We start from the raw sequence: 54,414 nt of genomic DNA on the forward strand, positions 1-54,414 counted from the left end.
GGGTCAGCGAGGAGCAGCGGGTGCGGTTCCGGCCCTCCGCCGCGTTCCCGGACGCGCTCCTGCTCGACCTCCCGGAGGTCGCGCGCGTCGAGCGCAGCGGCTCGCACGTGGTCGTCACCGGCGGCGAGAACCTCCTCCAGGCCGTCGCGTCCGTCCTGGCGCGCAACCACATCGTGGCCGCCGAGCTGCGCGTCGAGCAGGTCAGCCTCGACGACGCGTTCGTGGCCCTCACCGGCAAGTCCCTCGACAACTAAGCCCCGCAAGGAGAACCTGATGTCCGCACTCGGCAAGCTCATCCAGATCGAAAGCCGGCTGTTCCTGCGCGACCCCATGTCGTTCACGATCGGCCTGCTGCTGCCCACCGTCGTCCTGCTCGGGCTCGGCGCCGTGCCGATGCTCCGCGAACCCTCTGAGGACATGGGCGGCCAGCGGTTCATCGACTACTTCGCTCCCTCGACGATCGTCATGGCCGTCGGCGTCATCGGCCTCACCAACCTCCCGGCGGTCCTCGCGACCTACCGCGAGCACGGCGTGCTGCGCCGCATGCGGACCACCCCGATCCACCCCGCGAAACTCCTGCTCGCGCAACTGGTCGTCAACATCGGGGCGTCGCTCGCCTCGGTCCTGCTCGTCATCGTGGCCGGGAAGCTCGTGTTCGACGTGCCGCTGCCCCAGCATGCGTTGGGCTTCGCCATCGCCTTCGTTCTCGGCATCACCGCGGTCTTCGCGCTCGGTATGCTCGTGGCGGCCGTGGCGCCGACGACGAGGTCCGCAACCGGGCTGTCGACGATCCTGTTCATGGCGACGATGTTCTTCGGCGGCGTGTACCTCCCCCGGTTCATGCTGCCGGACGCGATCGCCACCGCCGGCGACTACGTGCCCCCGGGCGTGCAGTCGCTGCTCGACGCCTGGACCGGGACGGCCCCCGCCGTGGTACCCCTGCTGGTCATGGCCGCCACCGCGATCGCCGCCGGGGCGGTCGCCGCCCGAATCTTCAAGTGGGAGTAGTGAGCATGGAGCCGGTGGAGCGGACCCCCGAGGAGTTGTCCGAACGGCACTCGAAGATCGAGGGCACCTACCACCGGCTCCTCGACTGGATGCCGTACGCCACGCTCGCGCTCAGCGCGGCCCTCAGCGCCCTGATCAGCCCGGACCCTTGGGAGTCCCAGCTCGCGACGTACGGGCTCGCGGCGGCCGTGGCCCTGTGGGTGTACCTCGCCTTCACCAGGATCCCGTCGAAGACCGAGGCGTCAGAGCTCCGGATCGCGGTGTACCTGTTCGTGATGCTGGCGTTCGGCGCGGCGCTGATGCTCCGCGACATGCTGTTCTTCATCTTCGTGATCACCGGCTTCTTCCACGCCGGGTACCTCAAGTCGATGGGGATGCTCGTCGCCGGCATCGGCGCGAGCTCGATCGTGGTGAACTCCAGCATCGTCAACCACACCGATCCCGACCCTGAGGGCGTCGTGGTCTTCATCGTGGTCGTCGCCGTCCAGACGCTCGCGATCAGCTCCGGCTTCCTCCTCAACGAGAAGCTGGTGCAGCTGCGCACGCAGCGCGAGGAGGCGCTCCTGGCGCGCGAGGCGGCACTCCAGGAGAACGCCGGACTCCACATGCAGCTGCTCACGCAGGCAAGGGAAGCGGGCATTCTCGACGAGCGCCAGCGCATGGCCCGGGACATCCACGACACGGTCGCGCAGGGCCTGGCGGGGATCATCGCGCAGCTCCACGCCGCCGACGGCACCGACGACGCGACGCAGCGCCGCCGCCACCTCGACAGCGCCGCCGACCTCGCCCGCGAGAGCCTGGCCGAAGCCCGCCGCACCGTGCAGGCGATCGGCCCGCCGACGCTCGACACCGCGCAGCTGCCCGAAGCGCTCGCCGAGGTCTCGGCCAAGTGGTCGGAGGCGAACGCGGTGCCGGTGGAACTGACCACGACCGGGGACGCCAAGCCGATGCATCCGGAGATCGAGGTGACGCTCCTGCGGGTCACCCAGGAGGCGCTCACCAACGTCGCCAAGCACAGCGGCGCCGGGCGGGTCGGGATTACGCTCTCCTACATGGATGATCAGCTGGCGCTCGACGTGCGGGACGACGGGACCGGTTTCGACCCGGGCAAGACGAAGGCCGCCAAGGGGAACGGGTACGGGCTGGCGGCGATGCGCCAGCGCGTGGACCGTCTCGCCGGGAGCTTCTCGATCGAGTCCGAGCCGGGGTCGGGGACCGTGGTCTCGGCGATCGTCCCCGCGGTGCAGGCGGTGGCCGATGCCGCCTGAACCGGTGCGGGTGCTCATCGTCGACGACCACCCGGTGGTGCGCGACGGGCTGCGCGGCATGTTCGACCGCGCTGCGGACATCGAGGTGGTGGGCGAGGCCGCCGACGGCCGGGAGGCCGTCGACCGGGCGCTCGCGCTGCGCCCGGACGTGGTGCTCATGGACCTGCGGATGCCCGGCACCGACGGGGTGACCGCGATCCGGGACCTGGCGGCGCGTGGCGCCACCGCGAAGGTGCTGGTGCTGACCACGTACGACACCGATTCCGACGTGCTGCCCGCGATCGAGGCGGGCGCGAGCGGCTACCTGCTCAAGGACGCCTCGCCGGCGGAGCTCCAGCGGGCCATCAGGACTGCGCACGAGGGCGGCACGGTGCTCGCGCCTTCGGTGGCGTCGCTCCTCATGGAGCAGGTGCGCCGGCCCGCGCCGAGCACCGGTCCGCTGAGCGAGCGGGAGCTGGAAGTGCTGGCGCTCATCGCGAAGGGCCGCAGCAACAGGGAAGCGGCTGCGGCGTTGTTCATCAGCGAGGCGACGGTGAAGACCCACCTCATGCACGTGTACGCGAAGCTGGAGGTCAACGACCGGGCCGCGGCCGTCGCGGCCGGGTACGAGCGCGGGCTGCTGCAGGCGAAGGGCCGCTGAGGGGTTGCGCCGTCCCGGCGGGTCGGCATCCGATGCGGCCGGGCCGCTCGGCTCCCGTCAGGCTTCTTCGACCCAGTAGTTGTCGTGCTCGAGGAAGAACGCGGCGCGCTCCTCCTCGGTCATCTCGCCGACCGCGGCGACACCCTCGAAGTAGGGTTCGCGGTCCGCGCCGGGGGTGAAGAGCAGCAGCATCGAGGCGGGTTCGTCGGTGTCGTTGCGGAAGCCGTGGAGGCCGCCCTGCGGCACGTACACGAAGTCGCCCTTCTTCATCGGGGCCCACTCGTTGCCGTTGTAGATGGTGACGGTGCCTTCGAGGATGTAGAAGGACTCCGAGATGGTCTTGTGGAAGTGCGCGGCGGGGCCGCCCTTCTTGGGGCCCATGTTCCAGCGGTAGAGGCCGAACTCGCCGCCGGTGGCCGCGCCTTTGGCGAGGTATTCGCCGTAGCCGTTCGCGAAGAGGAGGTCGGCGGGCGTGTCGTTGCGGCGGACGACGGCGGTGGCCTCGCCGGTGTCGCCGAAGTACTTCGGTTCGGGGTATGACATGCGAGGGTCCCTCTCTGGTCGCGAGCGAGTAACGGTTGCTGCAGCGTACTGCCGCGAGGCGTGCACGCGTTGGGGAGGTCCGGATACGCTCGGGACATGAGCGAACGCCCTGCGCCCCTGTCCGTCGCCGCCGCGCAGCCGCAACTGCGGGCCGGTGATCTCGCGTTCAACGCGCTCGCGCACGCCGAGGCGGTCCGTGCGGCCGGCGCTCGGCTCGTGGTCTTCCCGGAGCTGTCGCTCTCCTCGTACGCGCTCGCGGCTCCCCCTGTGGCCCTTGATGACCCGGCGCTGGACGCGATCGTGGCGGCGTGCGCGGAGTCCGGTGCGGTCGCCCTGGCTGGCGCGCCGATCAAGGAAGGCGACGCGGAATTCATTGCGGCCCTGCGCATCGACGCCGGCGGCGTCGAAGTGGCCTACCGGAAGATGCACCCGGACGAGGAGGAGTGCCGCCGCTTCCGGGCCGCGGCCGATCCCGTCGTCATGGAGCTGGACGGCTGGCGGCTGGGCCTGGCGATCTGCCGCGACACGATGATGTTCGAGCACGCGCCGGCCACCGCCGAGTTCGCGAAGCGCGCAGGGCTCGGCGGCATCGACGCGTACATCGCGGGTTCGCTCTTCACTCCGAAGGGGCTTGTCAGGCGTGACAAGCGGATGCCGGAACTCGCCCGCGGCTACGGCATGTGGGTGGTGCAGGCATGCTTCGCGGGGCCGGGCAGCGACTACCCGGAGGTCGCGGGGGCCTCGGCCGTGTGGGCCCCGGACGGCACGGTCGCGGCCCGCGCCGACGAGCGGCCGGGCCGGATCGTCAAGACCGAGCTGCGGTTCTAGCGAAACGCCCGGAACGGTTGCGTCGTCAGTGCCCGTGACCGTCAGGGCCGAGCGGGGGTTCCAGTCCCCGCTTCATCTTCGGCGCAGGCCTCCATCATGGACGCGGCGTTGCCGCGGATCCAGTCGAACATGTTGCCCAGGTGGTCGGCGGTGCCGACCCCGAACTCGGTGAGGCCGTAGGTGACCTGCGGCGGGACGGTGGCCTCGACGCGGCGCCAGACCAGGTTGTCGGCCACGAGCTGGCGCAGGGTCTGCGAGAGCATCTTCTCGCTGATGCCCTCGATGCGGTCGCGCAGCTCGAAGAACCGCAACTCCCCCCGGTGCAGCCCGAGGAGGACCCAGATGCCCCAGCGGTTCGTGATGTGGTCGAGCACTTGCCTTGCGGGGCAGTTGGTGTGAAAGACCTCACGACCGTCCGGCGGGGCCCATGCGATGATCTGGTTTCCTCCCGGCATGCCAGGAGCTTACCTGAAGGTAGGCCCTTCCCGAAAGTAAGTCTTGCCCCTACCTTGGGTTCCACACCTGAAACCGAAAGGAACCCAAGATGATCGTTGTCACCGGAGCCACGGGGAACATCGGCCGCCCGCTCGTCGAGGCGCTCACCGCCGCAGGCGAGAAGGTCACCACCGTCTCGCGCGGCGACGCCGCGTTCGGCGGCGGCGTGGTCCACCGCAAGGCGGACCTCGCCGACACCGCCTCCCTGAAGCCCGCCTTCGAAGGCGGCGACAAGCTCTTCCTGCTCACCATCGATCCCGAACTCGACCACGCGCCGATCCTCAGCGCGGCCAAAGACGCCGGGATCACCAGCGTCGTGCTCATCTCCTCGCAGCGCGTCGCCACCCGCCCCACCGAGGCGCTCCAGGCGATGGAGAACGACGTGCGCAACTCAGGTCTGGAGTGGACGATCCTGCGACCGGGCGGCTTCGCCTCCAACGCAATGCTGTGGTCCGAGCCCGTGCGCAAGGAGCGCACCGTCATCGCGCCGTTCGGCGACGTGGGCCTTCCGGTGATCGACCCGCGCGACATCGCGCACGTCGCCGCGGCCGCACTCACCGACGACGGCCACCAAGGCAAGGCGTACACCCTCACGGGCCCCGCGCTCATCACGCCCCGCGGCCAGTCCGAGGCGATCGCGGCCGCGATCGGCGAACCGGTCGAATTCATCGAGCAGAGCCGGGCCGAGGCCCGCGCGCAACTGCTCCAGTTCTGGCCGGCCCATGTCGTCGACGACACCCTCGACATCATCGGCGACCCGAACGCGGCCGAGCTGGAGATCAGCGGCGATGTGGAACGCGTCCTCGGCCGCCCGGCCGCCTCGTTCGCGGACTGGGTGAAGCGCAGCGCCGCCGCGTTCCGCTAGGCGGCGCGCCCCGGGCGGTCACATTCGCCTGGGCCCGTTCGTCATAGGGGTGCCATCGCTCGCGCGGGCGGGGCCGGCGCAACACCGCCGGCCCCGCCCGCGCGAGCACCACCCAAAGGGAACGGAAGCCGTCATGAGCAAGACCTGGTTCGTCACCGGTGCATCGCGGGGCCTCGGCCGCGCCTTCGTGGAAGCGGCGCTCTCACGCGGCGACAACGTCGCCGCCACAGCCCGCGACACGACGAGTCTCACTGCGCTGCAAGAGAAGTACGGCAAGGCGGTTCTGCCGCTCGCCCTCGACGTCCACAACCGAGAAGCCGTGTTCGCGAGCGTCGCAGAGGCCCGCGCCCACTTCGGACGGATCGACGTCGTCGTCAGCAACGCCGGGTACGGCCTGCTCGGCGCGGTCGAGGAGATCACCGAGCAGCAGCTGCGCGACCAGATCGAGACCAACCTCTTCGGCTCGGTCTGGGTCCTCCAAGCGGCCCTGCCGCACCTGCGCGAGCAGGGCAGCGGGCACCTCATCCAGATCTCCTCGGTCGCGGGCGTCACCGCGATGCCGCTCGGCGGCGCGTACGCCGCCTCCAAGTGGGGCATCGAGGGCCTGGTGGAAACGCTCGCGCAAGAGGTCGCCCAGTTCGGCGTCAAAGTGACCATCGTCGAACCCGGCGGCTACGCGACCGAGGGAGCGGCCGGGGCGGTGCACGCCCAGGTCGCGCCGCAGTACGCGGCCCTGCGCGAGGGCTTCGCCGCGCTCGCCGAGACCCTCGAGTTCGGCGACCCCGCCGCCGCGGGCCGCGCCATGCTCGCACTGGCCGACGCCGAGGAGCCGCCGCTGCGCACGTTCTTCGGCGTCCAGGGCGGCCCGATCGTCGAAGCCGTCTACGCCGACCGGCTCAAGACCTGGACCGACTGGCAGGACCTCGCGGTCGAGGCCCACGGCGACCGGGCCTGACACCGACGGTGACGCACGACATAGTCCGCTCCTGTCATGGATTCTGCCGCCGCCCCGTTCAAAGGGCGTCAAGCGAACCAGACAGGAGCGAGACCATGCAGCACCGCATCACCGTCCTCGGCGCGGGTTACGCCGGATCCTTCGGCTCCGGCTACCTCGCGCGCCACCTCCACAGCGACGACTTCGCGATCACCGTCGTCAACGCCGAACCCGACTTCGTCGAGCGCCTGCGCAACCACCAGCTCGCCGCCGGCCAGACCCTCAAGCACCGCCCGCTCGCGAAGATGTTCGCGGGCACCGGCATCCGCCTGCGGGTCGCCCGGGTCACCGCCCTCGACCCCGACAACCGGACGGTCACCGTCACCGACGCGCACGGCCCCGAACTGCTCGAGTACGACACGCTGCTCTACGCGCTCGGCAGCACCGCCGCCGACCACGGCGTCCCCGGAGTCGGCGAGCACGCCCACCACGTCGCCTCTCGGCCCGCGGCCCTGCGACTGCGGTCGCGCCTCGAAGCACTGGGCGGCGACGGGACCCTCCTGGTCGTCGGCGGCAACCTCACCGCGATCGAAGCCGCCACCGAGCTCGCCGAAGCGCACCCGACACTCCGGGTCGTCCTCGCCACCCGCGGCGAACTCGGCGGCTGGCTCGGCCCGAAGGCGCGCGCGCACCTCATGCGGGCCTTCGACCGGTTCGGCATCGACGTCCACGAGCACACCGCGATCGAACGCGTCACCGAGCAAGGGGCGTTCACCTCGGCGGGCCGGCTGTTCGCCGCCGACGCGACCGTGTGGACCGCGGGCTTCGCCGTCCACCCGATCGCCGCCGCCAGCGGCCTCGCCGTGCAGGAGAACGGCCAGATCACCGTCGACGAGCACATGCGATCGGTCTCCCACCCGGAGGTCTACGCCGCGGGCGACGCCGTGTTCACCATCGCCGAGAACGGCCGCCCGCTGCCGATGTCCTGCGCCTCGGCAGGACCGACCACGAAGCGGGCCGTGTCCTCGATCATCCACGAGCACACCGGCCGCAAGCTCGAGATCCCCGCGCTCAGCTACGTGGGCAACCACATCAGCCTCGGACGCAAGGACGCGATCTTCCAGCTCGTGGACGGCAGCGCCCAGTCGAAGCCCGGAGCGATGTGCGGGCGCATGGCCGCACGCCTGAAGAACGACATCCTCAAGGGCGCGGCGATCGGCTCGGCGCACCCCACCTTCGGGATGCCGTCCCGGCGGCTCCACCGGGCGGCCTCGGCCGCCACGTCGACCAGGGCGGTCGCCGCCTAGAGTGGCGCTCATGGACACCGCCACCGTGGAACGCTTCGAGGCCGGCCGGTCCCGGCTGGCCTCGCTGGCGTACCGCCTGCTGGGTTCTGCCGCGGACGCCGAGGACGTCGTGCAGGACGCGTTCCTGCGCTGGCAGGCCGTCGACCGCGACCGCATCGAGGTGCCCGAGGCGTGGCTGACCAAAGTGGTCACCAACCTCGCGCTCGACCGGCTCCGGTCGGCGCATGCGCGACGCGAGCGGGCGGTCGGCGCGTGGCTGCCCGAACCGCTCCTCGAGGGCGACCCGATGCTGGGCCCGGCCGAGACGTTCGAGCAGCGCGAGTCGGTGTCCGTGGCGGTGCTCATGCTGCTGGAGCGCCTCCCGCCGGTCGAACGCGCCGTCTACGTGCTGCGCGAGGCATTCTCATACAGCCACAGCGAGATCGCCGAGATCCTCGACATCTCCGTGTCGGCCAGCCAGCAGCACGCGCTGCGTGCGCGGCGGCATGTCGCCGTGGGGCGCAACGCCGCCCAGGTCGACCGCGAGGCCGCCCGCCGCATCGTGGAGGCCTTTATGGACGCTGCGGCGTCGGGCAGTACGGAGCGCCTGGTGGCCATGCTGACCGACGACGCCACGGCCGTGTCCGACGGCGCCGGTTTCGGGGGCAAGCCGTGGTTCGAGACGGTGCCCGCGCGCATCGCCGCGACCTTCCGGGCGGCGTTCAAGCCGACCCCGGCGAAGCGCAGGCACGCGGGCGGCTCCCCGTCGATCCACGCCGAGATCGTCAACGGCGCTCCCGCCATGATCGCCGTGCTCGACGGCCGGGTGGTGGGCGTCGTGGTCTTCGACCCGCGCGGCGACAAGATCGCGGCGCTCCACGGCATCGCCCACCGCGCCAGCCTCGAGCGCATCACGCAGCAGTGGGGCCGGACCGAGCACGACGCGCCGCTCATCGAGCACTGGTGACCGGGCGCTACCCGATCGGGTGAACTCCGGGCGGGCAAGCCCTTTCGGCCCCGATTCCTGTCGGACCCGGCTGCGAATCTGGCCGGGAGACTTCCTTCCCCTCTCGGGAGGGTGGGGGTTTGTGGACGGCAGATGCGGTGCCACGGATTTCGCACCTGTCACCCGCCCCTGTTGCGAGACAGCGTCACGACAGGGCGGCGACAGCGCGGACGGCGAAGCTCTACGACATGAACATCAACGCCACGCACACCGCCCCCGCGGAAGCCCCCAAGACCACCGGCCTCGTCGCGAAGATCGTCGCGAAACTCGTCGCCGACCGCCACTCGATCCCGCTGTCCATCGCCCTGCACCTCGTCCCCGGCGGCCTCATCGTCGCCGCCTACGCCTTCATCGGCGCCCCCATCAGCCGCGCCATCGGCGCCCCGATCTTCGCGGCCTGGGCCATCGGGCTCGCGATCGTCCTCTTCCCGCTCTGGTTCGGCCTGTTCTGGCTGGGCAAGCAGCAGACCGGCCGCTACACGATGCGCGGCGGCGTGGTCCGCTACCGCGACAAACCGTTCTCCCGCGGCAAGATCACCCTGATCGGCATCGGCTTCCTGCTGTACATGGCCATCGTGGCGCTCGCGCTCGCACCGCTCGACGCCTTCATGTACGACAACTTCTTCACCTGGGTCACCTTCGAGGGCTCCGGCGGCTCCGGCACGACCTACCTCGACGCGTACGACATGGACGTCATCGTCACCACGATGCTGATCTGCGGGCCCTTCACCGGTTTCCTCCTGCCCCTGATCGAGGAGTACTACTTCCGCGGCTTCCTCCTCCCCCGGCTCCCGCAGCTCGGCCGCTGGGCGCCGCTGTTCAACACGGCCCTGTTCGCGATCTACCACTTCTGGGCGATCTGGACGGTCCCCTCGAAGATCCTCTTCCTCCTCCCCGGCGTCTGGTTCGTCTGGGGCAAGCACGACATCCGCGCCTCCATCTGGATGCACCCCGGCTCGGCGCTCGCGATGACCGTGCTCGGCACCACCGCCTACGCCCTCGGCCTCATGTAGTCCGACCTTCGACAGGGCCCCTCGCATCGCGAGGGGCCCTGTCGGCTTTCCGACACGGACCTGGCGGACGTGCCGGAATCTCATACGATGGAACGTTCCGATGCCTGCCGGCGCCGACCGGCCGATGTGCTCTGAGTGGACGGGAACCCCAACATGGCTGAAGACCACGGCACCCTCTGGGAGGTCGTGCGCGACGTCGTCGCCGAGGTCGCCCCCGGCGAACTGGACTACGTCGAAGGGCTGCGGCTCATCGACGACCGGACCGTGACGCGCGCGATGCGCCGCCGCCGGGGCCGGAACGAACCGCTCGGCTTCGGCTCGACCGACCTCGTGCTGCTCGCGACCCCGATCGTGTGGGTCGTCGTGGAGCACTTGGTGACCCGCGGTACGGACACCCTCATCGATCGCCTCGCCAAAGGCGTCCGGTCCCGGTTCGGGAAGCGGCAGGCCGACCGCCGCGTGCCGCGGCAGGACCTCCGGCGCATAGCCCGCCTGCGACGGCAGGTCGAGGTCGAGGCCCGCCGCCGCGGACTGTCCGAAGAGGAGGCCGCGGCGATCGCCGAGGCGCTCCTGCAACGCCTGGAACTGAAGGACGAGCGGACCGGGCCGCCGGAGCGATGAGCGGGCCGCGCCTGGCCGTCGATACCGCCACGACGCTTCGGTTCGCCCAGCTCGTTGCGCTCATGGTCGTCAGCACCGGCGCCACGATCCTGGAGGCGCGCAACCTCCTCGGCGGCAACCTCCCCCGGCAGAACTGCTACCGGGCCGCCGGCGTCAACGCCGAGATCGACACGACCGCGAACTCGGCGGACAGCTGGAGCCGCAACGCGGACGCGATCGCGGCCTGCCTCGAGCAGTACCCGGCGCCGTCGATGTGGCTGGCGGCGGCCTGGATCGGCCTGCTGCTCGCCGCCACCTTCCTGCTGTTCAAGGCCATGCCGAAATGGAAGGCCCGGCGCGGCAGGTACGTCCCGCTCGAACTGGTGCCCGGCGGCCAAGCCGCCCGGGAGCGCATCGAGGAGCTGGCGGAAGCGCTCGAGCTCGGCGACGTCCGCAAGTTGACCGTGGTGGTCGACCCCGTCGCGGCGACCGAGAGCGCGGTCATGTTCGGCAGCAACCGAAGACCGCGGATGCGGATGCACCGCGGACTCCTCGACGCCAGGAGCGCCAAGCCGGACACGTTCGACGCAGTGGTCCTGCACGAACTCGCGCACCTGAAGAACCGCGACCTCACCATCACCTTCCTCGTGATCGCGATGTGGCGCGTGTTCGTGTGGCTCGTCCTCGTCCCGTACCTGGTCCTGCGCACCGACCTGTTCCTCGACTCGGTCCGGTACTACTCGTGGGCGACGAACCTGATCGGCATCAACCTCAAGAACATCGCGGCCACCGGCGTCCTGGCCGTGCTCGTGTACCTCTCGCGCACCGAGGTCCTGCGGGTCAGGGAGATACGGGCCGACCAGACCGCCAGGTCCCGCCCCGACGTCTGGCCCGCCACGGCGGCGCAGGGCGAGCCGGGCCGCTGGGAGCGGCTCCTGAGCATCTGGCGCGTGCACCCGGACTGGAACACGCGCCGCGCCTCATTGGAGCGGCCCGAGTCGATCCGGCGGATCAGGCCGTTCGCGCTGGCGCTCATCGGACTCGCGACCGTGATCATGCTCTACCGGCTCCAGTTCGCGTTCACTGAGATCCCCTGGCCCCTGGTCCCGGCGCTGCTGACCGCCGCGCTCATCGGCGCCGTCGCCGCGTCCGCGATCCTCGGCGTCTACATCACCCAGGCGGTGACGCTGAACGACGCCGCCCCGGGCACCGGGGCCGCGGCCGGGTTCTGGTTCGGCCTCGGCATGGTCCTCGGCCTCCCGTTCGTGGACGGTTTGTTCTCGTTCACCCGCCTGCCCCCGCACCCGGAGTTCGCACTCGCGCTCGTCGCCACGACAGTCCTCTTCGGATGGTGGCTCTCCGAGACCGCGCGGCAGTGGACGGGAGCGGGCGTCTCCGCCCCGCGACTGGCGGTCATCGTCGCCCTGTCGCTGCCGGTCCTGACGATCCTGCTGGTCGCCTGGCGGTACTGGTCCGGTTTCTTCAACGGCCTGTACGTCTTCTACGACACCGACTACCTCTACACGCAATGGGGCGACATCGTCGAGTCGAACGGCGGCGACGCCGACGGCTTCGCGGTCAAGGCCCTCTACCTGGTCAGCCCGGCGCTGATGGCGACCGCAGGGCCGCTGCTGTTCGCGATGATCACCTTGATGTGGGCGGCGGCAGCGGTGCCGCGGATCGTGCCCCCGCTGCGGCGGCGGTTCGAGCCGCTGCCGTCCGGCCTCAAACCCGCGATCGCGGGCGCCGCCGTGGGGCTCGCCGGGATCGTGACGATCCGACTGGTGCTGGGCCGCTTCGACTTCACTCACGCCGCCGACCTCTACTCGATCGAGCGGTCGATGTACTCCTGGTCCAGTATGGCGGCGCTGTTCGCAGGTGCGATCGTCGCCGCGATCGCGGCGAACACGGGCCTCTCGCGGCTGCGCCTGCTCAACACGCTCGTATCGGTGTACCTCGCGATATGGGGCGGCTTCGCCGGATTCCTCCTGTTGACGGCGACGGACGGCTGCCTCGGCCCGATGAACGTGTACGAGACCGACTGCGGCTGGCGCACCGGCTTCGCCTGGCCCGAGCTCTCGATGTCGTTCAATCTCCTGGTGGTCGGCGCGCTCGTCCTCGCGGCGGTCACCGCCGCATCCGGCGCTGCGATCCGCTTTGCGCTCCATAGATTCGCGCGGCGCTCTCAGCGCCCCGTGCTGTACTTCCACCAAAGCGGACGACGCGACCGCCCCGCCGTCCCGGTCGCGATCGCCCTGGTACTGGCACTGGCGGTGTGCTTCACCGGTTGGCGCGAACAGCACTATCTGGACATGCTGCTCACGTCCACCGCCGATCCGGGGATCCTCGAAGGCTCGGTCGAACGCGAAGGCGAGCGGCCGCCCGAGCTCGTGGCCGAGCAGGTGCGCGCTTGGCTCGACGGCGGCGGCCTCGACCTGCTCGAGCGGTTCGCCGACGATCTCACCATCATGGACGATGCCACCGCCGCCTACGTGTCCACCCCGGAGGACGAACGCACCCTCGACCAGCTCAACGCCGTCCCCGAGGCATGCGATCGCATGACCGCGACGGTGCTCGACGCCGACGACTACTTCGAGATACCCGACACCGCGCTCCAGCAGATGTGGAGCGACTTCCTCGACAACGTGTGGGACCGGGCCGTCACCTGCGCCGACGAGTTCCAGACCGTGATCGACGGCGGCGACGGCGAGACGTGGGCGACAGCCGTGCGCGAGCTCCGGGAGGAGACCATCCCCGAGTACAAGACGCTCACTGAGTCCATCAGCGCGGTGTTCGCATAGGGAAGGGCCTGCGGACTCCGAGCCCCCGCGATCGCAGCTCGTTCACCGGCCGGCACGGATATATGCCGTTGCGCTGCCGACGATCAGCCCTCCTCGCCGGGCGCAAGGACGGGACCGGGGGGTCTCAGACGCGAGCTTCAACGCGGCAGGTCGGTCCAGTACGCGTGCAGCCGTTCGGCCAGTTCGCGAGGGTTGGCGAGCGCGACCATGTGGCCGCCGTCGATCTCGTCGGGTGTGATGCCGAGGCGGTCGCGCACCATGCCGCGCACGAACGCGGGCGGGAGGAACAGGTCGTCGCGGCAGAGCAGGAACCGGGTGGGAACGTCCGGCCAGGACTTCAGCGGCGACGGCTCGCCGTCCCGCTCGCCCGTCTGGTCCCGGCCGCGCGCGTTGCACTCCTCGACCAGGTCGGCGGGAACGCCGTTGTAGAACGCGTCGGCCTCGGGGTCGGACGCCTCCAGGTCGCTGAACCCGCTCGCACTCCACCAGTCGTTCGGCGCTTCACCCGGCAAGGGCACCAACGCGGTCACGAACACGAGCAGCTCGGTGTCAATGCGGGAGCAGACGATCGGGGCGACGAGACCGCCCCAAGAATGCGCGACGATCACCAGGTTCGGCAGGTCGCCGCAGGCTTCGATCACCGCGTCGGCGTACTCGGAGACGCCGTTCGCGGGGTCCTCAAATGGCAGGTCGACGGCGATCACCTCGTGCCCGTGCTCGCGCAGCACCGACGCGACGAGGTGCCAGTCCCAGCTCGTGCTGCCGCCGCCGTGGATCAGCACGAACGTCGCGGTCTCGTTGTCAGCCATGGTCGGGCTCCTTCGCGATCGATTGCTTCCGTTGGGGCCGTTCGGTACTCACCACGAGCACCACGGCGGCGATGACGATCGTGCCGCCAGCGACGATCGGCGCCGTCACGGCCTCGGACAGGACCAGCCAGCCGAGAACGACCGCCACCAGGGGATTCACGTATGCGTAGGTCGCGACGAGCGAGATGTTCGCGGCCTGCAGCAGCCACACGTACGCCGAGAACGCGACCACTGAACCGAAGACTACAAGGTAGGCCCAAGCCGTCCACGACCTCGCCGAATACTCCGCCGGCGCGAACCTTTCACCCCAGGCCAGACCCACGACCAGCAGCAGCGCCCCACCGATCGCCATCTCGTAGACGGCCGCGACGAACGCGTCTCGCGGCATCTTCAGCCGGGGCTGCAGCCACGACCCGAACGCCCACGACGCGGCCGAGAACACCACCAGCGCAACGGCCCAGAACGGGAAGTCGCCGCCCACGCCGTTGCCGATGAGCAGCACTGCGAGTCCGATGAAACCGATGAGCACGCCCAGTGCCGTGGTCCGCTTCGGCCGCTCGCCCGCAAGCACCCGGTACAGCAGGACCCAAAGGGGTACCGCCGCGATGAGCAGGGCGACCAGGCCCGAGGGTGCGCCGCCGCTCTCGGCGATCGTCACCAGGCCCTGGCCGAGGACGGGCAGCAGCAGGCCGATCAGCGCGCACGACAGCACTTCCGCGCGGCTCAGCCTGAGCCGCGCCAGACCGCCGCGGGCCATCAAGATCAGACCGAGAATGATTGCGGCGCACAGAAATCGGCCGCCGGCCGCGATCATGGGCGGCATGTCCTCGACCATGATCCGGATGCCGAGGTAGGTCGATCCCCATACGACGTAGACGATCGCCAGCGCGAACCCTACGAGGACCGGCCGCGACGGCATCACGCGCCGCGACTTCCCACCTGAACCCGGCTCGACTTCCGTTGCTGCGGTCATGCTGACACGGTAGGCCCCGGCGGGCGGCATGGAAAGCGAAATGATTCGTCGGTCTCACTGCCGGGCCGCATGCCCGCCCGTCTCCCGCCGGTCTTCCGCCGGTTCTCCGCCTCGACCATGCAGCTCCGCACCGCTTTACTGAGTTCTAGATGGACATGCGGCGGATCCGCGAGTCGAACGTGACTCGTGGGACCCGCCGACGAGGTCTCCACCCCGGAGCTCGAGTCCCCTCCTGAACGGAGACAGAAGAAATGCCACAACGGAATGTTTCGCGGCGATCCGCTCTGATCGCAGGGACCATGGGTCTCGCGGCGCTGCCCTTCGCAGGTAGTGCTGCGCAGGCCCAGGACGTCAGCCTCAACGCGAATCGCAAGATCTTCCTCGACCCCGGCCACGGAGGCCGCGACCCCGGCGCAGTGGCGAACGGCCTCCTGGAGAAGGACCTGACCCTGGACATCGCAAGGCGCACCAGGGCCATTCTGGACGACCACGGGTACCAGACACGGATGTCCCGCACCTCGGATGTCTACGTGGGGCTCGAGGACCGGGCGGACGCCGCGAACGCCTGGGGGGCGCACGTATTCCTGAGCATCCACATCAACGCCGGGGGCGGGAACGGTTTCGAGAGCCACCGCGAAGTGGACGCGACCGATCACACCCGGAGGTTCAATTCCACTGTGCATCGCAGGACCATCGCCTGGATGCGCCAAACCGCCTCGATCACCGATCGGGGGACGAAGGAAACGAACTACGTTGTGCTCACCCGCGCGAACATGTCCGCGGTGCTCACCGAGAATCTCTTCATCGACAACGCACCCAACGCCCGCCTCCTGAGGTCGCCGAACTTCAGGCAGGACATCGCGATCGGGCACTTCTACGGCGTCGACACCTTCTTCAACTAGCGCGGATGCGGCCCTCACCTGGGCCACGTGCCGCAGTTTCCTGCAATAGCGATGGAAAAGGGCGTGCGGGCAGATGCCCGCACGCCCGCGCTTGCGGCGGCCGGGCCGGTCAGTCGCGGTCGGCGACGCGCAGCAGGCCGGTGAAGTCCGAGGCGGTCAGGTCGAAGACCGGGGAGTCATGGCCGAGCTTCGAGTCCCGAACCTGGAAGCCGGAGTCCGTGTTCCGGGCCTCAACGCAGTTGGTCTGACCGGAGTCACTGCTCCGCGTGCTCTTCCGCCAGGTCTGACGGCACTCAATGCAGTCGGTCTGCCCCGAGTTGCTGCTCCGGGTGCTCTTCCGCCAGCTGGTGTGCTCCACCATCGAGGAACCTTCCAATACCTTGCGAGTTCGATCGCAGGAATCTGCGGGCTTGATCATACAAGGCGAGCTTGTTCTCATCGACCACGTGGCGACTCTGGTCCAGGTTGTCGACGTACACGAAGCTGGGCCCTGCATATGTTTGCTCGTCGGATTCGAACGCTTCGAACGCATAGTTTGCGAAGTGCGGAGGTCGAACGACCCTTACCTCGCACCTGGGGAGCGAGTCCGCCCACTTCAAGCGCTCGACCTGCGCGGACTTCTCTTCAGGATCGAGCATGTCAAGATCAGCGATCGCGCTGGCCGGGATGTAGAACTCCACGCTCGGGGGGATGCTGTCCTTGAATCGGCCGAAGAACCTCCTGGTCCGCCGCTCCTTTCGCTTCCAGTTCTTGACCTTGTTCGCGGGATCCTCCATCGGCCCGGCCAGTACCTTCATGTGATACGGCTCGGTCTGCAGCACAGCCGAAAGCAACAGCGGGTTCCACTTGACATGGACCGGGTAGGTTCGCTCGCCGCTTTCCACGATGTAGAGGTTGCGCTCCTCGAGATCCGATATCAGCTCCGAGTTCTTGAGGAGCTGGTCACTGACATGCAGGATGAACCTCTTGCGGTCCGGTTCGACTTCCGCCTGGTCGCAAAGGAGCGACAGGTTGCCCTTGTCTGGAATGCGGCTCCCGTCCAGCCAGGCTCGGATCGTGGTGGAGCTCTTGCTCATCACCCTTGCGAACTTGTTCGGCGTCCAGCCCGCATCCTGCGAAATGGTGTTGACCTCGGCGGTCAAGTAGGCCCGAGCGAACTTCTGGTACAAGACCGTGCCTGCCATCCAGTGCTCCCTGCGCTGCGTAAATAACGGTTTGTAGCGATGATCGCACGAACCGCCCCAACCGAATTCATCACGACTCGGCCCAATATCGGTGCACCGTAATGGAGGTTGCATTGCGGTGCACCGAAACGGGATACCCATCATGGAGCTCCGTTTCGGAGCGCCGTAACACCATGGGAGACATGGCTATTGACCAGGGAAAACATCGCTTAAGGTGGCTACATCGCGGGTCGTTCCCGGCTCGCGTGCGGTGGGAATGCCGGGGAGTCGCTGCCTCGCAGCAGTAATGCTTGGCTCTTCGTGGGCTCCTCGGCACTGCCACTGTCGGCTATCTGACACTCTCTCCATTGGAGGTCGCGATGTACAACCGAGCCGCGAACCCGAAGCCCGACAACGACCAATCCGCCTCGGACCCGCTGGAGCGGGGCCAGTTCAGCGACGGCCGCCGCGTCTTCGTCGTCCGCGCCTCCAGCACCGACGCACCCGACTCGTTCCAGGTGCACACCAAGGGAAACCAGTCCGATGTCTGCCTGGTCGTCTCCGGCCTCAACTCCGGGAGCCTCCACGCCACCTGGAGCGAGGAGTGGCGCTCCGCAACCCCGGAGTGGCGCGAGTGGGCCAGGAACAACGCGTTCAAGGCCTTCCACACGGTCAACGCCTCAACGGTCCGGTTCTGCCGTGGCTGACACGACCTTCGAGGACCCGCCCGAACCCCAAGGCGAGCACTGCCTGGGCAAGTTCCGGCGGTACCCGGTCGAGTTCTTCGTCATCTTCATGCAGACGCCACCGGGCACGCCCGCCCGATACCGGGTCGACTGCGACGATGGCGTTGGCCCGCACGAGGTCTGCCGCTTCGGCGACGACCCCCAGGCACCCGTGATCTGGCGGGGCGCATGGCAGGGCGACGAGTGGTGCCCCTGGATTCTCAAAAACGCCCGCGAGTTGGTCGCCAATCCCAGCCGCTTCGACTTCTAGACTTACCTCCGAGGCCGGTCGGACAAGGTGGAGTCCGACCGGCCTCACTCCACCCCTACCCGGCCCGCCCGCCCGAGCAAGGACTGACGCAGCGAAAAGGGCGGATCGGCAAGGGTCAGAACGGCCAGTCAGCGTCCCGGCCGCACTCCAAGAGCGCGATCATGGCGAAGGCAGAGTCGTTGAGGCCACCGAACGTGTGCCGCGTCCCGGTGCCGGACGGCGCGTGTCCCTTCGCGTAGCCGGCGAGGTTCCACGTGTACACCATCCGGTCCTTCGGGACCGCCGCCGTCACATCCAGGCGGCCGTGGTCCTTCGCCTGCTCATCGGTGAGGATCACGACTCGGTCGTGGCCGGCGTAGTGCTTGGCGACCGCTCCGGCGGTGTCGGTGCCTCCGCCGAGGAACCAGCCGCCGTCCTTCCACTTGCCGAGGTCCGCCAGGAGCGAACCGCCCCGGGTGAGCTCGAACTGCTTCGTCTTGGGACCGGGCGGGTCGTTGTAGTAGTAATGGGCGCTGGAGAACGACACGAGGTCGGCTGCAGCGCACCGGCGTGCGAGCGCGAGTCCGAACAGGGCCGCGGCGACGTCGCCGAAGCGGAAGCCTTTCGACGCGGTGTCCCATTTGAGGACAGCGCGCTCGTTATACAGGCGCAGGGCCGCGTCGGCGATGCCTCGCTTGACGGCCTTGGGGATCTTCCGGCCGTAGGCGCCGGTCCAGTAGGCGAGGGCTTCGCCGGGTTCGTCGGCGCGCTGCAGTGCGGACGCGACGATCTGCCTGCCACCGGGAATGCCTGCGGCGATGAGTGCCCGTGCGGCCTCGAGCCCGCCGACGAGCGAAGCGGACAGCAGGTGGGCGCCGGTGCGCAGCCACGCGAGGAACCGCGCGGTCCAGTCGGCGTCGGCCACGGCGACCTCGTGGACAAGGTCGACGTAGCGGGAGTCGCGGCCGTCAGCGGACTCGTAGATCGTCTGCTCGCCGACCATGTTCGCGACCGCGAGCAAGAAAAGTTCAGATTCAACCGATCGTGCGTAGCCATTCGCTCCTTCGTGGGTGTAGCCGCTCGGGACGTTCTCCGATTCGATCGGGGGAGGCAACAGCGGCCGTTACTCCGGATCGGTTGAACTTAGCCATGTTTCTCTGTACCTCCTGCTTACATACTTGCGGACGGGGGAGACCTTCGGGTTGTTCAGGTGCTGGTAATTGGGTGTAAGTGAATGACAGTTCGGGCAAAGCAGCCGAACTTGATCCGGGTGGTTCTGGGATCGGTCGCCGGTAATGTGGTCCACGTGGAGAGGAACGCGCCCGCTGACAGGGTTCACGCGGTCCCACCCGCACTCTTCGCAGCGCTGGCCGCGGAGGTAAACAAGAGCTTGCCTTACCCTCCAGTCAGGTTTTCCCTCGCTGGTGGTGCCGCTGACGTCGCCGGAGCGCCATTCTTCAAGCCACCGAGCGAATGACCCGGTGCGCTCGTAGCGATCTTCGTTGAAACACTGCCATGAGCAGTAAACGTTCTGACGACGTCTGCCGAGGCGATCGGTCGATCCACAACGTCGGCAGGGCGGAGTGGGCCTCCTGCGAGATGCGTCGGAGCACTCTCGCGAACATGTCTTGGCTCCGCGCATGACAGTGTTCAAACCACACTGTGGGCAGGTCGGGCGAGGCTTACGGAGCTTCGCTGATCGATCCGATTGAGTGCCCTTGATATGACAAGCGTTGCTGCAGAATCGCCGGTTGCATGTGGTGACGCCACAATGCTCACATGGATGGGGTGGGAACTTGCTCGGCAACTGTAAAGCTCCTTCCGCACCGGGAGGAGCCCGGATAGTGAAGCGCCCGAGATCAAGTCGACGGCGGTGAACACAGATGCTCTGCCAACTGAGCTGCCGAACCGAGGTCCGGGCGGGATTCGAACCCGCGAGTGCGTCTTCAATTCTACGCTACAAGAATGGCTGCGGCCCACCGCATTACGCTGAATGTAGTCGCGACTACACCTTGGATCTTTGACGGGGAGGCTCGCCCAGACCGCGCACTCCACTGCAAAACTTGGTGCCCTCCCGAGTTCACAGCGGCAGCGGGACTTGCAGGGATCGAACCTGCATCATTTACCAAACGAAGTATCCGCAGCCTTCGCACCGGGAGGCGCGGCCCAACCCTAGCGGGTCCGGGACCCCCTGTGCCAGTGGATATCAGCGCTCAGAAGGGCCGAGGTCTGGACGGCGCGGCTCAGGATCCCGCGGCATCCGCCAGGTGCTCGTCGTAGACCTCCGAGTAGACCGATTCGATGTCGTGTCCCGCGTCGATGCATTGCCGGTGGGCCGCAGCGACGGCCAGTTCCCGCTGCTGCAGGTCCTCCAGTTCGGCGAGCTGCTCGGCGTCGAGCACGTCCGCGGCACCGAGTGCTTCCCAGGTGCTGCCGGCATCCACCAGCGCCTGCCCCTGGCTGGCGTAGGCGGACTTGAACGCTTCGGCCTCCTGCTGCAGCGGCAGCCCCATCTCGTCGCGGTCGGCGAAGTCGTATCCCTGCTCGAGCATGCACGCTGACCATGCCTCGGTGACCTCGGTGATTCGCGAGTCGCCGGCGGTCGCCTCCGATGCGTGCATGGTGTACTCGTGGATCGGGGAGTCGTTCGGCAGCACCACGGTCCCGTTCCGGGGGAACCCGAACTCGGCGTACGACTGCTGGAGGCATTCGCGCTCGCGCGTCACGTACTTTTCGCGATCAGCGGCCGGGAGCGCCTCGAGCGCGGTCTGGTACTCCTCGAACTCACCGGCGGCGAACGCCTCGTAGACCATGAAGACGTCGATGGTCGTCGCATGGCCGAACCCGTATTCGGCCCCGAACTGCTCCTCGGTGAGGCCCAGCCATTCGATCATCGACGGAGCCTCGGGAGGCCCCAGGTACTCCAGGTCCTCCTCTGCCATGCACGCCGAGACGAACTCGTTCCGGGCCGCCTCGGTCTCCTCGACCGAAGCGCTGTCGTCGGACGGTTCTGCCATTCGGTCGATGATGGACTCTTCCACCACCGTGGGCTCGCGGTCGGTACTGGCACCGCCGGAGCAGCCGCCGGCGACCAGGACCGCGGCTGCGCCGACGAGCGCCAGGCTCCTGTGTGTCCTCATACGATCGCTTCCTCACGTGGGCGCGGGCGGGCGCAGGTGCGCCCGCCCGCTCGACTTGCGGTCGGTGGCTAGTAGCCCCAGGTGTTGATGTAGTAGCTCGGTCGCGAGGCAGGGCTCGAGTAGATCTGGATCTCGGCGAAGCTGTTGCCGTCCTGGTCGTAGAAGCGGTAGTCGACCCAGGTGTTGCTGGACGCGTAGGCCACGATCGCGTTGTAGCCCTGCTCGTTGTACCGCGCCCGGGCCGAGTAGCCGTCGGTGTACGGGTCGCGGAGCTGGCCGTTGTAGATGTTGTCACCGTCGCAGGTACCGCTCGCCTGGCGTTCCACCGCGACCACGTGGCCGTTGTACGTACGGGTCAGCGTTGCCCCGTCGCCTCGGCCGTAGCAGACGGCCTCGGCCGGTGCGGCGGCGACGGCGAAGGTGGCCACGAAGCCGACCGCCGAAGCGGCCATGACGGCCATGAGCCGCTTCACAGGCGGGAATTTGAATCGTCGCATTTGCGTACCTTTCGATTCAGGGGAACCTGAGTGGGTTTTCGTGGATTGCGGCGCGATGCGAACATCGGTTGCACCGCCAATCTGATTCTTCCCGCTGATGAGATGGACCGCGAGGCAGAACTCCGGCAGGAAGTCGGCAGGAAAGCGGCGAGGTCACTCAGTCGAAATGCCTGGTAGGAGGAGGGTTTAGCGGCTCTTCATGCGATGTCCATATATGAAAGAAATCGATCCCTTTAGGAGGGTGTGCCGCGTCGGAGGAGAGGTCGCTCGACGACGCGCCGCGGTGCGGTCGGGAACCGATCCTGCCGGAATCCCGCCGGTCGCCCGCCTGAAGGAACAGCTTTCCCCCGATTAGTTTTGAAGGACCGTTCCAGACCCCTTGCCTGCCCCCTTTTTCGGGACATCCGATCCCACGAGACCAAAGTCCGAGGTGCACATGCGAGCCGACCCTGCGCGCAACAGTCCGACGTATCGACGCCGAGGTTCCGCCGCAACGGCCCTGATCGCGCTGCTCGCCGCATTCCTCATGGCCGCCTCAGCGGCCTGCTCACTGACGGTCGATGACACCGACATCGTGGGGACGTTCGAAGAACAGGACGGGGAAGCCACGCTCGTACTGCGCTCAGACGGCACGGGCACGCTGAACGGGTTCTACGAGAACTACCCCGAACTGCCGGGCACCTGGGACCGGCATCTCGACGCCATCGACTTCGTCTCCGAGCGGGGCCTCACGACGATCCACATCAGTTCCGCAGACGAAGTCTCGATATCGACGAACCTGCACCAAGGCACCCGGAGCGTCTTCGAGCGTGTCAGCGATGACGCGGAGACGACCGAATCACCGGCCGAGTCCCCATCAGGGGCAGAGGAGGCAGGGGCGCCCTGCACCGAGCTCTCGGCCCTGCTCGACGCTGCAGCGGGGATCCTCTCCGGCATGGAGGCCGACATCGCAAGCGAGGCCCCCGGAGAGCAGATGCAGCTCAGCGCCTCCGACCTCACGCTGTACGGGCTGCAAGTCGAGCCCCTCGTCCCCGCGGACATCGCCGCCCATGCCCGCACACTGGCGGACGTGGGCTCGGCGATCACGGAGGCGATCGAGAACGGCGGCACGCTGACCGAGATCATGTCCCTCTGGATCGTTCCCGAGGTCTTCGACGCCGAGGCAGCCGTGCACGTCTACCACGACGGCGAAGCCGGCTGCGGGCCTTAGCACCGAACCGCCCGCAAGTCAGCAGACGAGCTAAGCGAAGCTGCGGCATGCCTGCTCTATCTCGAAGAGAACCGACTCGGTGTCACCCTCGGCAGGACTGATGCCCTCGTCCTCGAACGCAATGCAGGCCGGCTCGTAGTACCGATAGAGCTCCATGAGGTCACTGATCTGGTACACGCCGTCCGCCTCCTCGAATTCTTGAATGAATGCTTCAGACTGGTCGCCGTCGGTCAGTTTGACGCGGAAGGCGGACGGCAGCGTATCGGCGTCCACCGTGTCCACAAGGTCGGGCTGGTCTGCGAAGGTGTCCTTGAATCGCTCATAGGCGTCCGCCTGGGACTCGAACTCGACCTGCTCGGTCAGCGGATGTTCCTGGAGCGCAGATTCGATCTCCCCCAGGGTGTCATCATCGATGTCGCGATCAAGATAGATGATCACGTGGTGGTCGCCGGGAAATTCGAAGGTCGCGGCCGTTTCCCCGCGAACCAGGAAATACACGAGCACCCCGGCAACTGCCACACCCACGCAAAGGGCCACAATCGCGAGTTTTCGGCCGAGGGGCATCGTCGCAGCAGTACCGGAACTCGTAGACATGTCCACAGGATACTGAGCAGTTGCACTTCCAGGGATCCCGGCGAAGCCCCCCGCCCGCAGGCTCGGCCGCCCTCCACTGAACGGGCCGGGGCTCGGGCCGGGGTTAGGGTTCGGGCATGAGCGCACAGGAATACCTCACCGAACTGTTCTCGCTGGAAGGGCGCGTCGCCGTGGTGACCGGCGGCAGCTCCGGCATCGGCAAGGCCATCGCCGGCGCCTTGGCGCGGGCGGGCGCGCAGGTCGTGATCGTGGCGCGGGGACGGGAGGCGTTGGCCGCCACAGTGACCGAACTGACCGGCCAGGGCTGCGAAGCGGCCTGGGTGAGCGCCGACCTGGGCAGTCGCGAGGGCGTCCGCGCCGCCGGCGAAGCGGCGGCCGAGGTCTACGGCGAACCCGACATCCTCGTCAACTGCGCCGGGATCAACCTCCGCCCGCCGATGGGCGAGATCGACGAAGCGGTCTGGGACGCGACCATGGCCGTGAACCTCGAGGCGCCGTTCCTGCTCGGCCGGCGCTTCGGGCCGGGCATGGCCGGGCGCGGGTTCGGGCGGATCATCCACGTCACCTCGCAGCAGGCGCACCGCGCGTTCGTGCAGAGCGGTGCCTACGGGGTCTCCAAGGGGGCGTTGGAGTCCCTCGCCCGGTCGCAGGCCGAGGCGTGGTCGCCGTACGGGGTCACCGTCAATACGCTGGTGCCGGGTTTCGTGCTGACGCCGCTCAACGAGCGGCTCGCCGCCGATCCGGAGCAGGTGGCGGCGCTGGCGGCCCGCACGATGACCGGGCGCAACGGTCTGGCGGAGGATTTCGCGGGTGCGGCGGTGTTCTTGGCGAGCGGTGCGTCCGCGTACGTGACCGGTCAGGCGGTGTTCGTGGACGGCGGCCTGTCCGTCCATTAGATCCGGTCGGGGCGGCTTCGCGGTAAGCCCGGTCACACCGGGGGTAGTCTGTGCGGACCAGCTGTCACCTTGCGGGCCTTGTGCTCCGAAAGGAACCCCCTATGAGCCGGACCACTGTCACCGCCGCCGTCGTGAATGCGATGCTGCGGCCTTCGTTCAAGGGCCGCAAGCGGCCTCTAGAAACCTGGCAGCGCACTGTCGCCGCCGTCGAGAAGTCGACCGGGTGGTCGACCGCCGGCGACGAGGAGTTCGTCGCCGAGATGGGCTTCCACCTGCAGTGCCTCGCCGAGGAGTCGCTGACGCCGCTCGGCTGGCAGTCGGGCATAGAGGATGCCAAGGCGCGCTTGCAGAACCGCCTGCGCATCCGGCAGCGACTCCTGGAGCACCCGGAGATCGCCGAGGAGAAGATCGTGAACCCGGTGTTCGTCGTGGGCCTGCCGCGCACGGCGACCACGTTGGCGCACAAGATCCTCGCCGCCTCCGATGCGCACCGCGGCCCGCTGATGTGGGAGATGATGCACACCGACATCCCCCAGCACCGGGCCGAGGCCGACAAGACCATCCGGAGCCTGGAGTCCGGGACGCGCATGATGGTGAAGTTCTCGCCGTCGTGGGAGGTCATCCACCCGATGCGGGTGCACTCGCCCGAGGAGTCGATGCTGGTCCTGCCGCACGGCAGGTTCCACCTGTTCCTGCGCGGGGCGCTGCCGAAGTACCGGCAGTGGCTGGACGAGCGGGACTGCACGGCCGACTACCGGTACCTGAAGCGGGCGCTGCAGGTGCTGCAGTACCAGCGCGAGCCGAAGCGATGGATGTTGAAGTACCCGGCGCACCTCAACGAACTCGACGTGATCCGCAAGGTCTTCCCTGACGCGACGTTCGTGTGGACGCACCGCGACCCGACGACGGTCATGGGCTCGGTGTGCTCGCTGATGGAGACGTCGTGGTCGCTGTACCAGCGCCGCCTCGACTTCGAGACGATCGGGAAGGTGGCGCTGAGCCTGCTGGTCGAGTCGATCGAGATGGGTCGGGCGGCGCGCCTGAAGCTCCCGGTCGAGTCCATCGTGGACGTGCCGTACCACCGGCTCAGCTCGGACCCGGTGAACGAGGTGCCGAAGCTGTACAAGTCGATCGACGCCGAGTGGACGGACAAGGACGCGGGCAACCTCGAGAACGTGCTGGCCCGCCCGCAGAGCGACCGCCGCCACGAGTACTCGCTGTCCCGCTACGGCCTGTCGATCCAGGGCGTTGAGGACGCGTTCGGCGACTACACCCGCATGTGCGGCGCCCTGAACACCCGCTGAGCGCTCAATCGAGCACGGCGCGAGGGGCGGGCGGATCCGATGTGGACCCGCCCGCCCCTCGCGTTTCGCAAGCTAGAGCCCGGTCTGGTTCCGGAAGTCCTCTACGGACCCCTGAGCGCCGTCGACGTGGTCCTGCACCTGGCCTTGGGCGCCTTCGACGCCCTCCTGCACCTGGCCCTGCGCGTTCTCCAAACCGTCCTGCGCCTGGCCCTGCAGGTCGCCGGCGGCGCCGCCGACCTGCTCGCCGAGCTGGTCGACCGGTGCGTCCGTGACGCCGCCGATCATCTCCTCGGCCTTCTCCTTGGCGCCGTCTACGGCACCTGAGAACATGTCCTTCAGTTCATTGAACTTGTCCGCAAAACCCATGGTGTACCCCCTTGTTCGCGTTGACCTGTCCAACTATAGGGGTTTGCACCGAAAAACCTAAATCCGGCGACACGGGATGTCACGGCCCGCTCCCGGAGCGGGAGCGGGCCGGTCGAATGCGGTGGCGCTAGCCCATGACCTGCTGCCCGCCGAAGGTCACCACGAGGGTGCCGTCGTCGGCGAAGCTCCAGTCGAGCGCGCCGGCGTAGTCGGCGCAGCGGGAGCCGTTCGCGCCCTCCCAGAACTGGTTCGTGCCGTCGTCGGCGCCGACGATCCGGTCCTCGTCGCCGGAGTCGCAGGAGGTGTTGCCGCTGAAGCGGTGCGAGCCCTCGTCGAAGTTGAAGTTGCGCTCGGCGTTGCCGATGCTCACGTTGTCGGACATGGTGATCGCGCCGGGGTTCGAGTTGTAGGTGAACCCGTGCTTGCCGTTGTCGTACGCGATGCTGCCGGTCACGGTGTGGTCGACGCCGATGTCCTCGCCGCCGAGCTTGTAGCCGTTGCGGTCGCCCGCGCCGGCCTGCGAGCCGTCGGAGAGGGTGCCGTTCTCGTAGGCGAGGGAGTCCTCGATGGTCACCGCGCCGATGGGGCCGGTGTCGCCCTTGGTATAGAGGTCGTACCCGTCGTCGATGTTGTTGTGGGACACCGTGTAGCGGAACACGTTGCCCGGTCCGACGGTGAGCTTCGGGGCGAACCCGTCGGCGTCCTCGCCGTCGGAGTCCACATTGTCGTGGGACTCGACGCTGACGACGAGGTTGTTCGCGGGCCATTCCGCTTCGGGGGCCCCAGCTGTGTACCGGGAGAGCTGGAGGCCCGAGTCGGCGTTGTGGCGCGTGACCACGCGCTCGATGACGTTGTCGCTGCCGCCGAGGAGGATGCCGTTGTCGCCGGCGTGCTCGACGACGATCCCCTGGACGTGCCAGAAGTCGCCGCCGATGGCGAGGCCGCGGTTCGCCGAGTTCTCTTCCTGCGCGGAGAAGTTCATGACGGGGGTCTCGCCCGGGTAGGCGAAGAGCTCGGTGCGATCGCTCGCGGTGCCGTCGTTGCCCGGCTCGATGGCAACCGTTTCCGAATGTTCGTAGGTGCCGCCGCGCATGAAGATCGTGCCGCCCGGCTCGACCTTGGCGATGGCGGCCGTAATGGTGGTCGGATCCGCCTCGGTCCCGGCCGCGCTTTCGGCGCCGTCCGGCGCGACGTAGATCGCGCCCTCCTGCACCGGGCTGGTCGGGTATGCGTTCGCAGTGGTCATGGCGACCATTGTGGTCGCCGCGGCCACGAGGCCGCTCACGCCGACCACGACCGCAGTCTTGGTTCGTGTCCTGGACATGTGGTGTTCGCTCCTTCAAGCGCTCGCTCGGATGGGGGCGTCGCGTCCGCGCCCGCCAGGGGGCGGACCGCTTCGCCTGCGCTTCTGCGCTTCGCCGCCGCGTCGTTACGCAGTGTTGATATGCGAAGAAAACGCGATTTGTCCACCGAGCTTAGGCAAGGGGTTGCCACATGTCAATGTTTCGATGCGCTGTTTCGATGCGATTGATTTGGCGGGGTTCAGTCGCCGTCGAGGTCGGTGCGCTGGCGCACGACGCTGAGCTCGTCGCCGTCCCACGCCATCTCGTAGAACTTGCCGCGCGCCCCGGCGAAGGGGCGGTGGAGGACGAGCATGAGCTCACCGGTGAAGGCCGTGAACAGCATGCCGTGGCCGGAGTCGCCGCGGACCAGCGGTTCCCGCTGCTCCCAAGGGCCTTCGAGGCGGCCGGAGCGCGACACCGCCCAGGTCTGGACGTAGTCGCCGTCCACGCCGCCCGCGGTGAGCCGGTTCTTCTCGTACGTCGACCACAGGCAGACGAGCGCCCCACCGGGGGCGCGGACCAGCTGCGGGCCGTCGGTGACGTACGGCGCGAGCTGGTGCGGGACCCCGGCCGGAATGTCGCGGGTGATCCAAGGGGCGTCGGAACCCTTGAACAGCATCACCGCGTCGCCGGACACCGCGTCCAGCTCATCGGTCAACGGGAACGCCTCGATCGTGCCGTCGATGCGCTGGAGCCATTCGTTCGCGTAGACCATCCACGGACGGCCGTCGTCGTCGGCGAAGAGCGTCCCGTCGAGGGTCATCAGCTCCGCCGGCAGGATCGGCGCGTCGGGCTTGAGCATCCGGAACGGGCCGGTGAGCGAGTCCGCAACCGCGACGATCGTCGAACGGCGGTAGTTCGGGACCTGGAACGGCGTGCCGAACTCCCCCGGCTCCGGCACCGGCAGCACGGCGTCGGTGTCGTGCAGCGTCGTGAACAGGTACCAGCGGCCGTTCCAGCGGTGCACCTCCGGAGCCCACGCGCCGTGCACCGCCCAGGGCGCGGCCTCCTCGGCGACGCGGAAGACCGGCACGGGCTCGGCCCACTCGCGCAGGTTCGGCGACCGGTACACCATGGTGCCCACCCCCGCATCGGAGAGCGGCCCGGTCGCACCCGAAGTGAAGCCCTGGTTGGCCGTGTACAGGTGGTACAGGCCGGACTCGGCGTCGGCGACCACGTACGGGTCGTGCAGCGGCATCTCGGGCAGGCGCAGCGGGAAGGCGGACGGCAGCGGCTCGCTCATGTCGAAAACGCTATCAGGCGGCTCCGAATGCGCTGGACATGACGGCCACTCGTGTCGTACGCTGCGGCGGCATTCGCAGGCGAACGAACTTTGGAGATGATTTTTTGAAGGTCCAGGCGCACGCGGCCGGCTCCGACCGGCCGCTACACGAAACCGTCAACGAATCATCGAAAGCAAAGGACCACAGTGGATCTCCCACTTTCATTCGTCATCGCCGAGGGCAACGACCGCATCCACAACCCCGTCGATAGCCGCAAGCTGGCCGACCTGGGCGAGGCACTGCGCCTCACCCCCGGCTCGCGCCTGCTCGACCTCGCGAGCGGGTCGGGCGAGATGCTCTGCACCTGGGCCCGCGACTTTGGGCTCCGCGGCACCGGCGTCGACATCAGCACCGCGTTCACCGCGAGCGCGAAGGCCCGCGCCGCCGAACTCGGCGTCGCCGACCGCTGCGAGTTCGTGCACGGCGACGCCGCCGGGTACGTCGCGAGCGAACCGGTCGACATCGCCGCCTGCATCGGCGCCACCTGGATCGGCGGCGGCACCGCCGGCACGGTCGCGCTCCTCGAGCAGAGCCTCCGGCCGGGCGGCCTGATGCTCATCGGCGAGTGCTACTGGCGCCAGGACCCGCCCGACGAGGCCACGGTCAAGGGCTGCTACATCGAGAGCAGAGCGAGCCTCTTCTCGCTCGCCGGCCTCATCGACCACTTCGACGAGCTCGGCTACGACGTCGTCGAGATGGTCCTGGCCGACCCGGACAGCTGGGACCGGTACGCGGCCCCGCACTGGCTGAACATCCGCACCTGGCTCGACGAGCACCCGGGCCACGAGCTCGCCGACGAGATGCGGCACAAGCTGCAGGTGGATCGCGTGAACCATGTTCGCTACCAGCGCGACTACCTCGGCTGGGGCATCTTCGCCCTCATGAAGCGCTAGACGCCTGACGCGGGCCCGGCATCGAGGTGCCGGGCCCGCCCTCCACCGCGCAGGGATAGGGTCGGGCAGATCGCCACACCCAGCGAGCGGAAGGGCCACATGCCCCACATCGATCTCTCCCTCGGCAGCGTCTCCTATGAGGACACCGGGTCGGGCCCGGCAGTCCTGCTCCTCCACGGGCTCGTGCAGAACGCCACGGTCTGGCGCGCCGTCGCCGCCGACCTGGCCGCCGACCACCGCGTCATCACCCCGACCCTCCCCTACGGCAGCCACACGATCCCGCTGCAGCCGGACACCGACCTCACGCCGCTCAGCACCGCGCACCTCATCGGCGAGTTCGCCGACGCCCTCGGCCTCCCGCCCGACACGGTCTTCGTCGAGAACGACGCCGGGCGACTCCAGCAGCTCGCCGCCGAACGCCCCGACCGCGTGGGCCGCATGGTCATCGCCGGATGCGAGGCCTTCGACAACTACCCGCCCAAGGGAGGCGGCACCATGATGGCCGCCGCCGCGAAGATCCCCGGCGGCATCCGCCTCCTCGCCCTGGCGCTCACCCCGCGGCCGCTGCGCCGCATCCCCGGGACCGGCTTCGCCGTCATGTCGGCGAAAGGCGTGCCGCACGAGCTCACCGACGGCTGGCTCGCGCCGCTGCGCACCGACAGCGCCGTCCGCGCCGACCTCGTCAAATACCTCCGGGGCACCCGCAAGACCGAGATGCTCGAAGCCGCAGGAAAACTCGCGGACTTCCCGAATCCCACCCTCGTCGTGTGGGGCCGGCAGGACAAGATGATGCCGCCCGAGCACGGCCGCCGCCTCGCCGCACTCATCCCGGGCGCCGAACTCCTGGAACTCGACGACTGCGGGACCCTCATCCCGGTCGACCGGCCGCAGGCGCTCGCCGCCGCCGTACGGAAGTTCGCCGCCGCGCATTCGGCCTGAACGCGAAACGCCGCCCCCGGCCGAGACGGCGGGGGCGGCGTCATGTCGCGGCTAGCCGAGAGCGGCTAGCCGATGTTCGCCTCGGCGAGCCAGTCCTTCGCGATGGTCTCGGCCGGCAGCTCCTCGTTCACGCTGCGGGAGTTCATGGCGAGCAGGTCCTCCGGGGTCATCGCCGCGCTCACGGCGTTGATGACGGCCGCCGCCTCGTCGTTCACGTTGTCGCTCGCGAGCGGCACGACGTGCGAGGCGAGGAACAGGCCCTTGGTGTCCTGCAACGACACCAGGTCGTTCGCTGCGATCGACGGGTCGGCGGTGTAGATGATGGCGAGCTGGATGTCGCCGTCGTTGAGCGCCTGCACCGTGAGCGGGCCGCCGCCGTCCTCGATCGGCGTGAAGCCGACCTCGACGCCGTACGTGTCGAGCAGGCCCTGCGGGCCGTTCGGGCGGTTCTCCGCCTCCGAGTTCGCGCCCATGGTCATGGGCACCGTGACGTTCGCCAGATCGTCCACTGTGGCAAGCGACCATTCGTCGGCGAACGCCTGCGTCACCGTGTACGAGTCCTGGTCCGTCGCGGGCGACTGGTCCAGCACCCGCAGGCCGTCAGGGGTGGACTCCGCCAGCGCGGCGTACACGTCCTCGCTCAGCCGCGCCTCAGTGTCGGGCACCCAGTACTGCAGCAGCGGGCCGGTGTACTCAGGGAAGAGGTCGATCGAGCCGCCCTCGATCTCCGGCAGGTAGGCCTCGCGCTGGCCGATGCGGAACTGGCGTTCCACCGTGAAGCCCGCGTCCTCGAGGGACTGGGCGTAGACCTCGGCGATGATCTCGCTGGAGTAGTAGTCCTGCGAGCCGATCACGATCGTGTCGCCGTCCGACTCGCCGCTGGAGAGCGGGTCCCCGGACGAGCAGGCCGCGGCGGTCAGGACGGCCGCGAGCGCGGCCGCGCCCAGGGCTTTGGTGCGGGTGTTCATACACGTTCCTTCTCTTGGGGACTTTCGGGAGCGCGCACCGCGTCCTCGGTTCGGGCGGGCGCGGCGATGCGCTTGGCCGCCGACCGTTGCGCGGCGGCGAGGAGGAGTTCGAGCAGGAGGGCCAGGGCGGCGACGAGGAGCGCTCCGGCGAGCATCTCGGCGTAGTCGCGGGATTTGAGGCCGGAGAAGAGGTAGCGGCCGAGGCCGAAGTCGGCGGTGTAGGCGGCGAGGGTGGCGGTGGCGACGACCTGGAGGGTGGCCGCGCGCAGGCCGCCGATGATCACCGGTGCGGCGAGCGGGATCTCGACTTGGCGGATGACCTGCTCGGGGCTCATGCCGATGGCCTTGGCGGCGCCGGTGACGGCAGGGTCGACGTTCTGGACCCCCGCATATGCGCCCGCGAGGACGGACGGGATCGCCAGCACGATGAGCGCGATGAGCGGCGCTTTGAGGCCGATGCCGAGGGCGAGGCCGAGGAGGGTGAGGAGGCCGAGGGTGGGGATCGCGCGGGCGGCGCCGGCGATCGCGCCGACGAGCCCGGCCCCTCTGCGGGTGTGTCCGATGAGGATGCCAGCGGGCAGGGCGAGGATCGCGGCGGCGGTGACCGCGGCGAACGTGATGGCGAGGTGCTGGAGGACGCGGGTGGGCACGCCGCCCGGGCCGGTCCAGTTCGCGGGGTCGGCGAGCCAGGCGAGTGCGTCGAGGAAGAGGTTCATGTCGTCTTCTCCTGCGGGAGCAGGCGTTCGCGGCGGGTGGCGGCCCACGGGGTGAGGATGCGGCCGGCGGTGACGAGGACGGCGTCGAAGAGGAGGGCGAGGAGCATGGTGGCGATGACGCCGGTGGCGACTTCCCCGGGAATGCCGCGCTGGAAGCCGTCCGTGAGGAGCGTGCCGAGGCTGGGCACGCCGATGAGGGCGCCGATGGTCACGAGGCTGACCGTGGAGACGGCGACGACGCGGACGCCCGCCAGCAGCACCGGGACGGCGAGCGGGAGGTCGACCCGCCAGAACACGCTGCGGGGCGAGTGGCCTACGGCGACAGCGGCTTCGCGGACGCGGGGGTCCACCGAGCCGAACGCGTCCGCGGCGGTGCGCACGAGCAGGGCCAGGCCGTAGACGGTGAGGGCGATGACCATGGTCGCGGGCGAGCGCAGCGGGACGCCGAAGATCACGGGGATGATGATGAGCAGCGGCAGGGCCGGAATCGCGTAGAGGAGGCTGGCCGCGCCGAGGAGCGGGCCGCCGAGGCGGGGGCGCTGCTGCGCGAGGCGTCCGATGGGGACGGCGAGCAGGACGCTGAGCAGGACCGCGGGGGCGCTGAGCAGCAGGTGGTCGCGGGTGAGCTCGAGGACCTGCGGCCAGTTCAGCATGAGCCAGTTCAAGGCGCGAGCACCCCCACGGGCCGCCCCGCAGCGTCGACGGCGATGGTGCGGCCGTCCACCTCGGTGATGTGGAGTTCGCGTTCGGCGCGGTCGGCGCCCACGAAGTCGCGCACGAAGTCGTCGGCGGGCGCGCCGAGGATCTCGGCGGGCGTGCCGCGCTGGGCGATGACGCCGCCCTCGCGGAGGACCACGACCTCGTCGCCGAGGAGGAAGGCCTCGTCGATGTCGTGGGTGACGAAGACGATGGTCTTGTGGAGCTCGGACTGGAGCCGCAGCAGCTCGTCCTGGAGCTCGCGGCGCATGATCGGGTCGACGGCGCCGAAGGGCTCGTCCATGAGCAGGATGTTCGGGTCGGCGGCGAGGGCGCGGGCGACGCCCACGCGCTGCTGCTGGCCGCCGGAGAGCTGGCCGGGGTAGCGGCGGCCCACCTTGGGGTCGAGGCCGACGCGTTCGAGGAGTTCGCTTGCGGCCGTTCGGGCCTGGCGCTTGGGGACGCCGTTGAGGACCGGCACGGTGGCGATGTTGTCGATGACGCTGCGGTGCGGGAGGAGGCCGCCGTGCTGGAGCACGTAGCCGATGGAGCGGCGCAGGGCGACGGGGTCGCGCCCGCGGACGTCCTCGTCGTCGATGAGCACGCGGCCCGAGGTGGGCTCGACCATGCGGTTGACGGTGCGCAGGAGCGTGGACTTGCCCGATCCGGAGGAGCCGACCAGCACCGTGGTGGTGTGGGAGGGGATCACCAGCGAGAAGTCGGCGACGGCCGCTGGATGGCCCGGGTAGGTCTTGGACACCGTTTCGAACTCGATCACAGCGGCTTCCCTGAATGATATGGGCAGAGCGGTCACGCACAGTCTATACAACGAACCGTTGCGCAGATTCGTACTCGCAATCGAGGCGACAGTCCTCAGTGCCTGGTCGATGCCTACCGAATCCCCAGGTCACAGCCGGGTGTCCGAGGTGATCGAGTCCTTTCTGGAGGGTATGGCGGCGAGACTGCGGTCATAACGCTTCGCGGTCCTAGGACCAGCGGCGTACCCGCGCCCACGCCCCTGGTCCGATGGCGGCGCGCCCCTGCGCCCCTACCGTTGGGCGGGCCAGGGACCGGACCCAGGTCCCGGCGGACCGAAAGGGCACTCCATGACCATCCTGATCACCGGCGCGACCGGGAACGTCGGCCGGCACCTCGTCCAGCTCCTGCACGCCGGGGGCCACCCCGTACGCGCCCTGACCCGCGACCCCGCCGCGGCGGACCTCCCTGCGGGCGTGGACGTGCGGGCCGGGGACTTCACCGACCTCGCGAGCCTCGAAGCCGCCCTCGAATGCGTCACCGCGCTCCACCTCCTCACCACGTTCGGGCCCGGGAACACCACGATCCCGAACAGCCGCGACCTCGTCGCCGCCGCCGTCAAAGCCGGCGTGCAGCGCGTGACCCTCCTCTGGAACGGCTACGCGGGGCCCGTGGAGGAGGCCGTGGAGGACTCCGAGCTCCAGTACACGCACCTGCGGCCCGGCGAGTTCATGTCGAACGCGCTCACCTGGGCCGAGACGATCCGCACCGAAGGCGTCGTGCGCGAGGCCTACGGCGAGATCGGCCACTCCCCCGTCGACGTGCGCGACATCGCCGACGTCGCCGCCCTCGCCCTCACCGAGGACGGCCACGCCGGGCAGGCCTACATCCTCACCGGCCCCGAGGTGCTCACCGCGCCGCAGCAGGTCGCGGCCATCGCCGACGCGATCGGCCGGGACGTGCGGTACGAGGCCGAAGACCGCGAGGGCGCGAAAGCACGCATGCGCGCCATGGGCATCGAGGAGCAGGCCATCGACTACGTGCTCGACTGGCGGGCCGCCCCGCCCGAGTTCGCCAGCAAGGTCTTCACCACCGTCGCCGACGTCACCGGCCGGCCCGCGCGGACCTTCGCCGCCTGGGCGCGCGACCACGCCGACTCCTTCCGCTAGCCAGGTCGCCCCGGGCCGGGCCCGGCCCGGGGCTGATCCGCAGGTCACACCGCGCGCCGGATTACCCCGGTCGAGGGCCGGGAACCCGCTCCGCGCGGTATCGTCCACCGGTCGGACCGGACCGCTGGCGCCCGGTCCCCGGGAAGGAGTGACCGTCGTCGTGACCGCCCGATTCGACGCGAGGCCGCCGGAGTCCGGCCCGGAACCCGCGCCCGCCGCCACTCCGCGCAACACGCTGCGGCTCGCCCTCGCCGTGGGCGCGCTCGGCGTCGTCTTCGGCGACATCGGCACCAGCCCGATCTACGCCCTCCAGACCCTCTTCAACCCCGCCGACCCCCACCCCGTGCCGATCAACGACAACAACGTCTACGGGCTGGTCTCCCTCATCTTCTGGTCCATGATGATCGTCGTGACGATCTTCTACGTCATGCTCGCGATGCGCGCCGACAACGACGGCGAAGGCGGCATCATGGCCCTCATCACCCTCATCCGCCGCCACGGCACCCGCCGCGACCGCAGGACCATGCTCGTCCTCGCCGCCCTCGGCATCTTCGGCGCCGCGCTCTTCCTCGGCGACAGCATGATCACCCCCGCGATCTCCGTGCTCTCCGCCGTCGAGGGCCTCAAGGTGATCGACCCGAGCTTCGACGTCTGGGTCATCCCCATCACCGCCGTGATCATCGTCCTGCTCTTCGGCTTCCAGCGCAAAGGCACCGCCGCCATCGGCCGCCTCTTCGGGCCGGTCATGATCGGCTGGTTCCTCACCCTCGCCGTCCTCGGCATCGGCGGCATCGCCGGCCACCCCGAGATCCTCCGCGCCCTCTCCCCCGTCTACGCCGCCGAGTTCCTCACCGACCACTTCCACATCGGGTTCTTCGCCCTCGCCGCCGTCGTCCTCACCTTCACCGGCGCCGAAGCGCTCTACGCCGACATGGGCCACTTCGGACGCAAGAACATCACCGCCGGCTGGATCTTCCTCGTCTTCCCCGCGCTCCTGCTCAACTACATGGGGCAGGGCGCGATGATCCTCGAGAGCCCCGCCAACGTCAGCGGCCCGTTCTTCCTCCTCGCCCCCGAATGGGGCCGCATCCCGCTCACCGTGCTCGCCACCGCCGCGACCGTGATCGCCTCCCAGGCCGTGATCACCGGCGCGTACTCCGTCGCCTCCCAGGCCTCGAAACTCGGGTACCTGCCGCGCCTGCGCATCGCGCACACCTCCGAGCACGAGATCGGCCAGATCTACGTGCCCTGGATCAACTGGATGCTCTTGGTCTCCGTGCTCACCCTCGTGTTCGCGTTCCGCAGCTCCGCCGCACTCGCGTACGCGTACGGCATGGCCGTCATCGGCACGATCACCATCGTCACCCTGCTGTACTGCTACGTCGCCCGCAGCCAGTGGCGCGCCCCGCGCTGGCTCGTCTTCACCGGCGGCGGCCTCATGCTCGCGTTCGACCTGCTGTTCCTGGCCGCCAACTCGACGAAGCTCGTGCACGGCGCGTGGCTGCCGCTCGTCATCGGCATCACCGCGTTCACCGTGATGGTCACCTGGCAGCGCGGCCGCGAGCTCGTCACCGCCGAACGCACCCGCCGCGAAGGCCCCCTTGCCGACTTCCTCGCCCGGCTCCAGCAGGGCGAACCCAAGGTCGCCCAGGTGCCCGGGACCGCCGTGTTCCTCAACCGCGGCACCGTGAGCGCGCCGCTCGCCATGCGCGCCAACATGGAACGCAACCACGTGCGCCACGCGACGATCGTGGTCATGTCCGTCGAGACCGAGCCCGTGCCGCGCATTCCCGACGCCGAACGCGTGGTCGTGCGGTACCTCGGCCCGGCCGACGAAGGCATCGTCCACGTCACCGCCCGGTTCGGCTACATGGAGCCGCAGGACGTGCCCGCCGCGCTCCGCCTCGCCAAGGGCCGGGCCCCCGGCCGCGGCCTGAAACTGCGCGACACCACGTACTTCCTCTCCACGATCCAGCTGCGCTGCGGCCCTGCGGCGACCATGGCCGCGTGGCGCAAGCGCCTGTTCATCGCCACCGCCCACATGACCGCCGACGCCGCCGACCACTTCAAGCTGCCGCGCGAGCGGACCGTCATCATGGGCTCCCAGATCGAGGTCTGACAGGTCGCCGGGCATGCGAAACGGCCCGCGGGAACCCCGCGGGCCGTTCGCTTCGCCTTACGCCCGAGCGGCCTGGAGGCCCTCGGTGATCGAGGGCGCGATCGGGGTCGTCGGACGCCCGATGAGCTTCGCGAGGTCGCCGGTCTGCACGGCCAGCACGCCGCGCGAGATGCCCTCGTCGATGCCCACGACGATCGCCGCGACCGGGTCGGGCAGGCCCACGCCGACCAGGATCTCGCGGTGGGTGCCGGCCGGTACCCGGTTGACCGGCAGCTCGGAGCCGAGCTGGCGCGACGCCTCGGCGGCGAACTCCTCGAAGGTCCAGGCTTCGTCGCCGCTGAGCTCGTACGCCCGGTTCTCGTGGCCGTCGGCGGTGAGCACGGCGACGGCGGCGGCCGCGTAGTCCGCGCGCGCGGCGCTGGCGACCTTGGCGCCCTCGGCCGAGCTGGTCAGGACGCCGCCTCCGGCGATGGACGTACCCAAAGCCTCGGTGTAGACCTCGTGGTAGAAGCCGTTGCGCAGCAGCACGTACGGCAGGCCCGAGTCGATCAGGTACCGCTCGGTGATCTGGTGCTCGCGGGCGAGCTCCATGTCGGCGGCCGGGCCGCCGAGGATGCTGGTGTAGCCCAGCAGCGCGACGTTCGCGTCCTTGGCCGCGTCGATGACCGCCTTGTGCTGCGGCACCCGCTGGCCGACCTCGCTGCCCGAGATGAGCAGGACCTTCTCGCCCTCGCGGAAGGCGTCGGCGAGCGTGGCCGGGTCGCTGTAGTCGGCGACGCGGACCTCGACGCCGAGCTCGCCGAAGCGGGCGGCCTTGGCGGCGTCGCGCACGACGACGGCGATCTGCTCCACGGGGACCTCATTGAGGAGGCCTTCGACGACGAGGCGGCCGAGTTGGCCGGTTGCACCGGTGACGACGATCATTTTGTTGCTCCTTCAAGTATCGATTGGGTCTACCATTGCACTTACCAAATGAAAGCACAATCAGATCGAAAGTACTGTAGCCGAGGTAACATCACGCCATGACCACCCGTCCCGACGAAGCCGTGCCCGACTTCGAGGTGCTCGCGAAAGGCTGCGTCTCCCGCACCACCCTCGACCATCTGACCGGACGCTGGGGCACGCTCATTCTCATCGCCCTCCACGAGGACCCGAAGCGGTTCAGCGAGATCCGTCGCGCCATCGAGGGCATCAACGAGAAGGCCCTCGCCCAGAGCCTGCGCCAACTCGAGCGCGACGGCTTCGTGGACCGCCTCGCCTCGGACGGCTACCCGTCCCGCGTCGAATACCGCCTCACGGCCTCCGGCAGCCGGATGGCGGCCGGCCTCAGCACCCTCGTGGAACTCCTCTACGACGAGATGCCGCAGGTCCTCATCGCGCAGGCCGCGTACGACGCCCGCGGCGCCCGGACGCCCTGAGGGCATCGTCCTGAAAACGCCCTGAAACCCCCAGAAACCGCAGGTGAGGGCCTGAACGGGCCTAAACTCGGGCCATGGGCTTGCGGGTCTCGGACTCGATCCGACTCCAACCGGGCACGGCGATCCCGCTGTGGGTCCGGCTGCTGCCGCTCGCGGCCCTGGGCGCGGCAGCCGTGTTCCAACTCTTCACGCCCGACCCCCTCCACGCCGGGATCGCGATGACGCTCGTCCCCGTGCTCGCCGCCTTCGTGCTCGGACCGCTGTGGACGGCGGTCATCGCCCTGCTCGCCCTCGCGGTGGTCGCCGCTCCACTGCCGGTCCCGCAGCTGTTCGACCGCGACGACCTCGGCATGGCCGCCATCGTGTTCGCCACGGCCATCGGCATCTCATGGGTCCGGCGGCGCTACGAGGCCGGACTGGTGACGATGCTCAGCGTGTCCCAGGCCGCGCAGGAGACGATCCTGCCGGACCTCTCCAAGCGGGTCGGCGACTTCGCGTGCACCGGGCTCTACCACTCGGCGCAGCGGGGAGCGCTGATCGGCGGCGACCTGTTCGACGTGCGGCCCAGCCCGTTCGGGACGCGGCTGATCCTCGGCGACGTGCAGGGGCACGGGCTCGGGGCGGTCAGCACCGCCGCGATGCTGCTGTCGGTGTTCCACGAGGCGATCCTGGACGAGGAGGAGCTGGCCGGGATCGCGTGGCGGCTGGAGCGGCGCATCCTGGACGACGCGGCGCACGGATACGTGCCGGAGCTGTTCGCCTCGGTGCTGCTGGCGGAGTTCCCGGCGGACGCCGAGGAGGTGCGCCTGCTGTCGTGCGGGCATCCGCAGCCGCTCATCCTGCGCACCGACCGGGTCGAGGTGCTCGACCTCAAGCCCGCGCCGGTGCTGGGGCTGCGGCTGATGGAGCAGACGCGGCCGGGGGCGGCGACCTGTGTGGCGTTCGGGCCCGACGACACCCTGCTGGCCTATTCGGACGGACTGGTCGAGGCGCGCGACGCGGACGGGAACTTCTATCCCCTGGCAGAGCACCTGAACGGGTTGGTGACGCCGGCCTCGCCGGGGAGACTGGTCGAGTTCGTGTGGGAGGACGCGGCCCGCTTCGCGGAGAGGATGGACGACGACGTGAGCATCCTGGCGGTCAAGCGGGTGCCGAAAGAAGCGGAAGGCACGCCGCCGGCGTAGCGATCGGGACCGGCGGGAGGGCACGCCGCCGGTGCAGCAGCTCGGGGCGGGCGCTAAAGGTGAACGGAGCGTCCCGGCAAATCGGACATCGATGGGCCCCCGGTATCAACCCTGACGTATGGGTGCGACATTTTCGATGCGGTGGAGCGATTCCAGGTCAGGGTTTTTCAATCCGTTAGACAAAGGGTGTTCACAAGCGTTCGATTTTGTGCAATATTCAAGTCACTCGATTGCACCCCCTTTGAAGGAGACAACGATGTCATCTCCCCGACCGAGGCGCAGGCGCCCACTGGCCGCGGCCGGTGCGGTAGGCCTCGCCGCCGTGCTCACCGCCTCCGCCCTGCCGCTCCTCACCGCGGGCGCCAGCGCCCAGGAGTCCGAGGCGGCCGATGTGCGCGTCACGCTCGACCCCTCCTACCGCGGCCAGGAGTTCGAAGGCTGGGGCACCAGCCTCGTCTGGTTCGCCAACGCCACGGGCGGCTACCCGGACGAGATCCGGGACCAGCTGGTGGACATGGTCTTCGGCGACGAGGGCCTGAACCTCAACATCGCCAGGTACAACATCGGCGGCGGCAACGCCCCGAACATCGACAACGAGTACCTGCGCGGCGGCGCCTCCGCCGTCCCCGGCTGGTGGGCCGCCCCCGAGGGGACCACCCACGAGGACAAGGACTGGTGGGACCCCGAGAACCCCGAGCACTGGAACTGGGACGCCGACGCGAATCAGCGCTGGTGGATCGACCAGATCAAGGAGGACGTCACCCACTGGGAGGCCTTCTCCAACTCGCCGCCGTACTTCCAGACCGTCTCCGGTTACGTCTCGGGCGGGTTCGACTCGAACGCCGACCAGATCCGCACCGACTCGGTCGACGAGTTCGCGACCTACCTGACCGAGGTCATGGAGCACGTCGAGGCCGAGCACGGCATCGAGTTCGACACCGTCGACCCGCTCAACGAGCCGAACACGAACTACTGGGGCACCCAGCTCGGCACGGACGGCGTGCAGCCGACCGGCGGCGGCCAGGAGGGCGCGCACGCCGGGCCCGAGCTGCAGCAGCTGGTCATCAACGCGCTCGCCGGGCAGCTCTCGGAGTCCGAACTGGACACCGTGATCTCCGCGATGGACGAGACCAACCCGGGCCGGTTCACCACGAACTGGAACGCGTACACCGAGGAGTCCCGGGCGAACGTCGAGCAGATGAACGTCCACACCTACGGCACCGGCGGGCGCACCGGAGTGCGCGACCTCGCCAAGGGCAGCGACAAGCCGCTGTGGATGAGCGAGGTCGGCGGCGCCTGGACCAACGGCCAGGACTACGTCTCCATGGAGAACGGCCTGGGCATGGCCACCCGCATCACCGACGACCTGCGCGAGCTGGAGCCGTCGGCGTGGGTGCTGTGGCAGCCGATCGAGGACAAGAACCTCGGCCACAGCTGGGGCTCGATCCAGCTGCCGTTCGACTGCACGGCCGAGGACACCCTCGAGACCTGCAAGATCGAGACGAACACGAAGTACCACACGATCCGGAACTTCACGCACTACATCGAGCCGGGCGACTTCATCATCGGCACCGACGACACTGCGACCACCGCGGCCGTCAAGGCCGACGGCAAGGGCGCGAGCGTGGTCTACACGAACAACGCCGAAGGCGCGGTCTCGGTGACGCTCGACCTGTCCAAGTTCGACTCGGTCAAGCGCTGGGCCACGGTGACCCCGGTGGTCACCAGCGCCGACGGTGCGCTCGTCGAGGGCGAGCCGGTGCGGGTGCGCGGCGACGCCGCCCAACTCACTGTCCCGGGCAAGTCCGTGACCACGTTCATCGTCGAGGGCGTCTCGGGCGTCGAGGACGACGCGGCCATGGTGCAGGACGACCACGTGTACCGGTTCGACGGCGTGCAGAGCGGCAAGTCGCTCGCGCCCTCCGAGGACGGCACGGGCATCGTGCTCAAGACCGACGACGCGTCCAGTGCCGCGCAGCTGTGGGAGGTCGAGCAGCTGACCGACGGCTACTCGAACCGCGAGCTGTACTCGATCGTGAACGCCGCCACCGGAACCCGCCTGGCGGTGTCCGATGAGGGCCTGGCGGTGCTCGAGGAGGCCGAGGACGATGCGTCCGAGGTGGCGCAGTGGTACCTGTCGACGACGGGCGACGGCACGTACGTGCCGGTGAACCGGGCCACGGGCCTGGTGCTCGACGTGTGGGGCGAGGCGACGGCGGACGGTTCGCCGGTGCAGACGTACACGCCGACCGCGGCGAGCAACCAGCGCTGGGCGGTGACCGATGAGACGGTGCTCGAAGCGGCGCAGATCCAGGCGTACACGGTGCCGGGCTTCGTGCCGGAGCTCCCGGCGGCAGTGCCGGGCGTGTACCGGGACGGCGAGCGCGGGGCGCTGCCGGTGACGTGGAAGATGCCGAACGAGTCCAAGTGGGACAAGGCGGGCACGGTCACGGTGAAGGGCACGGCGACGGACCCGCTCGGGAACACGTTCCGCGCCAAGGCGGTCGTCAGCGTCGACACGTTCAGCGAGACGGCTCCGGCTTCGGCGAAGACGTACCCGGGCTTCACGCCCGACCTGCCGGGCACGGTGATCGCCTTGGGCGACAGGGGCACCGAGGCTTCGGTGCCGGTGGTGTGGGAGGAGGCGCCCGAAGGGGCGTTCGACGACTACGGCACGGTCACCCTGGAGGGCACCGCGACGCTGATCGACGGGACGGAGCTCCCGGCGCTCATCGAGGTCGAGGTGACCGACCCGATCGAGGTCAACGTGGCCCTGAACGACGGTGTGACGACCTCGGCGACGTACACGGAGCCGGGCTATTCGACTGAGGCCCTGCGCAACGGGAACCTGACGGACAAGGGCTGGTCGAACTGGAAGTCGGGCGCGTTCAACACCGAGGAGACCATCACGGTCACGCTGCCGGAGGTGCGCGACGTGACTCGCGTCGTGTCGCACTTCTGGAGCGACGGCGGTCGCAACAGCTACGCCGACACGCTCCAGGTGCAGTACCTGGACGCGGAGGGCAACTGGCAGAACGCGGGCGGCGTCGTGGACGTGCCGACCGGTGAGGCGCCGATCATCGACGTGGAGGTGAACGCCGAGGCCTCGGCGGTCCGCGTCGCCATGACCGCCGGGTCCGGCGGCACGGTCGGCTGGATCATCCTCAGCGAGATCGAGGTGTACGCGAAGGCCCCGGCCGTCTAAGACGGGGAACGGATCCGCTCGAAGCGGAGGAAGGCCCTTGCCGCCATTCGGCGGCGAGGGCCTTCGGTGTGTTCGGGCGCCGAGCGGGCGGGGCGCGGGACCGGCGCTCCTGCTAATCTTCGGGCGCTTTGCGGAAGGGCGGCACATGGACTCTTGGGTGGCGATCGACTTCGAGACCGCGAACGGCAGCAGGGCGAGCGCCTGCTCGGTGGCGGTGGCCCGGGTCAAGGGCGAGGAGGTCGTCGACCGGTTCGCGACCCTCATCCGGCCCCCGGCCGGGCACGGCCGGTTCGAGTACCGCAACACCCAGATCCACGGCATCCAGGCCTCCGATGTGGTCGGCGCGCCCGGCTGGCGCCAGGTGTGGTCGCGGCTGGACGAGTTCGTCGGGGACGACCCGCTGGTGGCGCACAACGCCTCGTTCGACACCTCGGTCATCCGGGCCGCCAACAGCGCGGCCGGCATTCCCTGGCCCGCGATGCGCTACGCCTGCACCATGGTCATCGCCAAGCAGACCTGGCCGATGCCCTCGTACCGGCTGCCCGACGTGGCCGCCGCCGCGGGTGTGAACCTCGCCCGCCACCACGAGGCGGCCTCGGACACGCTCGCCGCGGCGGGCATCCTCGTCGCACAGCAGCGCGCGCACGGCGTCGACTCGATCGAAGGGCTCATGAAGTCGGCCCGGGTCTCCTGGGGACGGATCTACGACGGCGGCTACGACACCTGCCGCCGCAAGTGACCGCGTCCGGATGCACGTTCAGGTCCGAGAGGCGTCCCGCGGCGTGAGCGGGTAGCCCTCCGCGTGCAGCCGGCGGGTCCGCTCCACGTCGATGCTGGTCCGCGGCAGCTCCCCGCCCGGGCCGAGGCCGCCGCCGAGCACCACCGCGGCGATCAGGAGCGGCAGCAGGATGGTGCGCACCAGCATCGCCCACGGGCCTTTGGCGCCGATCCGGCCGCCGTCGCGGGTCCGCACCAGCCGGGTCCCGGTGCACACGGCGCCGAGCGCGCGGCCGTTCCGGTACCAGAGGCCGTACACGAGCGGCACGGCGAACAGCAGGACGAGCGCGATGATCACAGCTCCCCCGGCGGAGATCTGCTGCGCCTCCGGCCGGGACTGGTCGGCGACCACGAAGACGATGAAGGCGACCGCGAAACCGAGCACGAACACCACGAAGTCGATCAGCCAGGTGAACATCAGCGCCCATCCGCCTGCGGGGACATAAGGCGTGCCGTTGCCGAACGTCTGGATCTTCGGTGCTGCCATGGCAGGCAGACTAGCGCCAGAAGGCGAGCGCCGCCGCCACGGTCCATGCCACGTGACCTGCAACGTGATCGCCGCCGAGTGGTCCAGTGCGGCAATCCCGCCGCTATCCCGCCGGTGTTCCGCCTCGCAAACCGCCCGGACCGGATGCATAGTGACCCTGACGGCGGACCACGCAGACGGGACCGCCCAACCGACCCCCTATGGAGGACACCGTAACCATGGCATTCACCGTGGCACGAGCTTTCAAGTCCCGCAGAGCACTGGCGGCGGCCACCGCCATCGCGGCGGTCGCGGCGACCACCGTGCTCACGACTCAGTTCGCCTCGGCCACCGAGACCAGCCCTGCAACTGCCCAGGCCTGCACGCTGGAGACCCTCCCGATCCCCGCGGACCTCTTCCAGTCCGCCAAGGTCACCGGTATGAGCCGCGACGGCTCGGTCATCGCCTACCAGGCCGAGCCGTTCGACTACAGCGACCCTGCGACCGGTTCCGTCCACCAGCCGCTGCTGTACGCCGACGGCGAGGTCACCGAGGTGCCGATGCCCGGCGAATGGCAGGAGATCGCGGACGTCAACTCCAAGGGCGTCGGCGTCGGGTTCGCGTTCGTCAACGACGTCCCGCGGCCGTACGTCTGGCGCGACGGCGCACTCACCCGCCTGCTCGGCGGCCGAGGGTACGCATACGGCATCAACGAGCGGGGCGACATCGCCGGCGAGTCCAACAATCCGAACACGGGCCTGCCGAGCCCGACCGTCTGGCGGGCGGGCGCCACCAACCCGACCAGGCTGGCGCTGCCGACGAACGCCATCTGGGGCACCGCCACCGCGATCGCCAACGACGGCCGGGTCATCGGGCACGTCACCCTCGACGGTGACACCAGCGGCGACACCAAGCCTTACATCTGGTCTGCCGACGGCACCGTCAAGAAGCTGCCGATGCCCCCCGGCGTGAAACTCGCCGACGCCGACGCGTACCCCATGGAGATCAACGGCGACTGGGTCTCGGGCGCCCTCGAGGCCCCCGGCATCGACGCGCCCGGCATCCGCTGGAACCTGAAGACGGGGACCGTCGAGATGACCGACCTCGGCTGGTACGAGGAAACCGTGGCGGTCGCCCCCGACGGGACCGTCGTGGGCCACGTCTGGAACACCCCGACCGCGGCCTACCAGGCGACCGACGGCACCGTCGTCGAGCTGCCCGGACTGATCGACCCGGCCCGCAACCTCAACTACGACAACGCCGAAGCCATCAGCGCCGACGGCACCCTGATCGCGGGCTGGGCCGTCTCCGGCTACGAGAACGGCAGGGAGATGCACCAGGCGGTCACCTGGACCTGCGCTTAACCCTCGAAGCAGTGCCCGCCCGGCCATGCGCCGGGCGGGCATTTGCGTCCGGAGGCTCCGGCGGGTCGGCGGGTCGGCGGGTCGGCGGGTCGGCGGGTCGGCGGGTCGGCGGGTCGGCGGGTCGGCGGGTCGGCGGGTCGGCGGGTCGGCGGGTCGGCGGTAGAAGCGTGCCCCGGCAGCAGGTCGATGCGGTCGGGACCCGGCGTGCTCGCTCGTGCTCAGCGCTGCCGGACCTGATCCATCCGCTCGGCGACCACCGTGGCCTCGGGCACGCCGCACTCCGCGTACGCCTCAGCGGCCCAACGCAGATGGCGCAGTTCTCCGGCAGTGTCGCGGCGCTGGGCTGCGGCATCGGCAAGGCCGTGGTGCGCCCGCCCCAGTTCGTAGGTGTCCTCATAGGAGGTGGCGAGGGCCGCGGCGTGTTCGTGTTCGGCGACCGCCGCATCGAGCCGGTCCGAGGCGGCGAGCGCGCGGCCGAGGTCGTTGCGGGCGGTGCGCTCCAGCGACGGGTCGGCGAGCCGCACCGCGTCCTCGACCGCCCGTTCGAGCCGGGTCGCGGCCTCGCCCGCCCGGTCCGCGCGGAGCAGGTCGACGCCCAGTTCGATGAGGGTCGCGGTCACGTCGGCCGTGGCCCCATCGCCGCGGTACGCCCGGAGGCAGGCAGTGTGCATGTCCGCGGCTTTGGCCGGGTCGCCGAGTTCGCGTACGAGCACGCCGCGGAAGACCTCGATGCGGATCCGGTTGTGCTCGTCGCCGGCGTCCAGCCGCCGCTCGGCCGCAGCGAGGCGGCGTTCGGTCGCCGCGAAGCGCCCGAGCCGCAGCATCGGGACGACCATGTTCGTGCTGATGAGCGCCGCCGCCGCGGCGTCCCCCGCCGCTTCCGCCTGCGCGAGTGCCGCTTCGTGCACCTCGATCGACTCCTCGAACCGGCCGGACCGGCGGTAGAGGATGCCGATGTTGGCCAAAGTCAGTGCGGCATCGCCGAACTCACCGAGGTCGCGCTTGAGGGCGACGGAGCGGTGGAGGTAGTCGATCGCCTCCCGGTGGCGGCCGGCCGCGACGAGCTGGCGTCCCGCGTCGCCGAGGGTGAAGGCCTCTTTGCGGGTGTCGCCGGTGCGGTGGGCGATGTCGAGGGCGATGCGGTTGACCGCGGTGTGCGGGCTGTCGCGCATGCGCCCGCCGAGGTCGGTGTCGGGGTCGTGGACGAAGAACGCGTTGAAGGCCGTGGCGAGGTGCCAGGCCTCGTCGAGCCGGTCGGCGCGGGCCGCGGCGACCACGGCGGCTTCGAGGTTGCCGCGTTCGGTCTGGAACCACGAGAGTGCGGCGGGCTGGTCCGCGAAGCCGGGGAGGCCCTTGTCGTGGGCGGCGGCGCCTTCGGTGAACCGGCGCTTGTTCGGGTGGAGCCGGGCGGCCGCGTGGTAGGCGAAGTGGAGGTAGACGCCGAGCATCCGCTGAAGGGCCTCGTCGAGGTCGGCCTTGGCCTCTTCGAGCGCGGCGAGGCGGGTCGCGAAGCGGCGCACCAGGTCGTGCAGGCGGTAGCGTCCGGACGACCGGGTCTCGGCGAGGTGGACGTCGACCAGCGCTTCGAGCATGGCCGTGGCCTGCTCGGGGTCGCCGCCGCACAGCGCGGCGGCGGCGTGGGCGTCCACGTCGTCACCGGGGACGAGGCCGAGGCGCCGCAGCAGGCGGCGGTGGTCGGGGTCGAGTTCCAGGTAGGAGGCGCGCAGGGCGGCGGCGACGCCGCGGTGGCCCATGTCGAGTTCGTCGAGGAGCCGGTCCTCGTCGGCGAGGCGGTCCAGCAGGTCCTCGGCCTGCCACAGTGGACGGCTGTGCAGGCGGGCGGCGGCGAGACCCATCGCCAGCGGGAGCCGCCCGCAGCGTTCGGCGATCGCGACGGCCTCGTCCGTGGTGATCCGGTCGGCGAGGGCGGCGCCGATCATCGCCACGGCCTCGCGCATCGGCGGCGGCTCCAGCGGCACCGGGTGCGCGCTTGCCACAGAGGACAGGTCGCGGCGGCTCGTGGCCAGCACGAGGCTCGTGGAGGTGCCCGGGAGCAGCGCCTCGACCTGGTCGGCGCTCACTGCGTTGTCGAGCACGAGGAGCACGCGGCGGTCGGCGAGGGCGCTGCGGTAGCGGGCGGTGAGCTCGTCCATGTCGTCGGGCAGCGCCCGCTCGGCGACGTCGAGGCCGCGCACCACGCGGGCGAGCACCGACCGCAGGCCCGGGCGGGGTCCGGCGGCCTGGCTGAAGCCGTGGAGGTCGATGAACAGCTGCCCGTCGGGGTAGCGGGGCGCGAGGGTGTGGGCGGCCCGCACCGCCAGGGAGGTCTTGCCGACGCCGGCCATGCCGTACACGGCGACAACGGCGGCGCCGTTGTCGACCGCGGCAGTGATCGCGTCCAGGTGGTCACCGCGGCCGGCAAACGCCCTGAGCGCCCTCGGCAGTTCGCGGGGCACCACCGTGAGGGGGTCCCTCACGCGGGTCAGCAGTGCCTGCTCGTGCCCGGCCAGACCCAGTGCCTGCGCGAGCAGCCGTACGGTCTTCGGTTGCGGCCGTACCTTTCCCGATTCGATGTCGCGGATGGTGCGGGTGCCGACGCCCGATTTGAGGGCGAGCTCCTCCTGGGTCATCATCGCCCCCTGCCGGAGCAGCCGGAGACTGCTGTGGTCGTCGGACACGTGATCGGGCATATCGCCATGATAGGTCCGAACAGCGGGCGGGCGATGCAGGCGGCGTGCGCCCGCGCTGCGGCGGGCGGCGGCCCTCAGTGCGTTCCCGCCGCTTTCCCGCCGGTCTTCCGCCTCGTCAATCGCACTTCACGGACGCAGACTGGGTCTCGGCGCCGCCGCAGCCCGGACTCGGGAGTCGCCGAGTCCGCCGCGAGCCGGCCCGTTCCGATCCTCCCGACGAAAGGCCACACTGTGCCCATCCGCAGACTCGCGCTCGTTCCCTTCGCCGTCATGGCCGTGGGCCTCTCCGCCTGCAGCATCATCACCGGGGAGACGGACCAGGACCCGTCGTCCGAGGAGCCGGCGGAGGCGCCGGCGACGGTCGAGAGCGCCACGCCCACGGAGGCGCCCTCCGCTTCGCCTTCCGAATCTATCGACCTGAGCCTGATGGTCGAGGCCGAGAAGGTCGCCACGGCCGCCGAGGACGCGCTGGAGCCCGTGATCGGATCGCGGCCCGACATCGACTGCGGCGAACTCGACCACCACGTCTACGTGGACCGGGAGATCTACTGCACGCTGAACGACCCGGCGAACGGCGACGAGTACGAGGTCAAGATGACCGTGACCGGCATCGAAGGCGACACCTTCAACTTCGACATCGAAGTGGCGGACACGCCGAAGTAGCGCCGAAGAAGCCGGGGCGACCGGGGAAGACCCCGACCGCCCCGTTCGGCTGATCGCCTACGCGCCGATGACGTCCGAGAGCGCCGTGAGCTCGTCCGACTCGTCGCGGGTGAGCTCCAGTTCGGCCGAGGCGAGGAGCGGGCCGAGCTGGTCGACCGTGCGCGCGCCCGCGATCGGCGCGGCGATGCCGGGCCGGGTGCGCGTCCACGCCAGCGCGACCGAGGCGATCGCGACGCCGCGGGCCTGGGCGATCCGGTCGAGCTTCTCGATGATCGCGAGGCCGGACGGGTTGAGGTGCTTGGCGGCCGCGTCGCCGCGGACGCTCTGCTTGAGGTCGGCCTCGGTGCGGTACTTGCCGGTGAGGAAGCCGGACGCGAGCGCGTGGTACGGGAGGCCGCTGATGCCTTCGGCCACGGCGATGTCGCGCAGGCCGGGCTCGAAGGTGCTGCGGCTGACGAGGCTGTACTTGGGCTGCAAGGCGACCGGCCGGGCCGCGCCGATCCGCTCGGTGATGTCGAGCCATTCGCGGACCCGCTCGGGGCTGTAGTTGGAGACCGCGATGTGGCGGATCTTGCCGGCGGTGACGAGGTCGTTGAAGGCCGAGACGGTCTCTTCGAGCGGCGTGTCGTGGTCGTCGAAGTGGGCGTAGTAGATGTCGATGGCTTCGACGCCGAGGCGTTTGAGGGAGGCTTCGGCGGCGGCCCTGACGTTGGGTCCGGCCAGGCCTTTGAACTGGGGGTGCTGGGAGACCTTGGTGGCGACGAGCAGGTGCTTGTGGCGGTTCTTGGCGAGCCAGGTGCCGATGACGGTCTCGGATTCGCCGCCGGAGTTGCCCGGGGCCCAGGCCGAGTAGGAGTCGGCGGTGTCGATGAGGTTGCCGCCGGCGGCGGTGAACGCGTCGAGGACGGCGTGCGCCTCGGCCTCCTCGGTGTTCCACCCGAAGGTGTTGGTGCCCAGGACGATGGGGTGGATCTCAATGTCGGTCCTGCCGAGCTTGGCCATGTCGAACCTCCGTGCTGTCTGTGCTTCCCGGGACGCGTGGCGTCCTGCTGCCGTTGTGCTCCGACGGCAATCGTGCCACGCGTCCCGGGGGCCGTACCCGCGTTCGCGAACGATCGTCTGGAAATCCGGGAGTGGTTTAGACCTGTCCGGTGGGCATGACGGTGAGTTCGGGGATGTTGACGCGGGCGGGCTGCTGCGCCAGGAAGGCCACTGCCTCGGCGATGTCGGCGGACTCCAGCACCTCGTAGGCCGCGCGCTCGGCGTCGAGCCAGGCGAGGGCGGCCTCGTCGGTGACGTGGTCCCCCAGTTCGGTCATCACGATGCCCGGCTGGATGGCGGCGACGCGCACCCGCTGGGGGCTGAGCTCGGCGCGCAGGTTGCGGGTGGCGTGGGAGACGAACGCCTTCGATCCGGTGTAGACGGCGAAGTTCTGGAAGACGCCGGTCGCCGCGATCGAGGAGGTGTTGATCAGGTCGGCGACGCCCTTGTCCGCGGCGGCCTTGATCAGTTGCGGGGTGAAGGCGCCGATGGCGTTCATCAGGCCGGTGATGTTCAGGTCGATCTGGCGCTGCCACAGGTCGAAGCGCGGCTCGTTGACGGGCGAGGGCAGCATGACGCCGGCGTTGTTGAACAGCAGGTCGGCGGTGCCGAGTTCGGTGGCGACGCGTTCGGCGGCGGCTTTGAGGGCGTCGGCGTCGGTGACGTCGACGGGGAGGGCGAGCGCGGTGCCGCCGCGCTGCTCGATGCGTGCGGCGAGGGCGTTGAGGCGGTCGGCGCGGCGGGCCAGGAGGGCTACTGTCGCGCCGCGGTCGGCGAGGAGTTCGGCGGTGGCCTCGCCGATGCCGCTGGAGGCTCCGGTGATGACGGCGACGCGGTTCGCGAGCGGCAGAGTAGTGTTCACAGTGGACATGTCATTCCTTCGGTGTGCTTGGCGTTCAGGACGGTTGATTCGTCCTGCGATCAACTACAGCACCGGTCGGGCCCGGAAACCCGTGCTAAAAAGTCCCTCTCGTGACTGGCCCCGCCAGTACCACCCTCGGCACTGAAAGCCGTCCGCACCGCGAGCATGATTGAGGGCATGGACCGACGCGCTGAGATCTCGGACTTCCTCCGCACCAGGCGGGCCCGCGTGAGCCCGCAGGACGCGGGCCTGGCCGACGACGGGCGCGTCCGGCGCGTCCCCGGGCTGCGCCGCGACGAGGTGGCGCGGCTGGCGAACATGAGCGTCGAGTACTACACCCGCCTGGAGCAGGGCCGGGCCGCGAACCCCTCGCCGGAGGTCCTGGAGGCGCTGGCGGAGGCGCTGCGGCTCGACCAGGCCGAGCGCGACCACCTCGTTGACCTGGCCGGTCGCCGGAAACCGCGCAGGCGCGGGCCGATCGCGGCGCAGCGGGTGCGGCCGGGGCTGCTGCTGACCTTGCAGAGCCTGGAGTCGGTGCCGGCGTTCATCATCGGCAGGCGCATGGACGTGCTCGCCGCGAACCGCCTGGCGAAGGCCGTGATCGCCGATTTCGACGCGATGCCCGCGAAGCAGCGGAACATGGCCCGGTGGAGCCTGCTCGCGCCGGAGGCGAGGGAGCTGGTGCTGGACTGGGAGACCATGGCCCGCGACAACGTGGCGGTGCTGCGATACGAGGCCGGGAGGCACCCCGAGGACCGGCAGCTCGCGGATCTCGTGGGCGAGCTGACCCTCGGCTGCCCCGAGTTCAGCACCTGGTGGAACGACCACGAGGTGCTGCGGCGCACGCACGGGACCAAGCGCTACGCGCACCCGCTGGTCGGCGAGCTGGAGTTCGCCTACGAGGCCTTCGCGCTCCCCGACGACCCCGACCAGTCGCTGTGCGTCTACAACGTCGAGCCCGGCTCGAAGAGCGCTGAGGCGCTGCGCCTGCTCGACAGCTGGACCGCCCCGGCCATGCAGCGTCCCTGACCTGGCGGTTCGATCCCAGATCCAACTTTAAGCAACGAATGGTTGCGCGTACTCGCCGATTGCGGTAGCGTTATGTGCAACCAAACATTGCGAAAGGTGGCGATCATGGAATTCGGATCGATCGAGCGGGAGATCCGCATCGAGGCCTCGCCCGAGGTGGTCTTCGACGTGGTGAGCAGTCCCGCGCACCTCAAGGAGTGGTGGTCCGACGAGGCGGAGTTCGGCTCCGACGGCGAGGGCCGCATCGGCTTCAGACAGGGCGACGCCGACATCGACTGGCAGCGGGTCACCGTGGTCGACGCGATGCCGCCGCGGCACTTCTCGTTCCGGTGGACCCACGCCGAAGGCGAGGCGGCCGCCCGCGGCAACTCCTACCTCGTCGTCTTCGAACTCGAGCCCGCCGGCACCGGCACGCTCCTGAAGATGACCGAGACCGGCTTCCGCGAACGCGGCTGGGCCGAGGCCAAGGTCGCGGCCGAGCACGCCGACCACGTGAGCGGCTGGGACTACTTCCTGCCGCGCCTGGTGCCGTACGCGGAGAAGGTCGGGGCCGGGCGATGAGCACCGCGGTCGACGACGACCTCTGGTCGGCGATCGGCGACCCGACCCGCCGCCGGATGCTCGACCTGCTGCTCAGCGCGGGCACCGGCACGGCCACCAGCCTGAGCGAGCACCTGCCGGTCACCCGGCAGGCCGTCGCCAAGCACCTCGCCGTCCTCGACCGCGTCGGCCTCGTGCACGCCGCGACCGCCGGACGCGAGAAGCACTTCCGCGTGGACGAGACCCAGCTGGCGCGCGCCGTCGCCCAGCTCGAAGAGGTCGGGTCCTCCTGGGACTCCCGGCTCCAGCGCATCAAGCGCCTCGCCGAGACCATCGAGAAGCAGAAGCAAGAGACACCGAACGATCAGTAGAAGGAGAAGGACATGGTCGACATCCTGCACCGCATCGGCGCCGAGCACACGACGCCCGAGCAGGCCTACGAAGCACTCACCACACTGGACGGGCTGGCCGGCTGGTGGACCGAGCAGACCACCGGCGGCACCGAGGTCGGCGGCGTGATCTCGTTCCGGTTCAAGGACGACGGGTTCGACATGCGGGTCGTCGAGCTCGTGCCGGGCGAACGCGTCCTCTGGGAGGTCGTGGGCGGCCCCGACGAGTGGATCGGCACGAAGGTCCGCTTCGAGATCCGCCGCGACGGCGACTACACGCTCGTGCTGTTCAAGCACGAAGGGTGGGCCGAGCCGATCGAGTTCATGCACCACTGCAGCACCAAGTGGGGCGTGTTCATGATGAGCCTCAAGCGGCTCCTGGAGTCCGGCAAGGGCGAGCCCTACCCGCACGACGTGCACATCGACAACTGGGGCTAGAACGCAGCGGCGTCGGGGAGGGCTGCGGCCCTCCCCGCTCCTTGCTACCCGTGAGTAACCGACCGGTAGCGGTGGATGACGGATTTGCCCCTACTGGATATGATTCGCGACCATGAGGACCATCTTCGAGGTGTTGACCTGGGGCCGTGAGGGAACCAGGGTCGACGGCCAGCTCACCAGCCGCCTCGGGCGCGGCACCCGGTTCCCGCGCGGGGCCGAGTTCGGGCTGCAGCTGCTCATGGACGCCTGGTTCCAGGGCTTCGGCACGATGGCCCTCGACCTGAGCACCGCCAAGGAGTTCGAGGAGTGCTTCGAACTCTTCCTCGGCAAGCAGGTCTGGACCGACGACGAGGGCCACCTCCTCGACCCGGCCACCAAGGAGCCCGTGCAGCCCAGAGTGAAAGCGGCCGAGCACTACGCCGGCCGCCTCGACGGCTCCGACCGCAGCGCCGACGGGTACCACTGCCTCGTCCTCAAACCGCAGGGCGACGAGTTCCTGCGCCGCGCCGCCGCGATCATCGCGTCCTTCACGATCGAGAGCGAACCCGGCGGCGAGAAGGCCCGCTTCACCATCGAGGCCGCCGACCCGCGGTATGTGGCCCACATGGAGCAGCACCTCTACTTCCAGACCGCCTTCAACGGCCGCCTCCCCGGCTGACCGGGCCCCTCATCGGCGGGCGGTCACCAGGCGGGCGTGCGGGCGGTGGTGCCATTCGCCCGCCGGGGCCTTCGCGAGGAACGCCGCGCGGAGGCGGTCCATGAAGGCGTCGCCCCTCGAGATCGCCAGGGCGCGAAGCGGACCGGAGCGGGCGCTCGCATCGAAGTACGCGGCGGCGCTCGCGTGCGACATCGGGAAGGCCGGCAGCTCGTCCCGTTCCAGGGTCGCGCCGTGGTCCGTCACGGCCGCGGCGAGCTCGTCCTCCCAGCGCGAGTCGTCGAACGCCGGGAGGCTCGCCCGCACCACCTCGGCGGCCAGCGCGAACGGGCCCTCGGTCTCGGTGGTGTCGGGCCAGAAGACGATCGAGAGGCGCCCGCCCGGGCGCAGCGCGTCGAGCCAGGAGCGGACGGCCGCCAGGGGATCGGGGATCTGCTGGAGGCCGAAGACGGACACGACCGCGGCGCACCGGCCGGACCAGTGCGGGTCCAGCGTCTGGGCGTCGCCCACGATCGCCTTGACGAGCGGGCGGTCCGCCGCGCGCTCGCGGGCGAGGTCGATCATGCCCGGGGAGAGGTCGATGCCGGCGATCTCGCGGCCGGGGCAGCGCTCGATGAGCAGGTCGAGCTCGGGGAAGGTCCCGCAGCAGGGCACGAGGACCGGGCCCTCCGGGAGGTCCGCGTCGATGGCGGCCG

General features: G+C 69.6%; 55 protein-coding genes and 1 pseudogene (2 of these 56 running past the window's edge). 33 read left to right on the forward strand and 23 right to left on the reverse strand.

From position 1 onward, the window contains the following. The 4 genes in view from AB0I03_RS01715 to AB0I03_RS01730 are tightly spaced (at most 19 nt apart) and all read left to right on the forward strand, a layout consistent with a single transcriptional unit that may run on beyond the window. A protein-coding gene (locus tag AB0I03_RS01715) for an ABC transporter ATP-binding protein (RefSeq protein ID WP_360404726.1) crosses the window boundary here: on the forward strand, positions 1–254 show its 3' portion. It extends 655 nt beyond the left edge of the window; 254 of the gene's 909 nt are visible here — the last part of the coding sequence; its start codon lies off the left edge, out of view; it ends in the stop codon at positions 252–254. A 19-nt stretch (positions 255–273) separates the two neighbouring features. Beyond that, entirely contained in the window at positions 274–1,008 is a 735-nt protein-coding gene (locus AB0I03_RS01720; protein WP_360404729.1) for an ABC transporter permease, read from the forward strand. Positions 1,009–1,013: 5 nt separating this feature from the next. Further along, positions 1,014–2,276: a sensor histidine kinase gene (locus AB0I03_RS01725; RefSeq protein ID WP_360404732.1), complete on the forward strand. Its 1,263-nt coding sequence runs from the start codon at positions 1,014–1,016 to the stop codon at positions 2,274–2,276. After that, positions 2,266–2,916 carry a response regulator transcription factor gene (locus tag AB0I03_RS01730; RefSeq protein WP_360404735.1) on the forward strand — a complete coding sequence of 217 codons (651 nt, stop codon included), beginning with the start codon at positions 2,266–2,268 and terminating at the stop codon, positions 2,914–2,916. The genes AB0I03_RS01725 and AB0I03_RS01730 overlap by 11 nt, the downstream gene beginning before the upstream one ends. Before the next feature lie 57 nt (positions 2,917–2,973). On the opposite strand, the gene AB0I03_RS01735 is transcribed toward AB0I03_RS01730, so the two are convergent. Then, entirely contained in the window at positions 2,974–3,459 is a 486-nt protein-coding gene (locus AB0I03_RS01735; RefSeq protein ID WP_360404738.1) for a cupin domain-containing protein, read from the reverse strand. A 96-nt stretch (positions 3,460–3,555) separates the two neighbouring features. On the opposite strand from AB0I03_RS01735, the gene AB0I03_RS01740 reads away from it, so the two are divergent. Beyond that, on the forward strand, positions 3,556–4,287 hold the full coding sequence (locus AB0I03_RS01740; RefSeq protein WP_360404741.1) for a carbon-nitrogen hydrolase family protein: 732 nt from the start codon (positions 3,556–3,558) through the stop codon (positions 4,285–4,287). Positions 4,288–4,328: 41 nt separating this feature from the next. On the opposite strand, the gene AB0I03_RS01745 is transcribed toward AB0I03_RS01740, so the two are convergent. After that, on the reverse strand, positions 4,329–4,742 hold the full coding sequence (locus AB0I03_RS01745; RefSeq protein ID WP_360404744.1) for a helix-turn-helix domain-containing protein: 414 nt from the start codon (positions 4,740–4,742) through the stop codon (positions 4,329–4,331). Positions 4,743–4,831: 89 nt separating this feature from the next. Between AB0I03_RS01745 and AB0I03_RS01750 the strand changes: the two genes are divergently transcribed. From AB0I03_RS01750 to AB0I03_RS01780, 7 genes are all read left to right on the forward strand, one after another. After that, positions 4,832–5,647 (forward strand): NAD(P)H-binding protein, encoded by an 816-nt coding sequence (locus AB0I03_RS01750; protein ID WP_360404747.1) that lies wholly within the window; start codon positions 4,832–4,834, stop codon positions 5,645–5,647. A 133-nt stretch (positions 5,648–5,780) separates the two neighbouring features. Next, positions 5,781–6,602, forward strand: coding sequence for an SDR family NAD(P)-dependent oxidoreductase (locus AB0I03_RS01755; RefSeq protein WP_360404750.1), 822 nt, complete (start codon positions 5,781–5,783; stop codon positions 6,600–6,602). Between the two features lie 95 nt (positions 6,603–6,697). After that, complete coding sequence (locus AB0I03_RS01760) at positions 6,698–7,888, forward strand: FAD-dependent oxidoreductase (RefSeq protein WP_360404753.1); 1,191 nt, start codon at positions 6,698–6,700, stop codon at positions 7,886–7,888. Between the two features lie 10 nt (positions 7,889–7,898). Next, positions 7,899–8,834, forward strand: coding sequence for a sigma-70 family RNA polymerase sigma factor (locus AB0I03_RS01765; protein WP_360404756.1), 936 nt, complete (start codon positions 7,899–7,901; stop codon positions 8,832–8,834). A 227-nt stretch (positions 8,835–9,061) separates the two neighbouring features. Then, the gene (locus tag AB0I03_RS01770; RefSeq protein ID WP_360404759.1) at positions 9,062–9,886 is read left to right on the forward strand and encodes a CPBP family glutamic-type intramembrane protease; all 825 of its coding nucleotides are present in this window, start codon (positions 9,062–9,064) and stop codon (positions 9,884–9,886) included. A 153-nt stretch (positions 9,887–10,039) separates the two neighbouring features. Continuing rightward, positions 10,040–10,507, forward strand: a complete 468-nt coding sequence (locus AB0I03_RS01775) for a hypothetical protein (RefSeq protein ID WP_360404762.1) — start codon at positions 10,040–10,042, stop codon at positions 10,505–10,507. Beyond that, positions 10,504–13,287, forward strand: coding sequence for a M48 family metalloprotease (locus tag AB0I03_RS01780; RefSeq protein WP_360404765.1), 2,784 nt, complete (start codon positions 10,504–10,506; stop codon positions 13,285–13,287). Before AB0I03_RS01775 ends, AB0I03_RS01780 begins: the two co-directional genes overlap by 4 nt. A gap of 137 nt (positions 13,288–13,424) precedes the next feature. On the opposite strand, the gene AB0I03_RS01785 is transcribed toward AB0I03_RS01780, so the two are convergent. Together AB0I03_RS01785 and AB0I03_RS01790 are read right to left on the reverse strand one after the other, a co-directional pair. After that, positions 13,425–14,096 (reverse strand): alpha/beta hydrolase, encoded by a 672-nt coding sequence (locus AB0I03_RS01785; RefSeq protein WP_360404768.1) that lies wholly within the window; start codon positions 14,094–14,096, stop codon positions 13,425–13,427. Continuing rightward, positions 14,089–15,099 carry an EamA family transporter gene (locus AB0I03_RS01790; protein ID WP_360404771.1) on the reverse strand — a complete coding sequence of 337 codons (1,011 nt, stop codon included), beginning with the start codon at positions 15,097–15,099 and terminating at the stop codon, positions 14,089–14,091. Before AB0I03_RS01790 ends, AB0I03_RS01785 begins: the two co-directional genes overlap by 8 nt. A gap of 269 nt (positions 15,100–15,368) precedes the next feature. Between AB0I03_RS01790 and AB0I03_RS01795 the strand changes: the two genes are divergently transcribed. Beyond that, positions 15,369–15,971, forward strand: a complete 603-nt coding sequence (locus AB0I03_RS01795; protein WP_360404774.1) for an N-acetylmuramoyl-L-alanine amidase — start codon at positions 15,369–15,371, stop codon at positions 15,969–15,971. A 109-nt stretch (positions 15,972–16,080) separates the two neighbouring features. Here the strand turns inward: AB0I03_RS01795 and AB0I03_RS01800 are convergent, their stop codons facing one another. Together AB0I03_RS01800 and AB0I03_RS01805 are read right to left on the reverse strand one after the other, a co-directional pair. Continuing rightward, positions 16,081–16,332: a DUF397 domain-containing protein gene (locus AB0I03_RS01800; protein ID WP_360404777.1), complete on the reverse strand. Its 252-nt coding sequence runs from the start codon at positions 16,330–16,332 to the stop codon at positions 16,081–16,083. Continuing rightward, on the reverse strand, positions 16,265–17,155 hold the full coding sequence (locus tag AB0I03_RS01805) for a Scr1 family TA system antitoxin-like transcriptional regulator (RefSeq protein WP_360404780.1): 891 nt from the start codon (positions 17,153–17,155) through the stop codon (positions 16,265–16,267). Before AB0I03_RS01805 ends, AB0I03_RS01800 begins: the two co-directional genes overlap by 68 nt. 359 nt (positions 17,156–17,514) lie before the next feature. Here AB0I03_RS01805 and AB0I03_RS01810 point away from each other — a divergent pair, with 359 nt between their 5' ends. Further along, positions 17,515–17,841, forward strand: a complete 327-nt coding sequence (locus AB0I03_RS01810; protein WP_360404783.1) for a hypothetical protein — start codon at positions 17,515–17,517, stop codon at positions 17,839–17,841. Further along, on the forward strand, positions 17,834–18,130 hold the full coding sequence (locus AB0I03_RS01815) for a hypothetical protein (protein ID WP_360404786.1): 297 nt from the start codon (positions 17,834–17,836) through the stop codon (positions 18,128–18,130). The genes AB0I03_RS01810 and AB0I03_RS01815 overlap by 8 nt, the downstream gene beginning before the upstream one ends. Before the next feature lie 115 nt (positions 18,131–18,245). Here AB0I03_RS01815 and AB0I03_RS01820 read toward each other — a convergent pair whose 3' ends face one another. The 3 genes from AB0I03_RS01820 to AB0I03_RS01830 form a co-directional block, all read right to left on the reverse strand. Beyond that, positions 18,246–19,226 (reverse strand): hypothetical protein, encoded by a 981-nt coding sequence (locus AB0I03_RS01820; protein WP_360405897.1) that lies wholly within the window; start codon positions 19,224–19,226, stop codon positions 18,246–18,248. Positions 19,227–20,352: 1,126 nt separating this feature from the next. Beyond that, entirely contained in the window at positions 20,353–21,249 is an 897-nt protein-coding gene (locus AB0I03_RS01825; protein ID WP_360404789.1) for a hypothetical protein, read from the reverse strand. A gap of 68 nt (positions 21,250–21,317) precedes the next feature. Further along, on the reverse strand, positions 21,318–21,746 hold the full coding sequence (locus AB0I03_RS01830; RefSeq protein WP_360404792.1) for a hypothetical protein: 429 nt from the start codon (positions 21,744–21,746) through the stop codon (positions 21,318–21,320). A gap of 436 nt (positions 21,747–22,182) precedes the next feature. Here AB0I03_RS01830 and AB0I03_RS01835 point away from each other — a divergent pair, with 436 nt between their 5' ends. Continuing rightward, the gene (locus AB0I03_RS01835; protein ID WP_360404795.1) at positions 22,183–22,956 is read left to right on the forward strand and encodes a hypothetical protein; all 774 of its coding nucleotides are present in this window, start codon (positions 22,183–22,185) and stop codon (positions 22,954–22,956) included. A 30-nt stretch (positions 22,957–22,986) separates the two neighbouring features. Here the strand turns inward: AB0I03_RS01835 and AB0I03_RS01840 are convergent, their stop codons facing one another. Beyond that, entirely contained in the window at positions 22,987–23,550 is a 564-nt protein-coding gene (locus AB0I03_RS01840) for a permease-like cell division protein FtsX (RefSeq protein WP_360404798.1), read from the reverse strand. A gap of 116 nt (positions 23,551–23,666) precedes the next feature. Between AB0I03_RS01840 and AB0I03_RS01845 the strand changes: the two genes are divergently transcribed. After that, the gene (locus AB0I03_RS01845; protein WP_360404801.1) at positions 23,667–24,446 is read left to right on the forward strand and encodes an SDR family oxidoreductase; all 780 of its coding nucleotides are present in this window, start codon (positions 23,667–23,669) and stop codon (positions 24,444–24,446) included. A gap of 101 nt (positions 24,447–24,547) precedes the next feature. Next, positions 24,548–25,750 (forward strand): sulfotransferase, encoded by a 1,203-nt coding sequence (locus AB0I03_RS01850; protein WP_360404804.1) that lies wholly within the window; start codon positions 24,548–24,550, stop codon positions 25,748–25,750. 72 nt (positions 25,751–25,822) lie between these two features. Here AB0I03_RS01850 and AB0I03_RS01855 read toward each other — a convergent pair whose 3' ends face one another. The 3 genes and pseudogenes from AB0I03_RS01855 to AB0I03_RS01865 all read right to left on the reverse strand — a co-directional run bounded on the left by AB0I03_RS01855 (position 25,823) and on the right by AB0I03_RS01865 (position 28,702). Continuing rightward, entirely contained in the window at positions 25,823–26,116 is a 294-nt protein-coding gene (locus AB0I03_RS01855) for a hypothetical protein (protein WP_360404807.1), read from the reverse strand. Between the two features lie 127 nt (positions 26,117–26,243). Then, positions 26,244–27,317 (reverse strand): annotated as a pseudogene (locus AB0I03_RS01860) (right-handed parallel beta-helix repeat-containing protein); the annotation flags it as partial. A gap of 341 nt (positions 27,318–27,658) precedes the next feature. Then, positions 27,659–28,702: a glycoside hydrolase family 43 protein gene (locus AB0I03_RS01865; protein ID WP_360404810.1), complete on the reverse strand. Its 1,044-nt coding sequence runs from the start codon at positions 28,700–28,702 to the stop codon at positions 27,659–27,661. Positions 28,703–28,888: 186 nt separating this feature from the next. Between AB0I03_RS01865 and AB0I03_RS01870 the strand changes: the two genes are divergently transcribed. Further along, positions 28,889–29,635, forward strand: coding sequence for a methyltransferase domain-containing protein (locus AB0I03_RS01870; RefSeq protein WP_360404813.1), 747 nt, complete (start codon positions 28,889–28,891; stop codon positions 29,633–29,635). A 99-nt stretch (positions 29,636–29,734) separates the two neighbouring features. Continuing rightward, positions 29,735–30,574, forward strand: a complete 840-nt coding sequence (locus tag AB0I03_RS01875) for an alpha/beta fold hydrolase (protein WP_360404816.1) — start codon at positions 29,735–29,737, stop codon at positions 30,572–30,574. 65 nt (positions 30,575–30,639) lie between these two features. On the opposite strand, the gene AB0I03_RS01880 is transcribed toward AB0I03_RS01875, so the two are convergent. Genes AB0I03_RS01880 through AB0I03_RS01895 form a run of 4 tightly spaced genes read right to left on the reverse strand, consistent with a single transcriptional unit; the run spans position 30,640 to position 33,732 of the window. Beyond that, complete coding sequence (locus AB0I03_RS01880; RefSeq protein ID WP_360404819.1) at positions 30,640–31,542, reverse strand: ABC transporter substrate-binding protein; 903 nt, start codon at positions 31,540–31,542, stop codon at positions 30,640–30,642. Continuing rightward, positions 31,539–32,258, reverse strand: coding sequence for an ABC transporter permease subunit (locus AB0I03_RS01885; RefSeq protein ID WP_360404822.1), 720 nt, complete (start codon positions 32,256–32,258; stop codon positions 31,539–31,541). The genes AB0I03_RS01880 and AB0I03_RS01885 overlap by 4 nt, the downstream gene beginning before the upstream one ends. Continuing rightward, complete coding sequence (locus tag AB0I03_RS01890) at positions 32,255–32,923, reverse strand: ABC transporter permease (RefSeq protein ID WP_360404824.1); 669 nt, start codon at positions 32,921–32,923, stop codon at positions 32,255–32,257. Before AB0I03_RS01890 ends, AB0I03_RS01885 begins: the two co-directional genes overlap by 4 nt. Then, positions 32,920–33,732 (reverse strand): ATP-binding cassette domain-containing protein, encoded by an 813-nt coding sequence (locus AB0I03_RS01895; protein ID WP_360404827.1) that lies wholly within the window; start codon positions 33,730–33,732, stop codon positions 32,920–32,922. Before AB0I03_RS01895 ends, AB0I03_RS01890 begins: the two co-directional genes overlap by 4 nt. Positions 33,733–34,060: 328 nt before the next feature. Between AB0I03_RS01895 and AB0I03_RS01900 the strand changes: the two genes are divergently transcribed. Both AB0I03_RS01900 and AB0I03_RS01905 read left to right on the forward strand, forming a co-directional pair. Next, positions 34,061–34,879, forward strand: coding sequence for an NmrA family NAD(P)-binding protein (locus AB0I03_RS01900; RefSeq protein WP_360404830.1), 819 nt, complete (start codon positions 34,061–34,063; stop codon positions 34,877–34,879). Positions 34,880–35,114: 235 nt separating this feature from the next. Beyond that, positions 35,115–36,998 (forward strand): potassium transporter Kup, encoded by a 1,884-nt coding sequence (locus AB0I03_RS01905; RefSeq protein ID WP_360405900.1) that lies wholly within the window; start codon positions 35,115–35,117, stop codon positions 36,996–36,998. 57 nt (positions 36,999–37,055) lie between these two features. Here the strand turns inward: AB0I03_RS01905 and AB0I03_RS01910 are convergent, their stop codons facing one another. After that, the gene (locus AB0I03_RS01910; RefSeq protein ID WP_360404833.1) at positions 37,056–37,922 is read right to left on the reverse strand and encodes an NAD(P)H-binding protein; all 867 of its coding nucleotides are present in this window, start codon (positions 37,920–37,922) and stop codon (positions 37,056–37,058) included. 98 nt (positions 37,923–38,020) lie between these two features. Between AB0I03_RS01910 and AB0I03_RS01915 the strand changes: the two genes are divergently transcribed. The 4 genes from AB0I03_RS01915 (at position 38,021) to AB0I03_RS01930 (ending at position 43,544) form a co-directional block, all read left to right on the forward strand. Beyond that, on the forward strand, positions 38,021–38,416 hold the full coding sequence (locus AB0I03_RS01915) for a helix-turn-helix domain-containing protein (RefSeq protein ID WP_360404836.1): 396 nt from the start codon (positions 38,021–38,023) through the stop codon (positions 38,414–38,416). A 74-nt stretch (positions 38,417–38,490) separates the two neighbouring features. Continuing rightward, on the forward strand, positions 38,491–39,600 hold the full coding sequence (locus AB0I03_RS01920) for a PP2C family protein-serine/threonine phosphatase (RefSeq protein ID WP_360404839.1): 1,110 nt from the start codon (positions 38,491–38,493) through the stop codon (positions 39,598–39,600). Positions 39,601–39,856: 256 nt separating this feature from the next. Beyond that, positions 39,857–42,805, forward strand: a complete 2,949-nt coding sequence (locus AB0I03_RS01925; protein ID WP_360404842.1) for an RICIN domain-containing protein — start codon at positions 39,857–39,859, stop codon at positions 42,803–42,805. A 145-nt stretch (positions 42,806–42,950) separates the two neighbouring features. Beyond that, on the forward strand, positions 42,951–43,544 hold the full coding sequence (locus AB0I03_RS01930; protein ID WP_360404845.1) for a 3'-5' exonuclease: 594 nt from the start codon (positions 42,951–42,953) through the stop codon (positions 43,542–43,544). 18 nt (positions 43,545–43,562) lie between these two features. Here AB0I03_RS01930 and AB0I03_RS01935 read toward each other — a convergent pair whose 3' ends face one another. Beyond that, positions 43,563–44,069: an RDD family protein gene (locus AB0I03_RS01935; protein WP_360404848.1), complete on the reverse strand. Its 507-nt coding sequence runs from the start codon at positions 44,067–44,069 to the stop codon at positions 43,563–43,565. Positions 44,070–44,287: 218 nt separating this feature from the next. Between AB0I03_RS01935 and AB0I03_RS01940 the strand changes: the two genes are divergently transcribed. After that, positions 44,288–45,412 (forward strand): hypothetical protein, encoded by a 1,125-nt coding sequence (locus AB0I03_RS01940; RefSeq protein WP_360404851.1) that lies wholly within the window; start codon positions 44,288–44,290, stop codon positions 45,410–45,412. A 218-nt stretch (positions 45,413–45,630) separates the two neighbouring features. Here the strand turns inward: AB0I03_RS01940 and AB0I03_RS01945 are convergent, their stop codons facing one another. Beyond that, positions 45,631–48,102 carry a helix-turn-helix domain-containing protein gene (locus tag AB0I03_RS01945; protein ID WP_360404854.1) on the reverse strand — a complete coding sequence of 824 codons (2,472 nt, stop codon included), beginning with the start codon at positions 48,100–48,102 and terminating at the stop codon, positions 45,631–45,633. Positions 48,103–48,333: 231 nt separating this feature from the next. Here AB0I03_RS01945 and AB0I03_RS01950 point away from each other — a divergent pair, with 231 nt between their 5' ends. Further along, entirely contained in the window at positions 48,334–48,765 is a 432-nt protein-coding gene (locus AB0I03_RS01950; protein ID WP_360404858.1) for a hypothetical protein, read from the forward strand. A gap of 57 nt (positions 48,766–48,822) precedes the next feature. Here AB0I03_RS01950 and AB0I03_RS01955 read toward each other — a convergent pair whose 3' ends face one another. Both AB0I03_RS01955 and AB0I03_RS01960 read right to left on the reverse strand, forming a co-directional pair. Then, positions 48,823–49,767, reverse strand: coding sequence for an aldo/keto reductase (locus tag AB0I03_RS01955; protein WP_360404861.1), 945 nt, complete (start codon positions 49,765–49,767; stop codon positions 48,823–48,825). Between the two features lie 136 nt (positions 49,768–49,903). After that, a complete protein-coding gene (locus tag AB0I03_RS01960; RefSeq protein WP_360404864.1) occupies positions 49,904–50,677 on the reverse strand; it encodes an SDR family oxidoreductase in 774 nt (257 codons plus the stop codon). A 168-nt stretch (positions 50,678–50,845) separates the two neighbouring features. Here AB0I03_RS01960 and AB0I03_RS01965 point away from each other — a divergent pair, with 168 nt between their 5' ends. From AB0I03_RS01965 to AB0I03_RS01985, 5 genes are all read left to right on the forward strand, one after another. Beyond that, positions 50,846–51,697, forward strand: coding sequence for a helix-turn-helix transcriptional regulator (locus tag AB0I03_RS01965; protein ID WP_360404867.1), 852 nt, complete (start codon positions 50,846–50,848; stop codon positions 51,695–51,697). 105 nt (positions 51,698–51,802) lie between these two features. Then, the gene (locus AB0I03_RS01970) at positions 51,803–52,258 is read left to right on the forward strand and encodes an SRPBCC domain-containing protein (RefSeq protein ID WP_360404870.1); all 456 of its coding nucleotides are present in this window, start codon (positions 51,803–51,805) and stop codon (positions 52,256–52,258) included. Next, entirely contained in the window at positions 52,255–52,608 is a 354-nt protein-coding gene (locus AB0I03_RS01975; protein ID WP_360404873.1) for a metalloregulator ArsR/SmtB family transcription factor, read from the forward strand. The genes AB0I03_RS01970 and AB0I03_RS01975 overlap by 4 nt, the downstream gene beginning before the upstream one ends. Before the next feature lie 12 nt (positions 52,609–52,620). Then, the gene (locus tag AB0I03_RS01980; RefSeq protein ID WP_360404876.1) at positions 52,621–53,064 is read left to right on the forward strand and encodes an SRPBCC domain-containing protein; all 444 of its coding nucleotides are present in this window, start codon (positions 52,621–52,623) and stop codon (positions 53,062–53,064) included. Positions 53,065–53,176: 112 nt separating this feature from the next. Beyond that, positions 53,177–53,722, forward strand: coding sequence for a hypothetical protein (locus tag AB0I03_RS01985; protein WP_360404879.1), 546 nt, complete (start codon positions 53,177–53,179; stop codon positions 53,720–53,722). A gap of 9 nt (positions 53,723–53,731) precedes the next feature. On the opposite strand, the gene AB0I03_RS01990 is transcribed toward AB0I03_RS01985, so the two are convergent. Beyond that, positions 53,732–54,414: the 3' portion of a class I SAM-dependent methyltransferase gene (locus AB0I03_RS01990; RefSeq protein WP_360404882.1), read on the reverse strand. 115 nt of this gene lie beyond the right edge of the window; the window shows 683 of its 798 coding nt (coding positions 116–798); its start codon lies off the right edge, out of view — the gene reads right to left on this strand; it ends in the stop codon at positions 53,732–53,734.

It is taken from the genome of Glycomyces sp. NPDC021274 (genome assembly GCF_040641195.1).
In the GTDB taxonomy this organism is placed as follows: domain Bacteria; phylum Actinomycetota; class Actinomycetes; order Mycobacteriales; family Micromonosporaceae; genus Glycomyces.

Bases quoted from the DNA above. Each gene is read 5' to 3' on its own strand.
- AB0I03_RS01720 (WP_360404729.1), top strand. From the start codon at position 274: ATGTCCGCACTCGGCAAGCTCATCCAGATCGAAAGCCGGCTGTTCCTG.
- AB0I03_RS01725 (WP_360404732.1), top strand. From the start codon at position 1,014: ATGGAGCCGGTGGAGCGGACCCCCGAGGAGTTGTCCGAACGGCACTCG.
- AB0I03_RS01730 (WP_360404735.1), top strand. From the start codon at position 2,266: ATGCCGCCTGAACCGGTGCGGGTGCTCATCGTCGACGACCACCCGGTG.
- AB0I03_RS01735 (WP_360404738.1), bottom strand. From the start codon at position 3,459: ATGTCATACCCCGAACCGAAGTACTTCGGCGACACCGGCGAGGCCACC.
- AB0I03_RS01740 (WP_360404741.1), top strand. From the start codon at position 3,556: ATGAGCGAACGCCCTGCGCCCCTGTCCGTCGCCGCCGCGCAGCCGCAA.
- AB0I03_RS01745 (WP_360404744.1), bottom strand. From the start codon at position 4,742: ATGCCGGGAGGAAACCAGATCATCGCATGGGCCCCGCCGGACGGTCGT.
- AB0I03_RS01750 (WP_360404747.1), top strand. From the start codon at position 4,832: ATGATCGTTGTCACCGGAGCCACGGGGAACATCGGCCGCCCGCTCGTC.
- AB0I03_RS01755 (WP_360404750.1), top strand. From the start codon at position 5,781: ATGAGCAAGACCTGGTTCGTCACCGGTGCATCGCGGGGCCTCGGCCGC.
- AB0I03_RS01760 (WP_360404753.1), top strand. From the start codon at position 6,698: ATGCAGCACCGCATCACCGTCCTCGGCGCGGGTTACGCCGGATCCTTC.
- AB0I03_RS01765 (WP_360404756.1), top strand. From the start codon at position 7,899: ATGGACACCGCCACCGTGGAACGCTTCGAGGCCGGCCGGTCCCGGCTG.
- AB0I03_RS01770 (WP_360404759.1), top strand. From the start codon at position 9,062: ATGAACATCAACGCCACGCACACCGCCCCCGCGGAAGCCCCCAAGACC.
- AB0I03_RS01775 (WP_360404762.1), top strand. From the start codon at position 10,040: ATGGCTGAAGACCACGGCACCCTCTGGGAGGTCGTGCGCGACGTCGTC.
- AB0I03_RS01780 (WP_360404765.1), top strand. From the start codon at position 10,504: ATGAGCGGGCCGCGCCTGGCCGTCGATACCGCCACGACGCTTCGGTTC.
- AB0I03_RS01785 (WP_360404768.1), bottom strand. From the start codon at position 14,096: ATGGCTGACAACGAGACCGCGACGTTCGTGCTGATCCACGGCGGCGGC.
- AB0I03_RS01790 (WP_360404771.1), bottom strand. From the start codon at position 15,099: ATGCCGCCCGCCGGGGCCTACCGTGTCAGCATGACCGCAGCAACGGAA.
- AB0I03_RS01795 (WP_360404774.1), top strand. From the start codon at position 15,369: ATGGGTCTCGCGGCGCTGCCCTTCGCAGGTAGTGCTGCGCAGGCCCAG.
- AB0I03_RS01800 (WP_360404777.1), bottom strand. From the start codon at position 16,332: ATGGTGGAGCACACCAGCTGGCGGAAGAGCACCCGGAGCAGCAACTCG.
- AB0I03_RS01805 (WP_360404780.1), bottom strand. From the start codon at position 17,155: ATGGCAGGCACGGTCTTGTACCAGAAGTTCGCTCGGGCCTACTTGACC.
- AB0I03_RS01810 (WP_360404783.1), top strand. From the start codon at position 17,515: ATGTACAACCGAGCCGCGAACCCGAAGCCCGACAACGACCAATCCGCC.
- AB0I03_RS01825 (WP_360404789.1), bottom strand. From the start codon at position 21,249: ATGAGGACACACAGGAGCCTGGCGCTCGTCGGCGCAGCCGCGGTCCTG.
- AB0I03_RS01830 (WP_360404792.1), bottom strand. From the start codon at position 21,746: ATGCGACGATTCAAATTCCCGCCTGTGAAGCGGCTCATGGCCGTCATG.
- AB0I03_RS01835 (WP_360404795.1), top strand. From the start codon at position 22,183: ATGCGAGCCGACCCTGCGCGCAACAGTCCGACGTATCGACGCCGAGGT.
- AB0I03_RS01840 (WP_360404798.1), bottom strand. From the start codon at position 23,550: ATGTCTACGAGTTCCGGTACTGCTGCGACGATGCCCCTCGGCCGAAAA.
- AB0I03_RS01845 (WP_360404801.1), top strand. From the start codon at position 23,667: ATGAGCGCACAGGAATACCTCACCGAACTGTTCTCGCTGGAAGGGCGC.
- AB0I03_RS01850 (WP_360404804.1), top strand. From the start codon at position 24,548: ATGAGCCGGACCACTGTCACCGCCGCCGTCGTGAATGCGATGCTGCGG.
- AB0I03_RS01855 (WP_360404807.1), bottom strand. From the start codon at position 26,116: ATGGGTTTTGCGGACAAGTTCAATGAACTGAAGGACATGTTCTCAGGT.
- AB0I03_RS01865 (WP_360404810.1), bottom strand. From the start codon at position 28,702: ATGAGCGAGCCGCTGCCGTCCGCCTTCCCGCTGCGCCTGCCCGAGATG.
- AB0I03_RS01875 (WP_360404816.1), top strand. From the start codon at position 29,735: ATGCCCCACATCGATCTCTCCCTCGGCAGCGTCTCCTATGAGGACACC.
- AB0I03_RS01880 (WP_360404819.1), bottom strand. From the start codon at position 31,542: ATGAACACCCGCACCAAAGCCCTGGGCGCGGCCGCGCTCGCGGCCGTC.
- AB0I03_RS01885 (WP_360404822.1), bottom strand. From the start codon at position 32,258: ATGAACCTCTTCCTCGACGCACTCGCCTGGCTCGCCGACCCCGCGAAC.
- AB0I03_RS01900 (WP_360404830.1), top strand. From the start codon at position 34,061: ATGACCATCCTGATCACCGGCGCGACCGGGAACGTCGGCCGGCACCTC.
- AB0I03_RS01910 (WP_360404833.1), bottom strand. From the start codon at position 37,922: ATGATCGTCGTCACCGGTGCAACCGGCCAACTCGGCCGCCTCGTCGTC.
- AB0I03_RS01915 (WP_360404836.1), top strand. From the start codon at position 38,021: ATGACCACCCGTCCCGACGAAGCCGTGCCCGACTTCGAGGTGCTCGCG.
- AB0I03_RS01920 (WP_360404839.1), top strand. From the start codon at position 38,491: ATGGGCTTGCGGGTCTCGGACTCGATCCGACTCCAACCGGGCACGGCG.
- AB0I03_RS01925 (WP_360404842.1), top strand. From the start codon at position 39,857: ATGTCATCTCCCCGACCGAGGCGCAGGCGCCCACTGGCCGCGGCCGGT.
- AB0I03_RS01930 (WP_360404845.1), top strand. From the start codon at position 42,951: ATGGACTCTTGGGTGGCGATCGACTTCGAGACCGCGAACGGCAGCAGG.
- AB0I03_RS01935 (WP_360404848.1), bottom strand. From the start codon at position 44,069: ATGGCAGCACCGAAGATCCAGACGTTCGGCAACGGCACGCCTTATGTC.
- AB0I03_RS01940 (WP_360404851.1), top strand. From the start codon at position 44,288: ATGGCATTCACCGTGGCACGAGCTTTCAAGTCCCGCAGAGCACTGGCG.
- AB0I03_RS01945 (WP_360404854.1), bottom strand. From the start codon at position 48,102: ATGCCCGATCACGTGTCCGACGACCACAGCAGTCTCCGGCTGCTCCGG.
- AB0I03_RS01955 (WP_360404861.1), bottom strand. From the start codon at position 49,767: ATGGCCAAGCTCGGCAGGACCGACATTGAGATCCACCCCATCGTCCTG.
- AB0I03_RS01960 (WP_360404864.1), bottom strand. From the start codon at position 50,677: ATGTCCACTGTGAACACTACTCTGCCGCTCGCGAACCGCGTCGCCGTC.
- AB0I03_RS01965 (WP_360404867.1), top strand. From the start codon at position 50,846: ATGGACCGACGCGCTGAGATCTCGGACTTCCTCCGCACCAGGCGGGCC.
- AB0I03_RS01970 (WP_360404870.1), top strand. From the start codon at position 51,803: ATGGAATTCGGATCGATCGAGCGGGAGATCCGCATCGAGGCCTCGCCC.
- AB0I03_RS01975 (WP_360404873.1), top strand. From the start codon at position 52,255: ATGAGCACCGCGGTCGACGACGACCTCTGGTCGGCGATCGGCGACCCG.
- AB0I03_RS01980 (WP_360404876.1), top strand. From the start codon at position 52,621: ATGGTCGACATCCTGCACCGCATCGGCGCCGAGCACACGACGCCCGAG.
- AB0I03_RS01985 (WP_360404879.1), top strand. From the start codon at position 53,177: ATGAGGACCATCTTCGAGGTGTTGACCTGGGGCCGTGAGGGAACCAGG.